The sequence below is a fragment of the uncultured Streptococcus sp. genome, assembly GCF_905372115.1.
Taxonomy (GTDB): domain Bacteria; phylum Bacillota; class Bacilli; order Lactobacillales; family Streptococcaceae; genus Streptococcus.
In genome coordinates this window covers 1-48,935 of sequence record NZ_CAJPNR010000013.1, presented here as the reverse complement: position 1 = coordinate 48,935, position 48,935 = coordinate 1, and the positions used below count along the sequence as shown (strand labels likewise).

Genomic DNA, 48,935 nt, shown 5'->3' with positions numbered 1-48,935 from the left:
AATGAAGTTGCATATATTCTTTTAAAGGCACCTTTTTTTGAAATGGATGTTCCTTCAATCATTTCTTTTAAACCTGAAGATATAATGTAGTGTTCAATGATAACACCTTTCTCTTCCCCATATTTTCTTATACGTTCAAACCATTCTTCCACTCCAGGAAATAATGCAACTTTTGAACCATATTTAGCAAGTTCTTTCTTCGTAAATAAAACTTTCCCAGCAGCTTCTTCCTTCATGGTATACATATAGGCAAGATTCTGATCCATATTATTTGCAGAAGCTAAACCATTTGATTTTTCCCAAAACTCAGCAATATTAAATCCTACAGATTGAATATACCCTTGTGCTTGCATATCATCAGGTGAAAGCGTCTTATCAAAATCATAACAAAGTGCAATAACCGGTTGATCCTTTTTCTTTTCTCGTTTAAATTCTGCGGCTGACATATTTTTGTTCCTTTCTATAAAAAATATCCTAAATAAACATATCCTGTAAAAGCTATTTCTTTAAAGTTTCTAACTGAGAAATTTTTCTTGGTGAGAAGTGATGAGGTTATCGAGGTTTGAGAAGGCAGTACCATAACCTTTTTTCGCTAAGCATTGTGATCAAGGCAGGGCGGATTCTTTATTCTCCCTGTATACAGAAATTAATTAAGTCCCAATAACGGATTCCAAATCCACATAACTGAATTCGTCTGTACAAACAGATTTAGGAATGAATTCAGATATTTGATTTAGCGTTTTCTAGTCCAATTATCATTAAAATATCGAATCCTTATTTCAGATATACAATTATTGTTCATTTATTATTCTTCTTTAAATTTAATTCTAGGAGTAACTGTTATATCCGACTTTTTATCTTTAATCACATTAACTTCAACTGGTATGGGATACAACTCACCAACAAGGTATGCTGTTCCGGTAGGTAAGTATGAAAATCTAGTTAATTGATTTTTATTAATAAAAGGTATTGTTTTTAAAAGGTACTCTAAATCAACATTATTTTTTATTCGATGTATTAAGTAATTATTACACTGCGACAGCACTGTAGAAGAAAGTTCACTCGGTCTCTGACTTGATAACATTAAGAAACAACCAAACTTCCTCCCTTCACGTGCAATTTTTTTAAATATTTCAACCTCATTAAAAAGACTATTCTCTTGCAACTTAGAAATATACCTATGTGCTTCTTCAAAAATAAACAGATTCACATTTCTATCCTTTAATTCTAATGCTGAACTATCCTCAAACTTTTTTTTCAAAAGATAGCTAGTGAAAAATAATAGCAAATCATCATCCATATTAGAAACATTATAGACTGTTATCTTTGCGTCTTTCGATTTTTTTTGATTGGCTCTTTTTTTAAACAATTTCCCATATCTATTTTGGATGTTTTTTATCCTGGTCTCCAATGTTGCAGAATATCCTCGCGCTTGTGTATTTCCGCGACATTCTTCTAAAAGAAACACGAACTCTAAACCATCAAATAATTCGTCAAAATTTCTAATTTTATGATTTGCTTCTTCAATTTCTTTAGAAATTTCTGAATAATCAGCGTACATAGAAGATTTTAATGCTGAAATAAAAATCTCCTCATCATTACTGCTAAAATTGCCATATTGCGCATCATATTTGCTCGTATCAATATCAATGTTACTCAAAAGTCCTACAATTTTTGCTCTTTTAGCCACAGTATCTGACTGCTGATTAAAGTACAAATTATATGCAATATAACATCTCAATTTTTTGTTATCTAATTTATTATTTGAAAGACAATTTGATAATTTTAACGCTGTTTGTACAATAGGTAACTGAACTAACTCTGATGGTTTTATTAAATTTAACCAATCTTGTAATCCTAAAGATTCTAAATCTATATAATAATCATTTAGCACATCTATAATATTTGCTTCGTTAATTTGACCGTATTCATTATGAACATCAAAAATATTTAATAACAGATTTGTTGTATCTTTTGTGACAACTTCATTAATTATTCTTCTTACAGTAGTTGATTTACCTGAGCCAGTATTGCCTAAAACTGCAGAGTGATGAGTTATTAAACTATTTAGTTTTAATTTAGCTTCGTATTTATTTTGTATCATTCCAAGTGAAATAGATTTCCTACTTTTTTTATTTGAGAAAACTTTTCGTAGTTCATCATCACTGGATAGATATACCTTATCCTGTAAAAAAGGGTACTGCTTTAGATTATAACTGATAGTTTCACCTTCTAATATACCGATTGGAATACATTCGAATCTTCCAGTATAATCAAATTTTGATTTTTCATCTCTTGCTAACTGAACCTCCTTATCTTCAACTCGAACGACTTGATAAATGAAACGATCTCCAAATTGGCTTTTTATTGTCACATAGTCAATTACCCCCCTTGATATATACACATTTCCGTTATAGTTATAAATCAATTTTTCAAAATTACTTACCTCAAAAATTAATCTGTCATATGAAACTGAAACAACACGCCCAATACTATTCATCTCCATTCTCCTCGGTTATCCCTAACTCTTCTATCAGAGTATAATTAATTATCTCATCTACTAAATATTTAAAATAATGAGCTTTAGTTTTATTATCAACATCTTCTCCACCAATCAAATGAAAGCCCTCTTGTCCCTCGAATTCCCGAAAAAATCTCTTCATTTTATCTTCTTCTTTATCTCCAAAAACAATCAAATTAAAATCTTGATTTCTTAGATTTTGAGAAATAATGTTGTTAATATGTTCATCAGGAAATCCATACCCCAAAACAATGAGTGTCGTATTTGGCACTTGAAGAATGTTAGCAAATTCTCTAAATAATTCTGAATAGGGGGCTTGAGCAGTCTCTTTATGCTTTAGCATTGTTGGATAAATAATAACTTCACTCTCATCAGGCATAATTTGATCTCTTTGGATAAGTATGCTATTATCGTCAGATGTCCAATTTATTGAACCGTGAATTTTTAACAAATTGGCTTCTTTAAATGTAGGTTGCCAAACATTTTTATATCTATTAGTATCATCAACCACTCGGTTTCTAAATAAATTTACATTAAATTTTCGATGCAAATTATTCTCAAATCCAGTTGAATAAACAATTCGATTGTTTTCTAAAGCATATTCATTAAATAAATCATAGTTAGTCGTAACGATAGTGACTTTGCTACCTAATTCAGTTCTATGTTTAAAAACTGATTGAAAAAATTTTTGATAGGTGCTTAATGTAGTCCCGCTTTGATAAACTTCACTTCCTAAAGTAGGAATTGTATCAATAAATTCTCGTTTCAAAATTCGAATTGCTTCTTCCAACTCGCTATCATTTGGGGAAAAATTTAGACCATTTTGCAACCAGTTCAATAAACTTTCAATATCGGAAAAGGATTTATAGAAATTATTATCTAAGAATTCTCGATGTTCTTTGTTTCGATCATAAAATTCTTCAATAGAGGTTTTATTATTTTTTTCTAGCAAATCTAAAAGATTAGAACTTACTCTAAGCTCAGTTTTCAAGGAATCTTTTCTATTTTTATCTTCTTCGTTTTCATATTTTTTCTCTAACCACGAATGATTTGATTTAATACTGTTATTCAAAAAATCTAAATTTTTTGAATTTAGAAATTGCCTTACTTTTTTATATACAACATCATATTCATTTAAAATCTTACGCATAGTTGTAGACATTAACGGAATATCCTCTGATGAACATCCTGATCCAATAAAGACAACTAAATTTCTAGATACAAACTGTTTATTTATAAAAACACTTAAACTTTTCTTTTGCTGCTCAAAATCATTTTGTTCAAATTCGTTTATTCCGTTTTTATAGTGATATAAGTTGCTCGCCATTATATATATCCCCCATCAATATCAAGCTTTAATATTACTTTAAAATAATTATCTATCTTTTCAAAAAATATTTCTTTAATATTATCAATTAGTTGTTTTCTACGTAATACAATATCTTTATCGTCAAATTTATCACACTTAAATACCTTGTTAATATAAAGGTCAAAATCTGGATAATAGGCTAAAATCTCCCTTTTCTTCTCAAACATACAATTATTTACAGCATTATTTGACGCTTGATAGAGTAAAGTCAAATTACCTAAGTCATGCTTTAGATTCTTATTATATGGAAATACACTTTGCGGGATAATATGTTCAAGGTGCCATATTGCGTTTCCTTTTTTATCCAACTCTGTAAAGTCAAAGTCATTAAGTTGGTTATGATATTTCTCTATACTAATAAGAAGAAATCGTGTGAATATAGCATGATTATTCTTATAATGATTTTTTCTCAGCAGTGTTATTTCCCCAATCTGTTCATTATAATAACCTAATTCATAACTCACAAAAGTTTGAACAATTTCCTTATCTGTTTTATTAAAATTATAGCATTCAGTCTTTTCTAGAAAGTAATCTTTAATTTTTTTACCGTAAACCAACTCTAATTTTTTTAATAATTGTTCCATAGTATATTCCTATAGTTTCCGCCTTATCATCCTGACATCAGTTGTTATATAGCCTACTTGATTAGTCAAGTTTAAGTTTCTTCGATTTTTCTGAACTCAATGCGTTATGCGCATACAAAGTTAATTTGTTTACATCTATCATTATATCAATTATTACACATTCTATAAAGTACTTATGCAAAAATCCAATATTTTTTTATCGGCTTCCGCCTTCACATTCCCTACCCAATGTCTATTAAACACCAAAAATCCCCTAGAATATAATTCTAAGGGATTGTTTTTTATCCTGTTACTTCCGGTGCTTGTTCCGGTTTTGTTTTCTTATTTGGACTAGCCAGGCGGCGCTTGCTGTCTCGGATGGTATTGAGATCCTTGAGGAGTTTGGCAAAGTGGGCTTTCTCTGGGTAGGCTTCTGCGGAGGCTGCGGTATAGCGCATAAAGAGGTCATAAGTGCGGGAGATTTCCGTGCGCAGCTGCTTGGTCTTACCGACTTCTTTGCTGGACTTGGCTGCACGCGCTAAGGCTTCGGCCTTATCATAGTCTTCCTGAGCAGTCGTCACTGCGCTAATCACAGGTGAGAGTCCCAACGTAGTTACTGCCGCATTGTAGGGCTCTTCCTTGAGAGTTTTGAGGAGACTCTTAATCTCAGCAGTTGCGACATCATTATTATGCTTGGTGATATCCTTGTACTTGGTCAGGACTGGAGCCAGCGTCTCATGTGCTTCCTTGAACTTTACTTCCTTTATCTTGGCAAATCCCCTATGTAGGGTAAAGAGCCCGACCAGAGCGCTATCCCGCTCCTTGTCTACCTCTGCCAGACTCGTTGTTTGTTTCTTTTCCACGCTGGCTAGCTGTTTCTGGAACTCTTCTAGCTTGCTCGCAAAGGGCTCCAAGTGCGTGCTATACATATCTTCGTTTTTATTGGCCTTGACAAAGTCCGTGATGATTTGACGAGAATCCGTCATCAAACTTTCAAACTCACGGTGAGTAAAGTTGCTATAGGTCAAGGGGCGAATGGTGTAGTTAGTAGTCATAATAAAACCTCTCCAATAATTTGATGAACTAAGTATAGCACGTGGCGATAAATCTTTTGCAAGGCTGCCCTGAAATGTCATTTTTTATCCCTGAAATAGCACCTTTTCAAAATCAAAGACATAAAATATCCCCACCTGATGATTTCTTCAACTTCAGATGGGGATTATTTCTCTTTAAAAATGGATTATCAGAGCATTTCACGCTTAGAATGCTTTAAAATTTTAACAAACACTAGTATTCAAACTTTAGAAAACTTGTTAATTATAGCAAAACACATCACTCGACAGATAGAAAGCACAGATTTTTTCGCAAACTGGACTATTCGAAACCTTGTTTATCTAAATATTTTAGTAAACACTCGTATTCAGCCTTTAGATTGATTGGATATTTGGCCACAGATAACTATTCGAGTTTTTAATGATTACCTTTCTCTCCTATCTCTCCACTCTCAAGGGATCGAAGATCTCCTCAATCAGTTGGGTGTAATTTCCAATTCTTGGGTCTTCTTCATCTAATTCCCCTATCTTAGTATTTCGTTGGATATTGGTCTCATTTTACACCTCTTATTATAGCAGAGCAGCACCTTGTTTTATAGTTTCTTCTGGTGGTAGAGATAAAAATCCCCAGCTCTTTTCAAACTGGGGATAGCTTTATATTTTTAATTCATATACTTCCTGCCAGCCAGCTGGTCCTAATATCCGCTGGGGCTGTTTGCTAAAACCAGTCTCTCGGTAGAGGTAGGAAGCGACTTGATTTCTCTCATTGACGCCTAGGACAATGCTTTTATACATAGGCAAATATTCTCTTATGAAATCAGGCAAGAGCTTCAGCGTCTGACTACCGTACCCTCGCATCCGAAAGTCTTCATCCGTTGAAAAGCTACGAAGGAGCAGGCTCTCTGGCTGACCGCCATAAGTAAACTTCTCTTCCCCAGCATCCAAGATCAGAAAGGTTACGATTTGATGTTCTTCAAGACCCAAGATGGCATAGCGATTTTCTAAATCAGCGACAACCTGGCTAGGATGATTGGTAAATCTCAAGTCGGTTAAATGGTAAGACTGCAAGGCTTCTCTATCTGAACTTCGATAGAATCGGATTTGCATCTAAAAATCCATCCCATCCGGATTTGGAGCGCCACCGGTCAAACCGCTGACATTTTTGAGCACTTCCAAGTCAGCAGCGTCTAGCTCGATGTCAAAGCAGTCCAGATTGCTGGCAATCCGGCTCGGAGTGACCGACTTAGGCAGGGGCAGGAAGCCTTCCTGCAAGCTCCAAGCTAGCGCGACTTGTGCAATGGTCTTGCCATACTTGTCTGCCACAGCCTGTACGGCTGGATTTTGGAAGAGCTCTCCTTGACCAAATGGTCCCCAAGCTTCCAGTAAAATCTCATGCTCACGGCAGAAGTTCACCGCCTCTGTCTGATAGACACCTGGAGCCAGGCGGATTTGATTGACAGCAGGAGTCATACGTGCTGTTTCAAGCAAGGCTTCTAAGTGATGAGGCAGGAAATTGCTGACGCCAATCGCTCGAATCTTGCCAAGATTATAAAGATCTTCCATGGCACGCCAGACTTCGGTATTGCGCTTTTTCCAAGCATCGTTTTCCCTTAGGGGTTTGGGATTCGGCCAGTGGATGAGGTAGAGGTCTAGATAGTCCAGTCCCAACCGCTCCATTGAGGCCGCAAAGGCCTCTTGAGCCTCCTCATAAGTATGAATGTCATTCCAAAGCTTGGTCGTGATGAAGAGCTCCTCCCGCGGGATGCCGCTGTCCTTGATTGCCCGTCCGACACTCTCTTCGTTCTTATAGATAGCTGCCGTATCAATGTGCTGATAGCCTGCCTTGAGAGCGGCTAATGTTGCTTGATAGGCTTCTTCGCCATCCTGAGCCTTCCAAGTACCGAAGCCCAGCACCGGAATGCCTACACCATTGTTCAAAAGATATTCTCTCATCTCACGTCTCCTTTATAAGTTCCATCTACTGCCTTCAGCAAGGTAGCTGCTACAGTGATCACAAGAGCAAAACTGCTCACTTCTTTTCCTTTTTCTTCAGTATTGGTTTGGGTTTGAAGATATTTTCCTTGGTCGGCTCCATCCCTTTACTGAAAAAGCTATAGATAATGAAAGCTACTCCTGCGACAAGGATTAAGATTCGTCCAAACATCAGTCCCGCCAACAGTAAAACAAGTCCCATTATCAAAAATTTCGCATCAATTCGTTTCATAGCTTACTCCTGTTTACATTATAGTTTCATTATATCACGCCTAAGAAAGCAATTCAAATCTAGGAGAAGGCTATCAAGTAGCTTGCCAATCAAAAAGAACAGGTTTCCCTGCTCTTTCTGAAAAATATAAGGAGACTAATTTCAATACCTGCGGTTCTCATACATGGAATCGTTCTTGACCATCAAGATAAGTAGCTACCAGCTCTAAATCTTTATCTAAAACGATAAAGTCAGCGTCGTAGCCTTCCTTGATCTGTCCGCAGACATCATCAATATGGACGGATTTTGCTGGAATCAGGCTAGCCATCATAACCGCCTGATGAGGATTGGCAATGCCCCATTTGACCACATTTTTCAACCCGTCCTTGAGCTTGAGGATAGAGCCAGCTAGATTGCCCGTTGACTTGAGTCGAGCTGTTCCTTCCGCCACAACCACTGGAAATTCTCCCAGCATGTAGTCACCATCTTCAAGACCTCCAGCTGTCATACAGTCGGTAATGAGAGCAATATTTTCATGTCCCTTCTGCTTAAGCAAGATGTCACAGGCCTTAGGATCCACATGGTGTCCGTCACAAATCAGCTCCGCATAAGTGTGAGGCAGCTCGTACATGGCACCAACCATGCCCAGCTCCCGGTGGGTCAAGCCCCGCATACCATTATATGCATGCACCCAGACACTGGCACCTGCTTCGACCGCAGTTTTGGCTTCATCATAGGTTGCGTTAGAATGCCCCAGAGCAACAGTCACGCCTTCATCAGTCAGCGTGCGGACAAATTCCTCCACACCATCACGCTCTGGCGCGAGAGCTATCTTATTGAGCAAGCCATTTGCGGCCTTTTGCCAAGCACGAAACTCATCCATGCTAGGATCTTTCATATAGGCAGGATTTTGAGCGCCTTTATACTTTTCGGTGAAATAAGGCCCTTCAAAATAGAGACCGCGAATCTTGGCTCCGCTAGCTTCTTGATAGCGAGCACCGATATTTTCAGTAACCGCTAAGAGCCGCTCATAGGATGAAGTCAGGGTTGTTGGTAAAAAGCTGGTCACACCGGTAGTCAAGAGACCCTCACTCATGGTATGAAGAGTTCCTTCGATGTTATTGTCCATCACATCAACACCGCCAAAGCCGTGAATATGAGTGTCCACTAGACCTGGTGCAATCGAGTAGCCACTGTAGTCTATTACTTCTGCATCCTGCGGAACAGACTGCACCAGCTTGCCAAACTTGCCGTCAATCAGCTCTAAATAACCGCCCTGACGAATTCCCTGAGGATAGAAAAATTGATCTGCTTTGATATATGTAGGCATAAGACTGCCTCCCTTTTTCTTGACTTCTGTATTCTCTGCCATTCAAAGCGGAAGTCTGTGATAGAGCTAGCATCTTTCTATAGCTACTTTCTAACTCCCGCTTTTGAATCTCTGAGTTTTCTTGACTATATTATAACTCTTTCTTTTTTATTTGTAAATGGTATATACCTATTTTTATGAAAAATTGTTATATTAAATTAAAAAACAAGAAAACCCAGCCATGATAGCTGAGTTTCTATTTTACTTTTTCTCTAAATCGCGCAGCATCCGGTCGATTTTATTGCCATACTCGATGGATTCGTCCTTGACAAAGGTCAAATCTGGAATCTTGTACATCTTCAGATTGTGGCCCAGCTCCCGCTTGATGGTACCGGTCGCTTTTTCCAGACCGGTCTGAGCTTTTTGATTATCAGAGGCTAGATTGCTCATAATCGTGTAGTAGACCTTGGCCATAGATAGGTCGCCCAGCATTTGGACATCGGTAATGGTTACTCCCTGCACCCGCGGGTCACGAACTTTCTTCTGCAAGATTTCATTGACTTCGCGCTTGATTTCCATGCCGACACGGTCTGTACGAAAATTGTTTGCCATGAGATTTCCTTTCTAATTTTTCTCTTCTGCAATATAAGCTAGGCTAGGCCTAGCTTATATTTTAGTTTTAATGAATGAAATTTCTTCTAAACTCTTTGTGAAAAAAGATGTGATACTAAAAATATAGACTTCCACCAAAAATGATTTCACTGCGAGTTTTTAACGGACTTCTTATTTTATTTCTTAATTTCTTCCATGATGTAGGCTTCAATCGTGTCATCTACTTGGATGTCATTGTAGCCATCAATCATGAGTCCACCTTCGCGGCCGTTAGTAACTTCCTTAACATCATCCTTGAAGTGCTTGAGGCTGGCAAGCTCACCATCGTAAATCACGACGCCGTCACGGATAACACGAACCTTGGAATCACGGGTCACTTTACCATTGATAACCATAAATCCACCGATAGTACCAACCTTGGAAACCTTGAAGGTCTCGCGGATAAGAGCTTCCCCGATGATTTTTTCTTCGTATTCTGGATCCAGCATTCCCTTCATGGCATCTTCCATTTCCTCAATAACCTTGTAGATAATGCTGTGGAGACGGATTTCGACATCATCAGCTTCTGCCTGTTGGCGAGCTTGAGATGTAGGACGAACGTTAAATCCGATGATGAAGGCATTTGAGGCTTCTGCCAGTGTTACGTCAGATTCATTGATAGCACCAACTGCTGAGTGGACGATGGTAATCTTAACGCCTTCCACTTCAATCTTTTGCAGGGAAGCAGACAGGGCTTCTACGGATCCTTGCACATCAGCCTTGATGATAACATTAACAGACTTAACTTCACCAGCTTTGAGGGTATCAAAGAGATTTTCCAGACTGACGCGATGAGTAGCTTGACGCTGCTTAAGAAGGGCACGTTTGGCACGTTCTTCACCGGCTGCACGCGCAGCTTTTTCATCTTCATAGACCGCAAAGTGGTCACCAGCCATCGGAGTTTCATTGAGACCAGTAATAGAAACCGGTGTAGATGGTCCTGCCACCTTAACACGGCGGCCCAAGTCGTTGGTCATAGCCCGAACCCGACCGAAGGTATTTCCAACAACGATTGGATCCTGCACATTCAGAGTTCCCTGCTGAACAAGCAAGGTTGCAACTGCACCTTTTCCTTTATCCAAACGGGCTTCGATAACTGTACCAATCGCTCGAACAGTCGGATCTGCCTTGAGTTCTTGGATTTCTGCTACCAAGAGGACTGTTTCCAGCAAGCTATCGATATTTTGATTGAATTTCGCTGAGATTTCAACAAATTCAGAATCTCCGCCCCAAGCTGTTGACATGACACCGTGCTCAGCCAATTCACCAATCACGCGCTCAGGATTCGCTCCTGGCTTATCGATCTTGTTGATGGCTACGATGATTGGGACATCAGCGGCTTTGGAATGGTTGATAGCTTCAATCGTTTGCGGCATAACACCGTCATCAGCCGCTACGACCAGGATAGTGATATCCGTAACAGAGGCACCACGGGCCCGCATAGAAGTAAAGGCCGCGTGTCCAGGCGTATCCAAGAAAGTAATCTTCTTGCCGCTTTCCTCGATCTGGTAAGCACCGATGTGCTGAGTAATACCACCTGCTTCACCTGTAGCTACGCGAGAGTTACGCAAGGTATCCAAGAGGGTTGTTTTACCATGGTCAACGTGTCCCATGATGGTTACAACTGGCGGACGCTCTACCAAGGCATCTTGGTTGATATAACCTTCTTCTACGAAGAAGCGCTCAATGTCAGCTGTGTCAACTTCCACCTTCTTCTTAGCTTCGATACCGTAGTCCACCATAAGGAGCTCAATAGTATCGCCGTCAAGAGATTGGTTTTGCGTTGCCATAACACCCATCATAAAGAGCTTCTTAACAATTTCAGCTGGCTCGCGCTTGATCCGTTTTGCGATTTCTGCAACGGTCATTCCGTCTGTATATTCAAATTCAGTTGGCAACTCATGGAACTTCCGTTCTGTAACAGGTTTTGGTGCCTGATTATTGTTGCCCTTTCCTTTTTTATTTTTCTTGTTTTTATTCCAATTACTATTTCTTTGATTTCTCACTTGATTTTGACTGCTTCGATTCTTTTGTTGTTTTCTTGGACCTTCTTCTTCGCGATCAAAATCATCGCGCTTCTTATCTGGTCGAGCTTGCTTCTTCCGACGCGTATCCACAGCGGCTGGCGCTGGGCTTGGATTCGCTGCTGGTGCAGATGGAGCTGGTGCAGGCTGAACTGGTGCACTTGCTTCTGCCTTAGGCTGCTCCTTGCGGCGGTTTTGCCGTTCCATAACTTCTTTAGCTTCTTGTGCTTGCTTAAAGCGTTCCTCGCTGGAGCGAGCGTATTCTGCATTCTGCTCTGCTTTCAAAGCTGCGGCCCGAGCCTTAAAGTCAATCTTCGGCCCTTGAGGCTGTTGGCGGTTTTGACCGTTAAATCCTTGATGATTCTGACCATTGCGGCGGCCATCTTGACCACGATTATCGCGACGGTCATTTGGACGATTGCCCCTATCTCGGTCGTTGCGGTTTCCGCGATTCTTATTTCGATTATCGCGGTCCTCACGCTTGCCTTGCTCTTTATTTTGTGGTTTGTGGTTGCCTTGCTGCTTACGACGTTCTGCCTCTTCCTTGGCTCTCGCTTCACGTTCTGCCTTAAAGTTCCGGCTTTGCGGGCGCTTGACTGGCGCCGCTGTTTCTGCTTTCGCTTCTGGCTTAGCAGCAGCTTTTGCTTCTGGCTGTTCTGCCTTGACTGGCGCCGCCTCTTTGGCAGGAGTTTTTTGCGGTGATGGCTGAGCAGCTGCAGGCTTTTCTGCAGGAGCTTGGGGTGCGGCTGCTTTCGTAAAGCTGGACTTGATTCGCTCACTAGCGTCAGCTTCTACGCTGGATGAATGACTTTTGACATCGAATCCCAGCTCCTTAGCACGAGCCACTACCTCCTTGCTTTCTTTTCCCAGTTCTTTGGCGATTTCATACAATCTTACTTTAGACAAATCTTGTCCTCCTCTTCTATTACATAAGAGACCTCATTTTCTTTGTAAAACCAGCATCTGTCACGGCGAGCACTTTTCTGGCCTTGCCAATGGCAGAGCTTAATTCCAGTGTTGAAAACACGGTTGATACTTCTACTTGGTAGTAACGACTTTTATCAGTGATTTTCTTGCTGAGATTAGGAGCTGCATCCTGGGCTAAAAAGACCAGTTCTGCTTTTCCTTCCTGGATAGCCTTGATGGTCAGCTCTTCACCAGAAATGATGCGGCCGGCCCGCTGAGCCAGTCCCAGCATATTTGCAAGTTTCTCTTTATTCAAGACCTAACTCTCTTCTTTTGACCTTATGATCGACATAAGCGATTAACTCATCATAGAAAGCCTCATCCACTTCCATACTGAAGCTGCGGTTAAAGACCCGCTTCTTCTTGGCTTGAAGAGCTTCCTGATTATCCAGCTTGATATAAGCTCCACGGCCGTTGGCCTTTCCTGTCGGATCGATAAAGACTTGACCTTCCTTGTTCTTGACAATCCGCAACAAATCACGCTTGTCAATCACTTCGTTGGATACCACTGATTTTCTTAAAGGGATTTTTCTTGTTTTTGCCATTCCATCCCCCTTAGTCTAGTTCTTCAGCTTCGCTTTCTAAACCAGCTGTTTCTAGTACAGTTTCCTCTGCTACTGCGTCAAAGTCTGTTGCTGCTGCTCCTGAAACTTCTGTCTCTAGAACAGCTGCATCCGCAAGAATTTCTTCTGCTTCCTGAGCAAATCCGCCCAGTTCATTGGCTGCTTCCATTTCTTCAAACTCAGTGGCAGACTTGATATCAATTCTAAAGCCTGTCAAATGAGCTGCCAAGCGAACGTTCTGTCCGCGACGGCCAATAGCCAGAGAGAGTTTGCTGTCTGGTACCACAACCAAGGCCCGCTTGTTATCTTCTTCGTTAAAGATAACTTGGTCAACCTCTGCAGGAGCAATAGCGTTGTAGATAAATTCAGCTGGATCTGCTACCCACTCGATGACGTCGATATTTTCTTCAGTCGGTACCATACGGCCGCTCTTGGGATCGTATTTGGCAGGATGGAACTTGCTAGTAATTTTCTTAATATTGGCTCCACCGCGTCCGACGATTGTACCAATGGCATCCACATTAGGGTTGTGACTGCGAACAGCTACCTTGGTCCGATCGCCCGCTTCCCGTGACACGCTCATGATTTCTACAGTTCCGTCATAAACTTCAGGGATTTCCTGCTCCATCAAGCGCTTGATCATTTCTGGATGGCTGCGGCTGACAAAGACATTGACACCGCGAGGATTGTCTTCTACTTTGTAGACAAAGACTTCGATGCGGTCATGAGAGGCAAAGACCTCACCAGGAATCTGATCTTGTTTCGATAGCTGCGCTTCAATGCTGCCAAGATTGACATAGATAAAGCGATTGTCAAAGCGCTCCACCGTCCCGCTCATGATTTCATTTTCATGTTCTTTGTAGGTATTGTAAGTGATAGCGCGAGTTTGCTTGCGCATCTTCTCCATAATGGTTTGCTTGGCAGACTGAGCAGCTACGCGGCCAAATTCAGCTGGCGCTTCTTCAAATTTGATCTTATCTCCCAACTCATAGGCTGAACTGATAGCCAAGGCATCTTTGAGACTGATTTCCAAACGGCTGTCAAAGACCTCGTCCACAACTTCGCGAACAGTATAGACACGGAAATCACCTGACTTTTCGTCAAACTCAATGGCTGCGCTGTCTGCCTGACCATAGCGACGACGATAGGCAGAGCGAAGTGACTCGGTCACCGCGTCAATGATATCTTCTTTCTTGATTCCTTTGTCTTCTTCCAAAATGCGGAAGGCCTCTAGCATTTCTTTACTCATTTTCATGTGACTTTTGCCGAAACAAAAGTGTTCCTTTCTTTTCTATATTGCTTCTGCGGCTAAAACTTAACGGCTAATCTGGCTTTGGAAACCAGACTGTAGGGAATTTCGACTTCTTTTCTGCGAGTCTTGTCCAGATATTCCATGTGCAGAACATCCTCTTCAAAGCTTAGCAAGGTGCCTTCAAAGACTTTCTGCTTGTCAACAGCCTTATAGAGACTGACATGGATATAACTGCCGACTGCATCGACTAGCTGTTCCTTGGTCTTGAGCGGGCGCTCCAAGCCTGGACTGGTCACTTCCAGAAAATACTGTTCCGGGAAAGGATCTGGCTTGATTTGATCCAAGAGCGGACTGATAATATCCGTCAAATCCGCTGTATCATTGACCGTAATACCTTCAGGCTTATCTACAAAGACACTGAGAACGTAGTCCCCGCCCATCTTTCCGTACTCAATATCAACTAATTCATAGGGGGCCAAAATGGCTGGCTCAATAACCTCCCTCACCAATTCAACAATCGTTGCGATATGACGACACCTCCTCACAGATAAGAGGCGAAGATACTTCCTCGCCTCTCTTTCCTTATTCATTACTAGTATTATAGCACGACAAGTCCCAGAATGCAAGGGAAATATGCTGTGCAAGCTTTTAAAGACCGAATTCCACTTAAAACACTCTTATTTTTAAGCAAAATTCTTTCCCAATAATAAAGTCTTCAAGGAGTATTTCCTCGAAGACTCTTTCTTATTCAAACGCTGCTTCCACGCGGTAGATGACTTGTCCCTTGTTAGCAAATTTCTGCTCATACTCAGTCAGGACATTATCCTCGAAGTCGCTGGCATGCAAATCCAACCACACGCCCTTTAACTTCATACCATACTGTGAAAAGCTTACTAGGCTATACTCAAAAAGACCGCGGTTGTCCGTTTTGAAGTGGATTTCTCCATTTTCTGGCAGAATCTGCTGATAGGTCGCCAGAAAGGACTGATAAGTCAGACGGCGCTTTTCATGGCGTTTCTTGGGCCAAGGATCTGAGAAGTTCAGATAAAGGCGATCAATCTCGTCCTCTTCAAAATAATCAGTCAGATCCGAACCGTCCACCCAGAGAAGCTTGATATTGGGCACATCCGTTGCTAGCACCTTGTCCAAGGCATAGCTGAGAACCGATTTTTGAATATCAATCCCGATGTAGTTGATATCCGGATTGGCCTTGGCCATACCGGACACAAAAGCTCCTTTGCCACTGCCAACCTCTACATGAATGGGATGGTCGTTGCCAAAAATCTCCTGCCATCTGCCCTTGGCGTCTGCCGGATTCAAAATCACATACTGGGGATGTGCCTCTAGCAGTTCCGTCGCTCCCTTACGATTCCTTACTCTCATTGTCCTCTTCCGTATTTGGAACGGAAGTTTCGTAATGCGTAAATCTCCCGGTTCACATTTTCTAAATCATTATTTTCATAGTATTTGGCAATCTGCATCAGATAAGAATACTGACCAAACCAGTATAGCTTATTGAAAACAGTCTGATTGTATTTATAGCCATAAGCGCTCAGCCACTCTTGCCAACCTGAATCAGGCACATAATGGCTCAAAATATGTGCTACATCCATCATCCTGTCTGTCAGGCGCACAGAATCCCAATCCACCAGGTAAATAAGCCCGCTGTCGGTCTCTACCCAGTTGCTGTGGCGCACATCTCCGTGAACGATGGTCGCGTAGTCCTCACGAAAGGCTGGTACTGTCTGGCGCAGGTCGCGGATAACTGATTGCAGATATTGATTATTCCTCAAAGCAAGCGGCACTTGATTGAGCCAAGCATTCAGCAAATCAGTTGGCGTTTCCAGTGTATAGCCCAGCTTGGTCAGCTGCGTCATCAATGGGCGCGAGCGATGCAGCCGTGTCAAAATATTGATTACCTGCTTTTTGGACATATCATTTGGGGTCAGAATAGTGCCTGAAAGCCACTCCTGCCCGCTCATAACGTTGCCGTCCGGCATCCGGCGGCTCCACAAAAGCTGCGGTGCGATTTGTTCTCGAGCTAAGCCTGCTAAGATAGGGGTTGTATTCATCTTGACGAAAACGCGCCCCCCGTCCGGATAAGTCCCCATATAGGCCTTTCCGCTCTTACCAGCTATCGGTGTCAGGGTCAGCTCGTTATCAACCAAGTCCATGTTTCCCCTCCGTAAAAAGTTTCTTTATCATTTTACTAGTTTTACCTCTTTTAGTCAACCAATCTCCGTAACTTAAACGGCAGATAGAACAGATAGAGCAGGGCAGTTGCTCCCAGCATGGCCAGCACTGCTGTCTTGTCTTGGAAAAAGAGCAGAGCAGTCAGTACTTCAGTCAAGAGAACACTGCTGCCAATAGATGTGATAATTTGTCTTGCTCCTTTCAGCTTTTCCCCAATTTCTATCGGAAAAAGCTGGGTCAAAAACTGATAGTCAAAAGCTTCATACAGGGCCGTCAGCTGGAAGAGTAAGAGGTAATTGAACAAGACCGCAAAAGCTGCAGCAATCCAAGCTTGACTGACAAAAACCAAGGCCAAAAGAGCCAAAAAGAGCAGTCTTAAGGTCAGAGCAAAGAAGTCTCCATTTCGCAAGTAAGAGCGCAAAAAGAGATTCTGCCAGGTCTTGCTATGCTGCTTGCCCACAAGCCTCGTCAAACCATCCAGATAAGTCCGGCGCTTGACACTGTTTGAAATGCCTTTAACATTGGTAAAGAGAGCAAAAAATCGCAGAATCGTCTGCTTTCGGGCTGCTTCATAAGCTACCAGAGCCTGCCAATCTAGGCCATTTTCAGCAAAGAACTTCTTGGCCTTAGCCTGAAACAAAAACCATTTCAAGACTAGCATAAGGAGACAGTAGAGCCCGAAGCCCCAAACAGGCAATCCCAGAGCCAGAAAAAGCGGAGCCAACAGCAGCAATATCCCAGTTTGTATGATTGCGAATAAGAGATAAGAACGCAGAATTTGGCCTTTGATAAAATCCCTGACCTCTGCTTCTCTGACCAAGAGAAAGAGAGCATCCGGCTTTTCCAGATAGGTCGCAATCCGTCCAAAAGGCAAGATAAAGGCCGATAGAATAACCAGACTAGCAATAATGGGGAGGTGATTGGTCGGAAAATGCCGCAAAAGCTGACTGTACTGAACACCTAAAAATCCCATAAAAATCAGAAGAAAGAGCACGAAATGATCATTAAAAACATAACGCAGGTACTTCAGGCACTGCTGACGAAAATCCTGCTTTCGTTTGGCAAATAATTCTTTCATAGCACTGCCTCTTCTGTCAGGGCTAGATAGATGTCATTCAGACTAGCATCCGGCATTTGAAATTGAGCCCGCAACTCAGTCAAGCTGCCCTTGGCCCGTACTTGACCCTTGTGCAAGATTACAAAACTATCGCACATCTTCTCGGCAGAGTCAAGAACATGGGTGCTCATCAGAATGGACTTGCCCTTCTTCTTTTCCTCATCCAAGAGCTGGATAAGGTCTGCAATAGCTACCGGATCCAGACCTAGAAAAGGCTCATCTACGATAAAAAGGCTGGGATCAACTACAAAAGCACAGATAATCATCACTTTTTGCTTCATCCCTTTTGAAAAGTGAACAGGGAACCAATCTAATTTTTCCTTGAGTCGGAACATTTCCAGTAGCTTATCCACGCGCTTAAAAGCCGTCTCCTGCTCAATGTCGTATGCCATAGCTACCGTCTCAATGTGCTCGCGCAGGGTCAATTCTTCGTAGAGACTAGGCGTTTCCGGAATAAAACCGATCTTCTTGCGGTAATCGCTGGGATTGGTCCGCAGCTCCAGTCCATCAATCTGAATCTGCCCCTTATAAGGCGTCAGAAGACCGATAATCTCATTGATAGTCGTGGACTTGCCCGCACCGTTGAGACCAATCAGACCAACCAGCTGGCCATTGCCCACTTCAAAGCTGACATCCTTTAAAACCGGGATATTAACATAGCCGCCCGTAAGCTCTTTGATTTCTAACATATTTTCTCCGAATTCTGGTATAATGGTTCTTATATTATAACAAAATCTAGCGAATAGAGGTACCATTTATGGCTGATTGTATTTTTTGTAAAATTATTGCCGGAGAAATCCCTTCTTCTAAAGTCTATGAAGACGAGAAAGTCCTTGCTTTTCTGGATATTTCCCAGGTAACACCAGGTCATACCTTGGTTGTCCCTAAAGAGCATTTCCGAAATGTGCTGGATATGGATGCCGACAGCACCAGTCAGCTCTTCGCTCGCGTACCAGACATTGCTCGAAAGGTCATGAAAGCCACAGGCGCAGCTGGTATGAATATCATCAACAACAACGAAGAAATTGCTGGACAGACTGTCTTTCATACCCATGTGCATTTGGCACCACGCTACAGTGATGCAGATGATCTCAAAATTACTTTCGCAGCCCACGAACCAGACTTCCCAGCTCTGGCCGAATTAGCTGAGAAGATTGCGCAAGCTTAAGGAGGGAATATGAAACTTTCAAATATTTTCCTATTTATTGGTGCCGCAGCAGCCAGCTACAAGCTAGTTAAAAACCGTCAAAAAATTCAAGAAGAAATCATTGAAACAACAGATAGTCTAGACAAAGTAAAGGACAGTCTAGCCAATATCCAACGAAATATTGCCATCATTCAAGAGCAAAAAGAGCAAGTCAAAGACATGGCTCAAGATCTTACTTATAAATATAAAGTCCTTGAAAATCAAGCTCAGGTACAGATCCAGCAAGTCAAAGAGATTTGGGAAAAGTACGAGTCTTAATAGAGAAAAGATGGATGATAGGGAAACAAAAACTCAAATCCGGCACCGCGTCAAGAACTTCTTGTCATTACCAAAAGAGACCGAGACATTTTGTCCCGGCCTCTTTTTATATTTAACTTTTTTACTCTGTAGCCGCATTGACTACTGGCTGACTTTGCGGGGTGCTGACACTGACATCTGCCGCTGGAGCAGAGGAAGCTGCTGGAGCAACCGGAGTCGTATTCGTAGTTCCAACTGTTGTATCTGTCGACGGATAAGAGTAATTCTCATAACCATTATTATAAGTTGGCTGACTATAAGGAGTCTCGTAGTTACTATTGTTTTCTGTACTGCTAGACGCACTGCTGCTATTGCTGCTTCTTAGACTGTTGCCGCCCATAATATCTTCATAGAGAATAGCATTGGTCTTCAGACTCTTAACTGTGTCCAAGCCCAGAGACTTGCGGATTAGATTCTGCATGCTCAGCAAATGCTCTGACGTCACCAGCTGATAGCTACCACCGTCGGGCAAGGTCGCATCTTCTCCACGCAGCTGCTCGGACTTGATGTTCTTAAAGGCATCCTGATAGCCTAGCAGTTGTGGAATGCTTTTTGAATCAAGTGCGATATTGGTCTGCATATTGCTGCTGACAGCTTTTAAAATAGCCTGATAATGGCTGACACTGTTGAGACTGAGAACTTTTTCAACCACTTTCTTAATTACTTCACGTTGACGCTTCTGGCGGCCATAGTCACCCTCTGGATCCTGATAGCGCATGCGAGCATAGACCAGCGCCTGATCACCATTGATAGTTTGCTTGCCAGGCTCAACCTTAGCAGTATACTCAGGCTCATTATCCTCAATAGAAATTGGGAAGTCAAAGGTATTATTGACCTCAATACCACCTACTGCGTCTACTAACTGAACCAAGCCCTGCATATTGATCATCACATAGCGGTCGATGTGGATATTCATCAAGCCCTCAATAGTCGAAATGGCTAACTCTGCTCCGCCTGTCGCATAGGCTGCATTCAGCTTGGCTTCAACTGTCTGACCGTTCTCATCAATCTGAGTCAGAATATCACGTTCCAAACTCATCATGACCGTTTTCTTGGTCTTGGGATTGACACTCAGGAGAATCATGGTATCGCTGTTCCCGACCCAAGTATCCTCGCGGGATCCGCTCCCTGTATCTACACCCATCAGCAAAATGGTCATGGGCTTAGTCGCAGAAATGACATCTGTCTCATTTCCCAAGCCCTTATAAGTCTTGGACAGCTCATCTGTTGACTGACCATAGATTGTCCAAGCATAAGTACCGATACCAGCTGTCGTTACGACAAGGAGGCTGAGAAACATCATTATAATCTTTTTAAACATATCTTTTTTAGTCTATCAGTTTACCCATCAGGTAAACATCAAGAAATATCCCTTCTTTTAAATAGGCTCCTCTTTTTTGTAAGCCTTCAATTTCAAATCCTAAACCTTTATAAAGGTGAACTGCTCGTTCATTTCTAACCTGAACGCTCAATTCCAAACGTCTAATAACTTGAGAATCTTCTGCCCAAGTCAGTGCCTCTTCCAGCAATATGCGTCCCAGTCCTTGATTCCAGAAAGCTTTCTTCACTACAACAAAGACTTGACCAATATGGCGAATTCGCTCATGGAAATCAGCTGTGATGCTGACTAGGCCAGCAATCTCACCATTTAAAAGCGCCAACAGATAAAGCTGATTACTAGAAGCAGCCTGATGCTCAATGAATGAAGCCATCTCCTCTTGATTCATCAAAATTCCAGCTTCATCCAGCGTCATATAATCTGACTCAGACCCGACCTGATTGAGGAAGGCAATCAGATTAGCAGCATCTGTTTTTTCTGCTTCACGCAAGCATAATTCATATTCAGTCATTCTGCAATCCCTCAAGCAGCTCTTGGGCTCGCTTTCCTTTGGCTTCAAAAACCAATTCACGCCCATCTTCCATTTTCAAGAGGTTTAATTTTAAATAGTCTTCAGGCAGATTTTCTCCTAACAGCTCTCCCCATTCAATGACTGTCACACCCTCTCCGAAGAGAAAGTCATCCAAATCTATGGAGTCTGAATCGTTTCCAATACGATAGACATCCAGATGATAGAGTGGCAAGCGACCCTCGTATTCCCGAACAATGGTATAGGTTGGACTTTTAATCATCTGACTAATGCCCAAACCTAGAGCCAGCCCCTTAGTAAAGGTTGTCTTTCCTGCTCCTAAATCTCCCGTTAAAACCAGTACGTCCCCTGCCTGGAGCAATATGCCCAGGCGCTGACCCCACTGGATTAATTCTTCCTCATTATGACTAAACATTCTCTTATTATACCAGAAAAAAATTTTTTCTGCTTAATTTTGCAAAAGAAAAATCAGCTATCGAAAGCTGATTTTTTATGCCAAAAACATATCCTATACAAAGGGTACTAAAATCAAGGAAATACAGCAATGTTTAGACCTAATTTAAAGCCAGATTTACGAAATTCAAAATAAATAGAAGATCCAAAATCCAAATCATAGAATGCACATCCTTGGTTTGACCTTTGAAGATTTTGACCAAGGTGTAAGTGATAAATCCAGCTGCTATCCCGTGAGTGATAGAATAGGCAAATCCCATAAAAATAGAAGTAAAGAAAGCTGGAATGGCCTCCGCCATATCATCCCAATGGATATTTTTCAGACTAGCCAGCATCATAATCCCAACAATAATCAAAATCGGTGCAGTTGCAGCGTTGGGAACAATGGCTAAAAGAGGGCTAAAGAAACTTGACACCGCAAAACAGATGGCTACGACCAAGGCTGTCAGACCTGTTCGGCCGCCAGCTCCGATACCAGCTGCAGACTCCACATAAGTCGTCACGTTAGAGGTTCCAGCAATGGCGCCAATAGAGGTTCCGATGAGGTCCGAGTAAAGGGCCTTATCCAAGCCTTCTGATTCATGGTTTTCCCCAGAAGTCGCCACAATACCGACCTTTTCACCTGTACCAATCAAGGTACCAATGGTATCAAAAATATCTGTCAAGGAGAAAGCCAGAATAGCCATAAATGTCTGAGGCCAGCGAGCCGAATCTGCTAAAAGGGCACCCAGACCTTTCGGACCTACTGCCACCCCAAAAATCTGCCCCAGTTCACTAACAGCAGTGCCAATGTTATTCTGCCCAAAGTCAATAGCTGACAAATCAACCAAGCCAACCAGAATAGCTACCACAGTCGTTACTAGGATGGATAGGATAACACCACCCTTGATATTTTTCACGATAAAGAAGATTGTGATGGCGAGACCAACCAGGGCTACTAAGACCGCTGGATTGTTAAAGTCTACCAGACCTGGAGTTGCTGCCGAATTAGCCGTAATAGCCGCTGCAGCCTTATCTGCTCCCTTGCCAGCTACTGTATAATTTCCTGGATCGATTGAAAACTTGAGCAAGCCAGCATTTTTAATACCTACATAAGCCAGAAAGACCCCGATCCCAGCTGAAATAGCTGCTCGCAAGGAGCCTGGAATTGACTCGATGATCATCTTACGCACCTTGGTCAGAGTGATAATGAGCGAAATAATCCCGCAGATAAAGACCATAGCCAAGGCTTCCTGCCAAGTGTAGCCCAAGGCAAAGACGACCGTAAAAGTGAAAAAGGCATTCAACCCCATGCCCGGTGCCTGCGCATAAGGCAAGTTGGCAAAGAAAGCCATCATCAAGGTACCTGCAACAGCCCCGATAATCGTAGCTAGGAAAACACCCTGTTTGGGCATACCTGTCTGAGCCAGCATAGCCGGATTGACAAATAAAATGTAGGACATAGCAAAGAAAGTCGTCAGACCAGCCAAAACCTCTGTCCGGACATCTGTCCCTTTTTCGGTCAGTTTGAAAAATTTATCCATTTTTCAACAAATCTCCTTTTGAGTAAAATTTCTAATATCTAGTTCAAAAAACAAAGAAAAACAGATTGAATTCCGTTTATTTGCGAACGATGAATTAAATTATAATAAAAAACATTCACTTTTTCAAGATGAATGTCTCGCTTTTCTTATTTTTTATTATCTCTCATCAGAAATACCAAGCTCATAAACTGCAAAAAGGCAAATCCAAGAATGAAAGGCAGACGATCAGGCTGCAAAGTTTGCAAGAGCTTCTGTAGAACCAGCTGAGGATGAAGCAATAAATCCCAGCTATTGAGACGATCATAACGTCCTATGTAGATAGCCAGACTGGACACAGCCGACAGAGCTGCCGTCAACAACAAGTCCAAATACCAGTTAAGCTTCCAGCCTTCCTTGATGACATACCAACTCTCCATACCACAGAAAATCCCGAATAAAATACTGGAAACAAAAGCTAAAAAGAGCATGAAAACACTTGGCTTACTCAGAACATCTGTCACCCAAGTCATATGAATCAAATCAGTAATCATATAGAAAGTGTTGGGGAAGAAAAGCAACCACAGCAGAAAAAGAAGAGGATACACCCACTTCTGCTTCTTGAATAAAAGTGTCAAGACAGCTGCATCATAGCTGATTAAGGCCAAGGTCATATTCCAGATGAGGTAGGTCGGACCGCCATTTAGAGATTGGATATAGATAAAAAAGGCAATCATCAGAAAAAGAGCATGAATCATGATTGGTTTACGCATGCGAAAAGCTCCTCCTTGGTGTGTCATAATTGTGACTGATTAGAGCACCATTATAACATATGTCGTGTTATTTACACTGAATTCTGTTATAATAGTCTGTATTATCACTGAAAAGAGACTCACATGACAAAAAAAGTAATCGCTGTGGACTTGGACGGAACCTTGCTGGATTCGAATAGTAATCTGTCTGACTTCACCAAAGAAACCATCAAAAAAATTTCCCAAAAGGGCCACAAGGTCATTATCACAACAGGCCGGCCCTACCGCATGGCTTTGAAATATTATAAAGAATTAGAGCTCAATACGCCCATGATCAACTTCAATGGCTCTTTGACTCACATTCCAGAAAAGAAATGGGACTTTGAAAAATCGCTGACGCTGGATAAGTCCTTTCTGCTGGATATGGTTAAGCGCAGGGATGAGATTGAAGCAGATTTCATTGCTGGCGAATACCGCAATAAATTCTATATCACCAATCCAAACGAGGAAATTGCTGATCCCAAGCTCTTTGGCATCGATGCTTTCAAACCAGAAAACCAGTTTCAAGCTAATCTGGTAACGGAGAATCCTAACGCCATTCTCCTACAGACACGAGCAGCTGACAAATATGCTCTGGCAGAGGAAATGAATGCTTTTTACCAGCATGAACTTTCCATCAACTCTTGGGGCGGACCACTCAACATCCTCGAGTGCGCTCCCAAAGGTGTCAATAAGGCCTTTGCCCTTCAGTACCTGCTTAATGTTCTCAATGTAGATCGCAAAAATCTGATTGCCTTTGGTGATGAGCAAAATGATACTGAGATGCTTTCCTTTGCTGGCACTGGCTATGCCATGAAAAATGCGAATACTGACCTTCTTCCATACGCTGACCAGCAATTATCTTTGACCAATGACCAAGATGGCGTTGCCCACGAGCTCAACAAACTTTTTTTATAAAAGTAGACAATTAGGCAAACTCTGTTTGAGAGTTTGTCTTTTATTTTTTCTTCTCTCAAACTCCGTTAGTTGCAAAAAGCTTTAAAAATAGGAGCTTATCAGCTATGTCAGAATATTAGAGTGAATCCACGCTTAGATTTGTAAGCGTTTGCCATTTGTTTGATTTTGTGATGTAATTAACATAATCAAAAACTAAATAACAGGAGGAAACTACTTATGAAAGCAGTTGTTGTAAATCCAGAGGGAACCAATGTCCAACTCATCGAAAATAAAGAAATGCTTCCTCTTGAAACAGGGGAAGCTCTCGTTGATATCGAATACTGTGGTGTCTGCCATACTGATTTGCACGTCGCACATGGTGACTTTGGCAAGGTACCGGGTCGCGTTCTTGGGAATGAAGGTATCGGTATTGTCAAAGAAATCGCTCCAGATGTAAAAAGTCTCACAGTCGGAGACCGCGTCAGTGTCGCTTGGTTCTTTGAAGGCTGCGGCGCTTGTGAATACTGTACAACTGGCCGCGAAACCCTTTGCCGTACAGTAAAAAATGCTGGTTATTCTGTTGATGGTGGGATGGCAGAGCAATGTATCGTAACAGCTGATTATGCAGTCAAAGTTCCAGAAGGACTAGATCCTGCCCAAGCTTCTTCTATCACCTGTGCCGGCGTAACTACCTACAAGGCAATCAAAGAAGCCCAGCTGCAGCCAGGCCAATGGACAGTTATTTTTGGAGCAGGTGGTTTGGGTAACCTAGCGGTTCAATACGCCAAGAAAGTCTTTAATGCCCATGTTGTCGCTGTTGATATCAACAATGATAAACTAGCTTTGGCCAAAGAAGTTGGTGCTGATATCGTCATCAACGGCCATGAAGTTGAAGATGTTGCTGCTCTTATCCAAGAAAAAACTGGCGGTGCGCATTCTGCAGTAGTAACAGCTGTTTCTAAAGTTGCCTTCAACCAAGCTGTTGATTCTGTTCGTGCTGGCGGTCGGGTAGTTGCCGTTGGATTGCCATCTGAAATGATGGACCTCAGTATTGTCAAAACCGTTTTAGATGGCATCCAAGTCATCGGTTCCCTAGTTGGTACTCGCAAGGACTTGGAAGAAGCCTTCCAGTTTGGTGCTGAAGGATTGGTGGTTCCTGTCGTTCAAAAACGCCCTGTTTCAGATGCAGTGGATGTCTTTGATGAAATGGAAGCGGGTACCATTCAGGGACGTATGGTACTTGACTTCACACACTAATCCTTTAAAACATGTTAATCCCAACATTTACCAAACTTTTGGAAACTTATGATAGACAGGCTTGATATTATTTAGAAACTTTTGCCATTATAGAGGGAGACTAAAGACATAAGATGCGATTTTCTGTCTTTGGTCCTCCTCTTTCTTTTTTGATAAATAAACACTTTCTCAAACAAAATTCTCTTCTGTCATTTCAAAAGTCTCTTCTGTCATTTCAAAAATCTCTTTCATATTATTTCAATATTTTTCATATATTAATCTATTATATTTTCTATTTTCCTAATTTATTAAAACATTTCTATAGCTAAGGTTTGCTTGTACCTATATTTATCAGGTTTTCAGCAAATACTGACATTTTTGAAAGAAAAAGTCGTTTTTAGGAACAAACGCTTGCATTTTTCATGAAAACGTTTTATAATAAACTTGCCTTAAAGTTTTCTTAAAACTTAAGTCAAACATTTTATAAGGAGGAATGTCAATAATGAGTATCGGAATCATTATTGCTAGCCACGGTGAATTTGCTGCTGGTATTCATCAATCAGGTTCTATGATTTTCGGTGAGCAGGAAAAAGTACAAGTTGTAACTTTCATGCCCAACGAAGGACCAGATGATCTCTATGCAAAGTTCAATGATGCTGTGGCTTCGTTTGATGTGGACGATGAAGTGTTGGTCTTGGCTGACCTTTGGAGTGGCTCTCCATTCAACCAAGCTAGCCGTGTCATGGGTGAAAATCCAGACCGCAAGTTCGCTATCATTACAGGCTTGAACCTGCCTATGCTGATTCAAGCTTATACAGAAAGGATGATGGATGCCAACGCCGGCGTTGAAGCTGTTGTTGCTAACATCATCAAAGAAGCCAAGGAAGGAGTCAAAGCTCTGCCTGAAGAGCTGAATCCTGTTGCTGAAGAAGCAAATGCTCCTGCTGCAGCTGCTCCAGTTGCCCAAGCAGCAATCCCTGAAGGGACTGTAATCGGTGACGGCAAGCTCAAAATCAACCTTGCCCGAATCGACACACGCTTGCTGCACGGTCAGGTAGCAACAGCTTGGACGCCAGATTCAAAAGCAGATCGTATTATCGTTGCTTCTGACTCAGTAGCTCAAGATGAACTTCGTAAAGAATTGATTAAGCAAGCTGCACCAGGTAATGTCAAAGCCAATGTAGTCCCAATCGACAAATTGATTGCTGTTTCAAAAGACCCTCGCTTTGGCAACACACATGCCTTGATTCTGTTTGAAACTCCTCAAGACGCCCTTCGTGCTGTTGAAGGCGGTGTGCCAATCAAGACCCTTAATGTTGGTTCCATGGCTCACTCAACTGGTAAAACGATGGTCAACAACGTACTTTCAATGGACAAGGAAGACGTTGCTACTTATGAAAAGCTGCGTGACCTTGGCGTTGAATTCGACGTACGTAAAGTACCAAATGACTCTAAAAAAGATTTGTTTGATTTGATTAAGAAAGCCAACGTGCAGTAGAATCAAACGTTTTGCTTTTATTAATTTACGAAAGGATTTAGAACATGTCTATTATTTCTATGGTTTTAGTAGTCTTTGTTGCCTTCTTAGCTGGTCTAGAAGGTATCTTGGACCAATTCCAATTCCACCAACCGCTGGTTGCTTGTACCTTGATTGGACTGGTAACTGGTAATTTGGCTGCTGGTGTTATGCTGGGTGGATCTCTCCAGCTGATTGCTCTTGGCTGGGCTAATATCGGAGCTGCTGTAGCACCTGATGCCGCCCTCGCTTCTGTTGCCGCTGCTATCATCATGGTACTGGGTGGAGACTTCTCAAGCAAAGGAATCGCTGTAGCACAAGGTGTTGCTATTCCACTTGCTGTTGCTGGTCTCTTCTTGACTATGATTGTCCGTACTTTGTCAGTCGGTTTGGTTCACGGTGCAGATGCTGCTGCGAAAAAAGGAGACATTAAAGGCGTTGAACGCGCTCACTTTATCGCTCTCTTCATGCAAGGAGCACGTATTGCTATCCCTGCAGCTCTTCTTTTGATGATTCCGGCTGAGTCTGTTAAATCTGCTCTTGAAGCTATGCCAGCTTGGCTATCAGAAGGTATGCAAATCGGTGGTGGTATGGTCGTAGCCGTTGGTTACGCCATGGTTATCAACATGATGGCAACTCGTGAAGTATGGCCATTCTTCGCGATTGGTTTCGCTTTGGCTGCTGTCAGCGAACTCACTCTGATCGCCCTCGGTGCAATTGGTGTCGCTATTGCCCTCATCTACCTTGCCTTGTCTAAAAAAGGCGGAAATGGTGGCGGCGGAGCAACAGCTTCATCTAACGATCCAATCGGCGACATCCTAGAAGACTACTAAGAAAGGAGATACACTATCATGACAGAATTAAATACTGTAAAACCTGATGAGTCAGGAAAATTGACTCTTTCAAAGGCTGACCGTCAAAAAGTTTGGTGGCGTTCTACTTTCTTGCAAGGTTCTTGGAACTACGAACGTATGCAAAACTTGGGCTGGGCTTATTCACTGATTCCAGCTATTAAGAAACTTTATACTAAAAAAGAAGATCAAGCTGCTGCTCTTGAGCGTCACTTGGAATTCTTCAACACTCACCCGTATGTTGCAGCTCCAATCATCGGAGTTACACTTGCACTTGAAGAAGAAAAAGCAAATGGTGCAGCAATTGACGATGCGGCTATCCAAGGGGTTAAAATCGGTATGATGGGACCTCTGGCTGGTATCGGAGACCCTGTCTTCTGGTTCACAGTTCGTCCTATCCTTGGAGCACTTGGGGCATCTCTTGCTTTGACTGGAAATATCATTGGTCCACTTATCTTCTTCTTAGCTTGGAATGCTATCCGGATGGCTTTCCTCTGGTACACACAAGAATTGGGCTACAAGGCTGGTTCTGAAATCACTAAAGACATGTCTGGTGGTATCCTCCAAGACATTACCAAAGGTGCTTCAATCCTAGGTATGTTTATCTTGGCTGTTCTGGTTGAGCGCTGGGTATCTATTAAGTTTGTCTTTAACGTTTCATCTGTTAAGCTGGATGATAAAGCATATATCCATTGGGACAAATTATCTAGTGGCTATAAGGGTATCCAAGAAGCCTTTGCTCAAGTAGGTCAAGGACTATCTCAAACCCCTGAAAAAGTTACAACTTTCCAACAAAACTTGGATTCCTTGATTCCTGGTTTGATGGGACTGCTTCTAACTTTCGCTTGTATGTGGTTGCTTAAGAAGAAAGTATCCCCTATCACTATCATCATCGCCCTCTTTGTAGTTGGTGTACTAGCTCACGTTGCTGGTTTGATGTAATCAAAAAGAAGGTTTCGGCCTTCTTTTTATTGTGGTATAATAGCTGTATTATCTAAAAGGGAGTTACTCTATGGCACAGTCACAAAACAAAACAGTTGAATTTAATACCACTGGCGTATCCTATCTTGGATTAGGCGGTAAGGTTGGGAAATTTTTAATCGGCGAGACTGCTCTGGAGTTTTACGCTGATGCCAATGTAGAAGATTATATCCAGCTGCCTTGGACTAGCATCACTGCTATCGGTGCTAATGTTTCTGGCAAGAAAGTCAGCCGCCACTTTGAAATCTGGACTGACAAAGGAAAGTTTCTCTTTGCCTCCAAAGACTCTGGTAAGATTCTCAAAATCGCGCGAGAACATATCGGCAACGACAAGGTCGTTAGATTGCCGACTCTGTTACAAAAAATTGCTGAAATCTTTAAGAAGAAAAAATAGGGTTGAAAAAGTTTCAACCTTATTTTTTATATTTTCGACTAAGATAAAAGCTGCTTGTATCAGCAAAATGGAGCTAGCACAAAAAATTGGAAAGTGAAACAGTCTGAGAATGCACTATTTCAGCCCCTTGAAATGATAGGGTGGGGTAAGATGACATTATCAATTCAAGACCGCATCATTAGATTTTTAAAAAGTATAAACATCAGCTAAATTTTTCTCGAAAGTCCATGTCTTGACACCTTCAACATCACGGGCATCTAGTTGTTTAAATCCGTTCTTTTTGTAAAAACGACAGTTGCTTTCTGTATGAGTAATCAAAGTAAGCCGGTGGCATTTCTCTTCTTTGGCAAGTGGCTCAAGTCCCTTTGAGATAAAAAGACCGCCAACTCCCTGTCCTTGATAATCAGGCAGCACACCCAGCAGTTCAAGATATAGAGTTGAAACACCCCTTTTCTTAGCTTCTTTACTCCCCTCCCCAAAGACTTTTTGAAAGGCTAAAAGCTGGGGAATATATTGCCACATCCTCCATGCTCCTGCCCGCAAAAAAGAAAGTATACCGACAGGATGGCTACCGAGCTTATGAATAGTAGCGACCGCCATAAGACGCCCGTCCACTTCAGCAAGCAGGCAAATATGATGACGCATCGCCGCCTTAACCATAACTGCATGCAATCTATTTAGAAAATCAATATAAGACCAGCTGCTGCCAAAGAGAGGACGGAATTTTTCTCTGTAGACCTCATGCTCCGCAAAAGCAGCAGTTAAAACCGAGACCGCAGCAGCAAGATCCCTTTCATCTGCTCTTCTAAAACGAATCATGATAGCTACCTCCTCAAATCTTTTCTGCTAATTTTTCTAAAAAAGCTTGACGTTTTTCAGCTGTAGACTGAGAAATATTCTCGAAATTCAACCAACGGCGCTGTCTAGCACCGATAGACTTAAAGGTATGGCCCAACATGGCTTTCTTGACGACATCACCACAGAAATACTTAAGATAGAAGGTCGGTGCTGCAGAGGTAGTAATAGCCAATACCTCTTTAATATTGGTCAAACGACCAACTAACTGGCGAGTCTTCGTCTCCTCGTAAATCTTATTTTTCAAAAAGACCTTATCTTCAAAGCCCTTGACAATAGCTGGCATATCCGCCCACCAGATAGGAAAAATCATGATAAGGCGGTCACAGGACGCAAGAGCTTCCTGATATTTTAAAACCAGCGGGTCTAGTGCCTGACCTTTATTAAAAAGTGCTAGCTCTTCCTTGGTATAGACAGGATTAAAACCATCTTCATAGAGATCGATCAGTTCATAGGTCTGACCTTTCTTCTCCAACAAGTCCTGAACCTGCTCTAAAATAGCATGGTTAAAGCTTTTATCATAGGGATGTGCATAAACAATGAGATTTTTACTCATATTTGTAACCTCCTAGTAAATCATTGAACATTGAGCGATAGACTTCCTCATCAAAAGGCTCCAAACCTTTGGCAATAAAACGCCCATAGCCTGTGATGAAGGTGTCCAGCTTGAGCAAAAGAATCTTTTTCTCTTTCTGACTCTCAATAGGCAGCTGATCCAGATAAACCACTGTCTTATTCCCGATTTCCAGAAGCTCACCTTTCCGGTAAGCCTCTGTCGCCACAGGGCTGAAAAAGAGAAAATCCATCATCTGACTGTTGGTCTCATATTCCGATAAAAGAAAAAGTCCTATCTGCCAAATGCAATCCAAAGGATCAGACACTCCGTCTAAATACTGTTCCTCTAAACGTTTAATCTGCCTCTGGTTTTCCAAAAGACAGACCTGATAATAAAGATCCTCCTTATTCTCAAAAGCCTTGTAAAAAGCACCAGTCGTAACCCCCAGCAGAGATGCCAGTTTTCTCAGGGGGATATTCTGATAGCCATACTCTCTGATAAGCTGGCTTGCCTTCTCAATCATACGGTCGCGCGTTGTTTGTTTTACCATAAGAACTCCTTTAGATAACTATGTTACCTTTATCTAAAGATAACATAGTTATCTTTTTCTGTCAAGATTTTTCCTATCCTAGGATTTACATTTTCCGGAAAATCCTGTATAATAGTCGAAACGGATAAGTACTATTGGGCACTTTTCAGAAAGTCTGCGGCGGCTGTGAGCAGATAGGGAGAAAATAGGAAATTCTACCGTTAGTTTTAAAAATGAATAATTAAGCAAGTGCACTTTTGTGAAGTTGGATGGAACCGCGGCTCTGCCGCTCCAACAGTTTCATAAAGTGCTTTTTATTTTTGGAGGTACCTATGTTAGATTTAAAACGCATCCGTACAGATTTTGATTCTGTCGCTGAAAAATTAGCTACGCGAGGTGTTGACGCTGCTACCCTTAACCAAATGAAAACCATCGACAAAGAACGTCGGGATTTATTGGTCAAGGTCGAAGAACTCAAGGCTGAGCGCAATACTGTTTCTGCTGAAATTGCTCAAGCTAAACGCAACAAAGAAAATGCTGATGACAAGATTGCTGCTATGCAAAAACTTTCTGCTGAAGTCAAGAACTTAGACGCAACCTTGGCTGAGCTGGATGCTAAGTTGACTGAGTTCACTACCACTCTGCCTAACATCCCGCACGAAAGTGTTCCTGTCGGAGCAGATGAGGACGAAAACGTCGAAGTCCGTCGCTGGGGGACACCGCGCCAATTTGACTTTGAAGCTAAAGCTCACTGGGATTTGGGTGAAGATCTGGACATCTTAGACTGGGAGCGTGGGGCAAAAGTTACTGGTGCTCGCTTCCTCTTCTATAAGGGCTTGGGAGCAAGACTTGAGCGTGCTATCTACAATTTTATGCTGGACGAGCATGGCAAAGAAGGCTACACAGAAGTCATCACTCCCTACATGGTCAACCATGATTCTATGTTTGGAACAGGGCAATATCCTAAATTCAAAGAAGATACGTTTGAGCTAAGCGATACCAACTTCGTTCTGATTCCGACTGCTGAAGTTCCACTGACCAACTACTACCGAGACGAAATTTTAGACGGCAAAGAATTGCCAATCTACTTCACAGCTATGAGCCCATCATTCCGCTCTGAAGCTGGATCTGCTGGTCGTGACACGCGCGGTCTCATCCGTCTGCACCAATTCCACAAGGTTGAAATGGTGAAATTTGCCAAGCCAGAAGAATCTTATGCGGAGCTGGAAAAGATGACTACCAATGCCGAAAATATCCTGCAAAAGCTGAATCTGCCTTACCGCGTTGTAGCACTCTGTACTGGAGATATGGGCTTCTCGGCCGCTAAGACCTACGACTTGGAAGTTTGGATTCCTGCTCAGAACACCTACCGTGAAATCTCTAGTTGCTCTAACACAGAAGATTTCCAAGCTCGTCGAGCTCAAATCCGCTACCGTGACGAAGCAGATGGCAAGGTCAAACTCCTTCATACTCTCAACGGTTCTGGACTGGCTGTCGGACGCACAGTAGCAGCTATCTTAGAAAATTACCAAAACGAAGATGGCTCTGTGACTATCCCAGAGGTTCTGCGCCCATACATGGGTGGATTAGAAGCTATAGCTCCAAAATAAAAATCAGATTATCCCGATACTTTACCTGTATCATTAGGTCTAAGTTCAGACTTATTTTGCTAAAATAAAAAAATCCGAGATCAACTCAGAGAAAATCAAAAACAGAGTTTCAAAGAGTATCATCTCGGATTTTTTGTTATCTTTCTGGCTCGCAATGAGACCGCAAAGTAAAAACAAACATAGAGGACGATTACGAAAGCTAGCAGAGCTTCTGCATGACTTAGCCAAACAAGCCAGGTCCAACCTAGATAATCAAGTCCCAGTCTCAGAGCAAAAGCTGTATTGACAAGAGGAAAGGTCAAAGCTGACCAGCTAAGCTGAGGCCCCAGTCGAAAAACACGAGGTAAAAGACATAGGACCAAGAGATAAAAGACCTGCGATAAGAGGAGCAGCAAGGCAACAAACCAACCTTCAGCATCAGCACCAGCCAGACGGATATAGCTTCCCAGCAGGAGCGAGAAAGGCGCACAGTAAATGGCCCACTGCGGCTTTAAAGCATCAGGCAACCTTTGTGACCGTCTAACCTTGTAAAACAAGGGATAGAGAATCAAACTCAGTAGCAGAGCAAAAAACCAAGCCAAATAGCCCAAAAGCGGCTGATGAACTACACCCTGGGTCAAGCTTGCCATGGCCAAGCCAACATAGAGAACCGTCCAGCTCGGGGTTAAAGATAATCCCTCGGCCTTAAGCACATACTTCCAAGTAAAGTTAGCTATTAGAAAAATATGCAGCAGCAAGGCCATGTACCAAAGCAGCTGCCCCACCCAAAATAAGCCAAGCTTGCTTAGGTAAGAAGCTAAGAGCATACTAGCCATTGGATAAGTCGCAAAACTCGATAAGAAAGGAGCCTTTTGCAAATCTTGCCGATAGTCCGGAAATGACAGCACTAAAGCCAGTGTCAGATAAATCCAAAGTATCAAAGCCAGACCATTTAACAAGTGGAAAAAGATAGAATGGTAGTTCAGTAAAAGATTAGCCAAACCAAATAGGCCAAGAATCAACCCAGATAAGAGAATGGGCGGTCGTTTGCTGTTCACGAAGCAACTCCTTTATAGTAATGTTTTTAAGTTCCTTTTCAATGACAGTCAAACCTTTATTTGCCATCATTTCTATGAAACTTCTAAAATATGCCTCAGCTGGACTGCACTCGGTGAGACAATGGGAAGAAATGCTCCTTCGTTCCAACGGCGGATAAATCCAGAAGTCGAATTACTCAAATATCCTCTGCCTCCACTAGCCTGCAGCTCCAAGAGCAGACTTTGGGCTACCACATCAACTATATCAATTCGCAGCTGGAAGAGCTCCTTAGGACGCTCAACAAAATAACCAGGCTGGAGAAGACCTCTATAGAGCTGATCCTGGATCGCAGTCAGAGCAGCCACTTGCTCCTCCCACTCCTCTCTCAAAATAGAGCGGACTGACAGATTAGCTTCGACCTCCGCCAGCGATTTCTCCGCTAGGCCAAGAGCCAGACCAAACTGATAACCTAGAAAAGCTGGGCGATTTTCTGCCAAAAAGGCCTGGGCATCTTGTGCAAGAATCCATTCCTCTTGCAAAGGCACATAATTAAAAGTCAGGGCAGCTGTATTTCCCCCTTGCAAGGATACAAACTCTAAATCCGCTGAACGGGAGAAATTCTCTGCGTCAGATGGCACAGCTAGAACCATCGGCTGGCGGCTCCCGTCTTCGAAACCGGCAACAAATATGCTGAGGAAGCGATCCGCGCGAGCATTGGTTACCCAAGGCAGACGTCCCTTGAGATAAAGCTGTCCGTCTTCCTCCACAATAGACACATTTAACTCTTCTAAGTCCGACAGGAATTTAACAGCATTGGACAGGGCTGTCGCACCTGCATATTCCCCTGACAAGAGCCCTTCCAAATAGTGGTCTCTAAAGTAGGGATTAGGAGATTTTAAAATGTTATCAATAAAGGTCCTTTGCCCCCAAGAGATAAAGGAAGCGGTCAAAGAATGGTGAGCCAGCTCCTTGAGCACTTCAATCACATCCGTATCATTGCCACCTTGACCTCCCAGCTCTTCTGGAACGCCAACCCGAAAGGCTCCTTCAGCAGCGATACGCTCAATCAATTGGTTACCCGCTGCGCAGGATTCTTTGTCAATTTGATCAGCGTGATCATCCAACCAGTTGATAAACTCTTCTGAAAAAAAAGTCATTTGCCACCTCCTCAAAGACTAGGCATAAGGCTGCAATTCTGGATTAATTGGCGTGTTGGCCAGATTATTGGCATAATTGCAGAGGGTCGCAAGGCTAACACCCAAAACTACATCCAGAGCATTCTCATGCGTATAGCCCGCTTCTAGGAAGTCTGCCAAGGCTTCATCTCCGACTCGTCCCTTGGTATTGATGACAGCAATGGTAAATTTAGCAAGCGTATCTAGCTTCGGATCTGTATCAATCGGAGTACGATTGCGCAGAGCCTCCAAAAGATCATCATTCATTTGAATCTGCTTGATTGAAAAGGCTGTATGACCCGCTACACAGAAAGCACAGCCATTAGTAACTGCAGCTGTTATCTGCACTACTTCACGCTCAGTCGGTGTCAGGCTGTTACGGCGGTTGATGGCTCCAACCGTCCGATACGTTTCCAAAGCAGTTGGCGCATTGGCCAAAAGGCCGATAAGATTGGGAATATAGCCACCGTTATCTTTTTGAACAGTTTCCAAGACTTCTTTTACCTCAGCTGGTGCGGACTCAATCGTGTGGATAGTAAATTCTGACATATGAAACCTCATTTCTTTTAATTAGAAACTATCTTAACATAGGACCAATAGCTTGTATAATATATATTTTATATAAGTCCTATAAAGAGAATATAATGCGATTTTTCAAACCAAAATATATTACCCTCGTAAAGTTGCTCAACATCAATTCCAAACAAGAATCCGAAACGAGAAAAAGAAGCCTTTGGGCTTCGATTTTTTAATATTTCCTGAATCGCTGGTAGCGATTTTCCAATAATTGCTCCAAGGGTAGCTGAGACAGACTATCCAACTCCGTTGCGATTTCTTCTTTCACTGCAGCCAGTAATTCATGGTTGTTAAAGCCTCTTTCAGGAATAACCTTATCTACCACTTCCATCTGCAAGAGCTCATGTGAAGTAATTTTCATCAACTCTGCAGCTTCCATAGCGCGGCTGCCGTCTTTCCAGAGGATGGAAGCAAAGCCTTCTGGACTGAGAACTGCATACATAGAGTTTTCCAGCATCCAGACCTTGTCTGCTACAGCCAAAGCCAAGGCACCACCAGAGCCACCCTCACCAATGATGGTGGCAATAATCGGCACTTTGAGATTGCTCATTTCCATCAAGTTACGGGCAATGGCTTCCCCTTGGCCACGCTCCTCAGCACCGACACCAGGATAAGCACCTGCCGTATTAATAAAAGTTACCACAGGACGGCCAAATTTTTCCGCCTGCTTCATGAGGCGCAGAGCCTTGCGGTAGCCTTCTGGATGCGGCTGACCAAAGTTTCGGCGCAGATTATCCTGCAAATTGCGTCCCTTTTGAATACCGACCACCGTTACAGGCTGACCGTTTAGCGTCCCAATACCGCCAATCACCGCACCGTCATCTCGAAAAGAGCGATCTCCATGCAGCTCGACGAAATTATCAAAAATTCCTTGTGCAAAATCCAGCGCAGTCAAACGAGCCTGATCACGCGCTTCTTTAATAATCCGAGTGATTTTTGTCATGCTTGACCTCCATGGAATGCTAATAAGGTAGCAAGTGTATCTCTCATGTCACCACGCTTGACGATGGCATCTACAAAACCATGCTCCATGAGAAATTCAGCCTTTTGAAAATCATCTGGCAGCTTCTCACGGACTGTGGATTCAATGACCCGACGCCCGGCAAACCCAACAAGAGCCTGAGTTTCAGCCAGAATAATATCGCCTTCCATGGCAAAAGAAGCTGTGACACCACCAGTTGTCGGATCTGTCAAGACAGTCAAATAGAAGAGTCCTGCAGCAGAGTGCCGCTGAACAGCCGCTGAAACCTTAGCCATCTGCATCAAGCTCATAATGCCCTCCTGCATGCGGGCACCGCCAGAAGCCGTAAACAGAACGACTGGCAATTTATGCTCTGTTGCATACTCAAAGAGACGGGTAATTTTTTCACCCACAACTGTCCCCATAGAAGCCATGATAAAGTTTGAATCCATGATTCCAAGCGCCGTTTTATGCCCCTTGATACTAGCTGTTCCAGTCAGAACTGCCTCATCTAAGCCTGTCTTCTCTCGGGTAAGAGCCAATTTTTCTTGATAATTAGGGAAGTTCAGAGGATCCTTGGTTTCAATTCCAGTGAACATCTCCTTAAAACTGTTCTCATCCACAGTTAGATTTAAGCGCTCATGAGCAGAAATACGGAAATTATAGCCACAGTTAGGACACACACTGTCATTCCCAAGATCTTTTTGGTAAATGGTATGCTTACAACCTGGGCATTTCGAAAAGAGTTCGTCTGGTACCTCAGGCTTTGCTTGAGGCTTTTCCCGACTCGCTCGATTAGGATTGATACGGATATATTTATCCTTCTTTGAAAACAAAGCCATCGTTTACGTCTTCTCCTTTTCAAGATTTTATACTCAGGCACATCAAACAGCAAGAGCCGCCGTCTTTTTAGTTTACAGAGCAGCTCTTACATGTCTCATCTATTGTTTCTCTTGATAAGCCGGAAGGAACTTCTCCATGAGAAAGGCTGTGTCATAATCACCAGCAATTACATTAGAATCTGAGATTAAGTCCAGTTGAAAGCCGCTGTTGGTCACAACACCGTCAATTTCTAGTTCATAGAGTGCACGTTGCATCTTCATCAGAGCATCGAAGCGATTTTCCCCATGAACAATTATCTTCGCAATCATGCTATCGTAGTAAGGGGGGATGGTGTAGCCAGGATAGACGGCTGAATCCACGCGCAGCCCCACTCCACCGCTTGGCAGATAAACATTTGAAATCTTACCAGGACTCGGCGCAAAGTTAAAAGCTGGATTTTCAGCATTGATCCGACACTCAATCGCATGCCCTCGGATTTCAACATCATCCTGACTGAAGGACAGTTCTTGACCGTTTGCAATCTTGATTTGCTCTTTTACAATATCCACACCAGTAACAAACTCGGTCACTGGATGCTCAACCTGCACCCGAGTGTTCATCTCCATAAAGTAGAATTCACCCTTGGCTTCATCAAGCAGAAACTCAATTGTACCAGCATTTTCATAGCCGACAGACTGAGCAGCCCGAACAGCTGCTTCACCAATCTGCTGACGCAGGGTTTTCCCAATCGCCACAGACGGACTTTCTTCCAGCACTTTCTGATTATTACGCTGCAAAGAGCAATCCCGCTCGCCCAAGTGGACGACATGTCCCTGCTGATCTGCCAAAATCTGCACTTCAATATGGCGCGCTGGATAGATGACTCGCTCCATATACATGGCACCATTACCAAAGGCTGCTTTTGCTTCGCTAGAAGCAGACTCAAAGGCCGCTACTAAATCCTCAGCCTTTTCAACCTTACGAATGCCCTTGCCGCCGCCGCCAGCAGAAGCTTTAAGCATGACTGGATAACCAATTTTCTCGGCGACTTCCAAGGCTTCTTCAGAGGTATGAACTTCTCCATCAGATCCTGGGATGACCGGCACTTTCGCCTTAATCATCTGAGCCCGAGCATTAATCTTGTCCCCCATCAAGTCCATCACAGCACCTGAAGGTCCAATAAACTTAATGCCGACTTCTTCGCACATGGTCGCAAATTTAGAGTTTTCGCTCAAAAAACCAAAACCAGGATGAATGGCTTCTGCACCTGTCAGAACAGCAGCAGACAGAACTGCGTTCATATTTAGATAAGAATCAGTGGACTTGGCTGGACCGATACAGACTGCCTCATCAGCCAGTAAGGTATGGAGTGCTTCCTTGTCAGCCGTTGAATAGACAGCTACCGTATCAATTCCCAACTCGCGGGCTGCACGAATAATTCTGACCGCAATTTCCCCACGGTTAGCAATTAAAATTTTACGAAACATGGTGAAAGCTCCTTTTATCTACTGGCCAATCGCAAAGGTCAAGGTACCGCTGGCTGCAAGTTTTCCATCAACTTCTGCTTTCGCCTCTACAACCGCAATCGTTCCGCGGCGCTTGACAAACTTAGCTGTCATAATCAGTTGATCACCTGGTACAACTTGCTTCTTGAACTTAACCTTGTCCATGCCAGCATAGAAGACCAGTTTGCCCTTATTTTCTTCTTTGGACAATTCCAGCACGCCGGCTGTTTGAGCCAGAGCTTCCATGATCAAGACACCTGGCATAACAGGATACTGAGGAAAATGCCCGTTAAAGAAAGGCTCATTGACTGTCACATTTTTCAGAGCAACAATCTCATCTTCGCTAACTTCCAAAACACGATCCACCAAAAGCATTGGGTAGCGATGCGGAAGTGCTTCTTTTATTGCATTGATATCAATCATTTGATGCGTACCAGCCCTTTCCCAAATTCAACCATTTCTTCATTCTGAACCAGAATTTCTGTAACCAGACCATCTTTAGGTGCTGGAACTTCATTCATGACCTTCATTGCTTCAATAATCATCAGGGTTTGACCTTTTTTAACTTGGTCTCCAACAGATACAAAAGGCGGCTTATCTGGACCTGCTGCCAAGTAAGCCACACCAACCAAAGGGCTTTCCACAACATCACCTTCAGCAGCAGGTGCCGGAGCTTCTGAAGCTGTTTCTGGCTCTGCAGGCGGAGCTGCTTGAGGAGTTGGCTCAATCACAGGCGCACTCGCAGCCTGCAAAGGTGCAGCAATTGGAGCAGCGCTGGCTGTTGGAACTGCAGCCTGACCCTCATTCTTACTAAAAGTCAGCTCATCGCTCTGATTTTTGTAAGAAAACTCACGCAGACTAGACTGGTCAAACTGCGCCATTAAATCTTTAATTTCGTTGATATTCATAGGTTTTTAAGCCTCCCAGCGTTTAAAGGCAAGAACTGCATTGTGGCCGCCAAAGCCAAATGTATTGGAAATCGCATAAGGGATTTCCTGTTCCTTACCTTGACCGTAAATAACGTTGGCTTCAATATAGTCTGGCAGCTCTGTTGTACCAGCTGTTTTTGGCACATAGCTATGACGCATTGCTTCAATCGTCGCAATAGCCTCAACCGCGCCCGCTGCACCGAGCAAGTGTCCTGTAAAGGATTTAGTTGAAGACACCGCTACATCTTTACCAAAGACAGAAACAATGGCTCCGCTTTCACCTTTTTCGTTAGCAGGGGTCGATGTACCGTGAGCATTGACATAAGCCACATCTTTTGGCTCAATTTCAGCTTCTTCAACCGCTTGTTTGATCGCCTTGATAGCTCCCAAACCTTCTGGATGCGGAGAAGTCATATGGTAAGCGTCACAAGTATGACCGTATCCTACCACCTCAGCCAAGATAGTAGCTCCGCGTTTCTCAGCATGTTCCAAACTTTCCAGAACCAGCATACCAGAACCTTCACCCATGACAAAGCCATTGCGGTCCTTATCAAAAGGAATAGAAGCGCGCTTAGGATCTTCTGTGGTAGAAAGAGCAGTCAGGGCTTGGAAACCAGCAATCGCAAATGGTGTAATAGAAGCTTCTGAACCACCGACCAGCATTACATCTTGATAGCCAAATTTAATTGAGCGGAAAGCTTCACCAATCGCATCGTTTGCTGAGGCACAGGCTGTATTGACCGACTTACAGATACCATTGGCTCCAAAGCGCATAGCCACATTTCCTGCCCCCATATTTGGCAGGGCTTTTGGCAAGGTCAAAGGTTTGATACGTTTAGGACCTTTTTCATGCAAGCGAACAACCTGCTCTTCAATTTCCTGAATCCCGCCGATACCTGAGGCCACAATGACACCAAAGCGATCCTTATCCAGCGTATCTACATCTAAGTGAGCATTATTCACCGCTTCTTGAGAGGCATAAAGCGCATAAAGAGTGTAATTATCATAACGGTTGGTATCCTTTTTGACAAAATATTTATCAAATGGAAAATCCTGAATTTCCGCCGCATTGTGAACACTGTATTCACTATGATCAAATTTAGTAATTGGACCGATTCCAATATTGCCTTCTTTTAAATTATTCCAGAATTCTTCTGGAGTATTCCCGATAGGTGAAGTTAAACCGTATCCTGTTACAACAACTCGATTAAGTTTCATATTGAGCTCCTTTATTTAGATGAATCAACTGATTTTCTACTCGTTAATATTCAAAAACTGTGACTTACTGCATAGTAAAGCCGCCATCAATCGTGATGACTTGACCCGTCAGATATTCTTGACCCGCCAAGAAGAGAGCAACATCTGCTACTTCTTCTGGAGTACCAAAACGCTTCATTGGAATGAGTGCCAGAGACGCCGCCTTTACTTTTTCTGGAAGCACATCTGTCATATCAGATGCGATAAAGCCAGGGGCAATACAGTTGACACGGATATTACGCGCTGCTACTTCACGGGCAACTGATTTAGAAAAACCAATCAAACCAGCCTTGGAAGCTGCATAGTTAGCCTGACCGACATTCCCTGCCAGACCAACGACACTTGACAAACTGATGATAGCACCCTGACGAGCTTTTGTCATCGGTTTCAAGACTGATTGCGTCATATTGAATGCCCCAGTAAGATTCACTTTCAGCACCTGCTCAAAATCTTCTTCCGTCATTTTCAGCATGAGCTTATCACGTGTAATACCAGCGTTATTGATCAATACATCAACAGATCCCAAAGCCGCAACGGCTTCTTCTACCATTCGCTGGGCATCTTCAGCTTTGGAAACATCTCCAATAACAGTTACAACTTTCCCAGAATAGCCGGCAAATCCAGCCAAAACATCATCAGAAATCTCCGCTAGTCCGTTTAAGATGATATTGGCACCAACACTAGCAAATTTATGCGCAATTGCCAATCCAATTCCGCGAGCGGACCCAGTAATTAATACATTCTTGTTTTGTAATTCCATGATGATTCCTCATTATTTTTCTAGAAGAGCATTTAAACTTTCTACATCTTCAACTTGGCGGACATCCGCAGACTTATCAATTTTCTTAATAAAACCAGACAGAACTTTGCCAGGACCAATTTCGACAAACTCAGTCACACCAGCTTCCTGCATTTTAGCAATGCTGTCATAGAAACGCACTGGCTCCATTACCTGACGAGTCAAAAGCTCTTTGACTCTCTCTTTTTCCATCACAGTTGCTTCTGTATTTCCGACTAATGGCCGTACAAAATCTGAAAACTCAACTGTTTCCAAGACTTCTGCCAATCGCTCGCTGGCTGGCTTTAAAAGCGCTGTATGGAACGGTCCAGATACATTGAGTGGGATTAAGCGCTTGACACCAGCAGCTTTCAAAAGCTCCACTGCCTTGTCCACTGCTGCCACTTCTCCGCCGATAACGATTTGACTAGGCGTATTATAGTTAGCTGGTGAGACTACACCAATAGCACTTGCTTCTTGACAGACCGCTTCAATGAGAGAAACTTCTGCATTTAAAACTGCGACCATTTTCCCAGAGCCAGCTGGAGCTGCCTCTTCCATGAAGCTACCCCGCTTAGCGACCAAGCCCACTGCCGTCTTAAAATCAAGAGCGCCCGCAGCTACCAAGGCAGAATATTCTCCAAGTGAGAGACCTGCTACCATATCAGGCTCGATTCCCTTATCAGCCAAGAGCCGATAAATAGCTACTGAAGTCGTTAAAATAGCCGGTTGCGTGTAACGAGTTTGATTGAGTTTTTCCTCATTCTGATCGATCAAAGCTCGGACATCATAGCCTAGAACTTGGCTAGCCTCATCAAAACTTGACCTCACAAGCTCATACTGATCATAAAGCTCACGCCCCATTCCAAGGTACTGCGCTCCCTGACCGGCGAAGAGAAAGGCTCTTTTAGTCATTTCTAGTTACCCCTGCCCAACGTTTTGCTTCCTGCTGAATCTTCTCAGCAGCACCATAATAGATATCTTTGAGGATTTCTTCGACTGTTTCTTCCTTACTGATTAAACCAGCAATTTGACCAGACATGACGGAACCATTTTCCACATCTCCGCGAACAACCGCATTGGCCAAAGCACCAGCACCCAGATTTTCAAAAACAGTCAAATCTGGATTTTCTTGCTTGAAGGCTTCTTTTTCTGCCTTTTCAAAATCACGTGTCAACTTATTCTTGATAGCACGAACCGCATGACCGAAATGCTGGGCAGAGATAGTTGTATCAATATCGCGAGCCTTCAAAATCATGTCCTTGTAGTTCTGATGAGCATTGGATTCCTTAGCGACGACAAAGCGAGTTCCGACCTGAACGGCCTCCGCTCCTAGCATAAATCCAGCCGCAGCCCCAGCACCATCTGCAATACCACCTGCAGCAATAACCGGAATGCTGACTGCTTCTGCAACCTGACGAACCAAGGACATGGTAGTCAATTTTCCGATGTGACCACCGGCTTCCATACCTTCTGCGATGACTGCATCCGCACCGATTTTTTCCATTCGCTTAGCCAAAGCCACGCTTGGAACTACAGGGATAACTGTAATCCCCGCTTCATGGAAACGAGCCATGTGCTTGCTTGGATTACCTGCACCAGTTGTTACTACTTTTACTCCCTCTTCGATGACCAGATCAACAATGTCGTCTGCAAAAGGAGACAGGAGCATGATATTAACACCGAAAGGACGGTCTGTCAAAGACTTAATCTTGTCAATATTTGCCTTTACTACTTCCTTGGGTGCATTTCCGCCACCGATGATACCAAGACCGCCAGCTTTTGAAACCGCGCCAGCCAAGTCACCGTCAGCAACCCAGGCCATTCCGCCTTGGAAAATTGGATAATCAATATTCAATAATTCTGTAATACGTGTTTGCATAATACCTTCCTTTTATCATTGCTTAAGTAATAGCTTGATTTCAAACTACCACACGCTAAATGTATTTTCTTTACTTTGACAGTCAAACTATTACCTAAACAAGAGAGAATATCTTTCGATACTCTCAGTTACTTGCTTATTTAGTTTTTTCTTCTACATAAGCAACCAAATCACCAACTGTGTTCAAACCTTCTTCAGTTTCGATTTGGATGTCAAATGCATCTTCAATTTCTGAAATCACTTGGAACAAGTCCAATGAATCTGCTTCAAGATCATCGAAAGTTGACTCAAGAGTAACTTCTGATGGCTCTTTGCCAAGTTCTTCAACGATAATTTCTTGTACTTTTTCAAATACTGCCATGGATAGACTCCTTTAAAAAATATATTTTTTATCTATGTGTTTCCACATGATTAACTAAATTGTAACAATAAGCGTGCCCCATGTCAAACCTCCACCGAAACCTGACATCAAAATTGTCTGATTTCCGTTCAGTTTGATTAGTCCTTGCTCGACACACTCAGATAATAAAATCGGGATGCTAGCTGCGCTAGTATTGCCATATTCCATCATGTTGGCTGGAAGTTTCTCCCGCGCAACACCAAGCTTCTTAGCCATTTTATCCAAAATACGGATATTGGCCTGATGCAGCAACAGAAAATCCAAATCTTCCGCTGAAAGCTGACTGCTTTCAATAGTCTCCTTGATAGAACGAGCAACATCACGAATAGCAAAGTCGAAAATAGCTCTACCGTCCATTGTCAGATAAGGCTGATTCTCACCTTTTTCAGAAAAAGGTGAAGACAAACCAATTTTTCCGCAGGTCAGACTATCTCCGCGAGATCCGTCCGTAAATTGACTTTCTGCCAAAAAATGCTGTTCTGAAGCACTTTCCAACAGTACACCGCCAGCTCCATCTCCAAAGAGAACCGCTGTTGAACGATCCGACCAATCTACAGTCTTAGAAAGCGTCTCACTTCCTATGACTAGACCTTTTTGATAACGGCCTGAAGAAATAAATTTTTCCCCAGTAGATAGTGCGAAGATAAAGCCACTGCAGGCCGCCGTCAGATCAAAGGCAAATGCATTCTTAGCCCCAATATTGGCCTGTACTCTCGCAGCAGCTGAAGGCATTAAAGAATCCGGCGTAATAGTGGCAACAATGATAAAGTCTAGGTCCTGAGCAGAAATTCCTGACTTTTGCAGCAAATTCTCTGCTACTTTTGTAGCTAAATCACTGGTCGTTTCATCTGACGATAAATGGCGGTTTTTAATCCCAGTTCGACTTGAAATCCACTCATCACTGGTATCCATAATCTCGGCTAGATCATCATTGCTGACAACCTGACGGGGAGCATAATGAGCCACCTGGCTAATCTTAGCATAGTTCATTATTTCAAATCCTCTAGGAAACTATATAAATTTTGCAGGCCCTTTTGCATCACTTGTCTCTCTTCTGGACTCATCCCATCCACTACCTGCATGACCATGCGATTGTGGAATCGCTTGTGAAGACGATACAAAAGCCGCCCATTCTTTGTCAAATTTAGATGCACCACACGACGGTCAACTTCCGACCGACGCCGCTCAATATACCCCTTACGCTCCAGATTATTCAAACTGGTCGTAACAGTTCCCAAAGTAACCATCAATTCTCGTGATATATCGCTTGGAGTAGCATTTGGGGTTGTGCCGATGACATCTATTGTATGCATTTCCTTAATGGAGACATCGTTGAAGCGACTGCTTCTTAGGCTCGATTCTTCAATAACCAAGACATTATTGAAAATAGACGTTAAGTAATCATTTACTAACTGAAAATTCAAAACCAACCCTCCTTAAGAAAATACTTTGACAATCAAATTTTATCAGATAGAAAAGTAATTTGCAAGCTTTTTTGAAAATTAATTTGATTTTCAAATATTTTTGTAAACAACTTGCAAAATAAGCAAACTTGAACCAGTACATTATTTACCTGTGAAGTTTGGGCGACGTTTCTCAGAGTAAGCCCGAACTCCCTCTTTGAAATCTTCTGTGAAAGCCAGCGATTTCTGCAGTTCCAACTCTAGCTCTGCATACTCAGACCAGCCACTGAACAGACTCTTCCAGACCATTTCTTTCATGGCTCTGTAAGAATTTAGAGAGCCACGTTTCAGCTTCTTCAACAACTGTTCCGTTGTTTTTTCCAACTTTTCTGCTTCACAGACTTTATAAAGCAAGCCGTAATCCAGAGCTTTCTCTGCAGTCAGAGCTTCCCCAGTCATAACCAGATGGGTCGCCCGAGTCACCCCGATAGCACGAGTCAGTAAGTAAAGACCACCAGCATCTGGCGCCAGACCAACACCGACAAAGGCTTGAATGAAACGGGATTTTTCAGTCGCAATACAGAAATCTGCTGCAACGACCATATTGGCAGCCGCACCAGCAACAGGACCATCAACACTCATGATGACAGGCTTAGGAAGACGTTTCATAGCAAAAGAAATATCATTCACCAATTCAGCGATTTTCACCAAGGATTGGACATCATCATCACTGACTGCTCTCTGCATCTCAGCCAAGTCTCCACCCACTGAAAAAACCTTTCCATTCGCATTGATAACTAAAAATTTGACGGACTCATCCTTAGCAGCAAGTTCAATAGCCTCTAAAATTTCCTCACACATAGGAATATTAAAGCCATTTGAAACTTCAGGACGATTGAAAGTAATCGTCGCTACCTCATCTGCTACATGATAGAGAATTCCATTAAATGTCATTTCAGCTCCATTCCCGACCCGATCTCAAATCAGCCGTTTTATTTTATTCTTAAATAATTTGATATTCAAATTATACACAACTTATATTTTATCATAAAATATAAAAGAAAGGAAATAAAAAATGGGTAAAAATTAGATAGCATTCTGATGTTAAAAGATATTAGCAATAATTTTGGTAAAAATAGTATAAAAACAGCGTTTGAATAATTTTCAGAATTTTGTTATAATTTTTAAAATAAGATAGGAGAACCAATGAAAGTTGTAAAATTTGGTGGAAGTTCACTTGCTTCTGCGACTCAATTAGAAAAAGTATTAAACATTGTCAAATCTGATCCTGAACGTCGATTTGTTGTAGTATCAGCGCCAGGAAAACGCCATGATGACGATATCAAAGTAACCGATGCCCTGATTAAATATTACCGAGAGTACATTGCAGGAAATGATGTCACACCTAACCAACAGTGGATTATCAATCGCTATGCAGATATGGTTGCAGAATTAGGTTTGAAACCAAAAGTGCTAGAAAAAATTTCCAAAAGCATCACAAGCCTTGCAACCCTGCCAATTGAAGATAATGCATTTCTTTATGATACTTTTCTTGCAGCAGGAGAAAACAACAACGCCAAATTAATTGCAGCTTATTTCAGTCAAAATGGCATTCCAGCTAGCTACGTTCATCCGAGAGAAGCAGGACTCGTCGTTTCCAGTGAGCCTGGCAATGCAAGAATTCTTCCTTCCAGCTATGATAAGATTGAAGAACTCAACAATTCTGATGAAGTTCTAGTTATCCCTGGTTTCTTTGGTGTTACTCAAGATGGCCAAATCTGTACTTTCTCCCGTGGTGGTTCTGACATAACAGGTTCTATCATTGCTGCAGGCGTCAAAGCAGATATTTATGAAAACTTTACTGATGTTGATGGGATCTTTGCTGCCCATCCCGGCATCGTTCACAAGCCACATTCCATTCCCGAGCTAACCTATCGTGAAATGCGTGAATTAGCCTACGCTGGCTTTACCGTTCTCCATGACGAGGCTCTGCTTCCAGCTTACCGCGGTAAAATCCCGCTGGTTATTAAAAATACCAACAACCCAAAACATCCAGGTACTCAAATTGTCCATAAACACAGTAAGGACCATCTCCCGGTCGTTGGGATTGCTGGAGATGCAGGATTTGTCAGCATTAACATGTCCAAGTACCTGATGAACAGAGAAATCGGCTTTGGTAGACGCGTCCTTCAAATTCTAGAAGATTTGAATATTGGTTGGGAGCACATGCCTACAGGAATCGACGACCTCTCTATTATCTTGCGCGAGCGCGAATTAACTCCTATCAAAGAGGAAGAAATCCTTCGCCAGCTTGTTCAAAAAGCAGAGGTTGATCATGCAGAAATCGAACACGACCTTTCCATTATTATGATTGTTGGCGAAAAAATGAAGAGTCATATCGGGGTTACAGCCACTGCAACCAAAGCTCTTTCAGAAAACAACATCAACATTCAAATGATGTCCCAAGGTTCAAGCGAAGTATCTATCATGTTTGTTGTTGAAAAAAATCAAGAAAAAGCCGCTATTCGTGCACTTTACCGAGCTTTCTTTGAACCCCAAACTCTGGAGTAGGACCAGACCTAGAAACCATTTTTATCAAACAAAATCTAATCAAAAAAGCAGAAACTAGTCACTGACTAACTTCTGCTTTTTTTATTCAACTATAAAGAATACAAAGTCAAACTTTAGAATACACTAAAATAAGACTATAGAATACCTTGTCTCCAGTATACTCCATCACTAAAAATAAAAAGAGGTAAAAAACCTCTTTGAAACTCCGCCAGTAGGACTCGAACCTACGACATCATGATTAACAGTCATGCGCTACTACCAACTGAGCTATGGCGGATAAACGCTAAGCGACTTCCATATCTCACAGGGGGCAACCCCCAACTACTTCCGGCGTTC

52 protein-coding genes, 1 tRNA gene and 1 pseudogene are annotated in these 48,935 nt (G+C 42.6%); 10 read left to right on the top strand and 44 right to left on the bottom strand.

The window, feature by feature from the left end; genetic code table 11:
• From QZ169_RS05550 to QZ169_RS05460, 19 genes and pseudogenes are all read right to left on the bottom strand, one after another.
• Nucleotides 1-446: pseudogene (locus QZ169_RS05550) on the bottom strand (haloacid dehalogenase-like hydrolase); the annotation flags it as partial.
• A gap of 359 nt (nucleotides 447-805) precedes the next feature.
• Entirely contained in the window at nucleotides 806-2,500 is a 1,695-nt protein-coding gene (locus QZ169_RS05545; protein WP_295505234.1) for an ATP-binding protein, read from the bottom strand.
• On the bottom strand, nucleotides 2,493-3,848 hold the full coding sequence (locus QZ169_RS05540) for an SIR2 family protein (protein ID WP_295505232.1): 1,356 nt from the start codon (nucleotides 3,846-3,848) through the stop codon (nucleotides 2,493-2,495). The genes QZ169_RS05545 and QZ169_RS05540 overlap by 8 nt, the downstream gene beginning before the upstream one ends.
• The gene (locus tag QZ169_RS05535; RefSeq protein ID WP_295505230.1) at nucleotides 3,848-4,474 is read right to left on the bottom strand and encodes a DUF1524 domain-containing protein; all 627 of its coding nucleotides are present in this window, start codon (nucleotides 4,472-4,474) and stop codon (nucleotides 3,848-3,850) included. Before QZ169_RS05535 ends, QZ169_RS05540 begins: the two co-directional genes overlap by 1 nt.
• 281 nt (nucleotides 4,475-4,755) lie before the next feature.
• Complete coding sequence (locus QZ169_RS05530) at nucleotides 4,756-5,508, bottom strand: DUF6261 family protein (protein ID WP_295505228.1); 753 nt, start codon at nucleotides 5,506-5,508, stop codon at nucleotides 4,756-4,758.
• A gap of 651 nt (nucleotides 5,509-6,159) precedes the next feature.
• Nucleotides 6,160-6,612, bottom strand: a complete 453-nt coding sequence (locus tag QZ169_RS05525) for a GNAT family N-acetyltransferase (protein ID WP_295505226.1) — start codon at nucleotides 6,610-6,612, stop codon at nucleotides 6,160-6,162.
• On the bottom strand, nucleotides 6,613-7,458 hold the full coding sequence (locus QZ169_RS05520; RefSeq protein WP_295505224.1) for an aldo/keto reductase: 846 nt from the start codon (nucleotides 7,456-7,458) through the stop codon (nucleotides 6,613-6,615).
• A 76-nt stretch (nucleotides 7,459-7,534) separates the two neighbouring features.
• Entirely contained in the window at nucleotides 7,535-7,729 is a 195-nt protein-coding gene (locus QZ169_RS05515; RefSeq protein ID WP_002896920.1) for a hypothetical protein, read from the bottom strand.
• A 157-nt stretch (nucleotides 7,730-7,886) separates the two neighbouring features.
• Complete coding sequence (gene nagA / locus QZ169_RS05510; RefSeq protein ID WP_032909878.1) at nucleotides 7,887-9,038, bottom strand: N-acetylglucosamine-6-phosphate deacetylase; 1,152 nt, start codon at nucleotides 9,036-9,038, stop codon at nucleotides 7,887-7,889.
• A 240-nt stretch (nucleotides 9,039-9,278) separates the two neighbouring features.
• On the bottom strand, nucleotides 9,279-9,629 hold the full coding sequence (gene rbfA, locus QZ169_RS05505; RefSeq protein WP_295505222.1) for a 30S ribosome-binding factor RbfA: 351 nt from the start codon (nucleotides 9,627-9,629) through the stop codon (nucleotides 9,279-9,281).
• Between the two features lie 176 nt (nucleotides 9,630-9,805).
• Nucleotides 9,806-12,598 (bottom strand): translation initiation factor IF-2, encoded by a 2,793-nt coding sequence (gene infB, locus QZ169_RS05500; RefSeq protein WP_295505220.1) that lies wholly within the window; start codon nucleotides 12,596-12,598, stop codon nucleotides 9,806-9,808.
• Nucleotides 12,599-12,617: 19 nt separating this feature from the next.
• Nucleotides 12,618-12,914 (bottom strand): YlxQ-related RNA-binding protein, encoded by a 297-nt coding sequence (locus QZ169_RS05495; protein WP_223324148.1) that lies wholly within the window; start codon nucleotides 12,912-12,914, stop codon nucleotides 12,618-12,620.
• Complete coding sequence (locus QZ169_RS05490; RefSeq protein WP_002893558.1) at nucleotides 12,907-13,203, bottom strand: RNase P modulator RnpM; 297 nt, start codon at nucleotides 13,201-13,203, stop codon at nucleotides 12,907-12,909. Before QZ169_RS05490 ends, QZ169_RS05495 begins: the two co-directional genes overlap by 8 nt.
• Before the next feature lie 10 nt (nucleotides 13,204-13,213).
• Complete coding sequence (gene nusA, locus QZ169_RS05485) at nucleotides 13,214-14,470, bottom strand: transcription termination factor NusA (RefSeq protein ID WP_295505239.1); 1,257 nt, start codon at nucleotides 14,468-14,470, stop codon at nucleotides 13,214-13,216.
• Nucleotides 14,471-14,529: 59 nt separating this feature from the next.
• Nucleotides 14,530-15,018: a ribosome maturation factor RimP gene (rimP, locus tag QZ169_RS05480; RefSeq protein ID WP_295505237.1), complete on the bottom strand. Its 489-nt coding sequence runs from the start codon at nucleotides 15,016-15,018 to the stop codon at nucleotides 14,530-14,532.
• Nucleotides 15,019-15,217: 199 nt separating this feature from the next.
• Nucleotides 15,218-15,856 (bottom strand): tRNA (guanosine(46)-N7)-methyltransferase TrmB, encoded by a 639-nt coding sequence (gene trmB, locus QZ169_RS05475; protein ID WP_295505219.1) that lies wholly within the window; start codon nucleotides 15,854-15,856, stop codon nucleotides 15,218-15,220.
• On the bottom strand, nucleotides 15,853-16,647 hold the full coding sequence (ccrZ, locus tag QZ169_RS05470; protein ID WP_002893562.1) for a cell cycle regulator CcrZ: 795 nt from the start codon (nucleotides 16,645-16,647) through the stop codon (nucleotides 15,853-15,855). The genes trmB and ccrZ overlap by 4 nt, the downstream gene beginning before the upstream one ends.
• Nucleotides 16,648-16,697: 50 nt before the next feature.
• On the bottom strand, nucleotides 16,698-17,744 hold the full coding sequence (locus QZ169_RS05465; RefSeq protein WP_295505218.1) for an ABC transporter permease: 1,047 nt from the start codon (nucleotides 17,742-17,744) through the stop codon (nucleotides 16,698-16,700).
• Entirely contained in the window at nucleotides 17,741-18,472 is a 732-nt protein-coding gene (locus QZ169_RS05460; protein ID WP_295505217.1) for an ABC transporter ATP-binding protein, read from the bottom strand. The genes QZ169_RS05465 and QZ169_RS05460 overlap by 4 nt, the downstream gene beginning before the upstream one ends.
• Before the next feature lie 68 nt (nucleotides 18,473-18,540).
• On the opposite strand from QZ169_RS05460, the gene QZ169_RS05455 reads away from it, so the two are divergent.
• Both QZ169_RS05455 and QZ169_RS05450 read left to right on the top strand, forming a co-directional pair.
• Nucleotides 18,541-18,951 carry an HIT family protein gene (locus QZ169_RS05455; RefSeq protein WP_002893566.1) on the top strand — a complete coding sequence of 137 codons (411 nt, stop codon included), beginning with the start codon at nucleotides 18,541-18,543 and terminating at the stop codon, nucleotides 18,949-18,951.
• Between the two features lie 9 nt (nucleotides 18,952-18,960).
• Nucleotides 18,961-19,248, top strand: a complete 288-nt coding sequence (locus tag QZ169_RS05450) for a hypothetical protein (protein WP_295505216.1) — start codon at nucleotides 18,961-18,963, stop codon at nucleotides 19,246-19,248.
• 121 nt (nucleotides 19,249-19,369) lie between these two features.
• On the opposite strand, the gene QZ169_RS05445 is transcribed toward QZ169_RS05450, so the two are convergent.
• The 5 genes from QZ169_RS05445 to QZ169_RS05425 form a co-directional block, all read right to left on the bottom strand.
• Nucleotides 19,370-20,608 carry a biofilm formation/cell division transcriptional regulator BrpA gene (locus tag QZ169_RS05445; RefSeq protein ID WP_295505215.1) on the bottom strand — a complete coding sequence of 413 codons (1,239 nt, stop codon included), beginning with the start codon at nucleotides 20,606-20,608 and terminating at the stop codon, nucleotides 19,370-19,372.
• Between the two features lie 7 nt (nucleotides 20,609-20,615).
• Nucleotides 20,616-21,137 carry a GNAT family N-acetyltransferase gene (locus QZ169_RS05440; protein WP_295505214.1) on the bottom strand — a complete coding sequence of 174 codons (522 nt, stop codon included), beginning with the start codon at nucleotides 21,135-21,137 and terminating at the stop codon, nucleotides 20,616-20,618.
• Complete coding sequence (gene tsaE, locus QZ169_RS05435; RefSeq protein ID WP_295505213.1) at nucleotides 21,130-21,570, bottom strand: tRNA (adenosine(37)-N6)-threonylcarbamoyltransferase complex ATPase subunit type 1 TsaE; 441 nt, start codon at nucleotides 21,568-21,570, stop codon at nucleotides 21,130-21,132. The genes QZ169_RS05440 and tsaE overlap by 8 nt, the downstream gene beginning before the upstream one ends.
• A gap of 139 nt (nucleotides 21,571-21,709) precedes the next feature.
• Entirely contained in the window at nucleotides 21,710-23,131 is a 1,422-nt protein-coding gene (locus QZ169_RS05430) for an NCS2 family permease (RefSeq protein WP_295505212.1), read from the bottom strand.
• A 146-nt stretch (nucleotides 23,132-23,277) separates the two neighbouring features.
• Nucleotides 23,278-23,907, bottom strand: coding sequence for a DUF1361 domain-containing protein (locus QZ169_RS05425; protein ID WP_295505211.1), 630 nt, complete (start codon nucleotides 23,905-23,907; stop codon nucleotides 23,278-23,280).
• A 96-nt stretch (nucleotides 23,908-24,003) separates the two neighbouring features.
• Here QZ169_RS05425 and QZ169_RS05420 point away from each other — a divergent pair, with 96 nt between their 5' ends.
• From QZ169_RS05420 to QZ169_RS05395, 6 genes are all read left to right on the top strand, one after another.
• Nucleotides 24,004-24,816 (top strand): Cof-type HAD-IIB family hydrolase, encoded by an 813-nt coding sequence (locus tag QZ169_RS05420; protein ID WP_002901352.1) that lies wholly within the window; start codon nucleotides 24,004-24,006, stop codon nucleotides 24,814-24,816.
• A gap of 216 nt (nucleotides 24,817-25,032) precedes the next feature.
• Nucleotides 25,033-26,052: an alcohol dehydrogenase AdhP gene (gene adhP / locus QZ169_RS05415; RefSeq protein ID WP_295505210.1), complete on the top strand. Its 1,020-nt coding sequence runs from the start codon at nucleotides 25,033-25,035 to the stop codon at nucleotides 26,050-26,052.
• 481 nt (nucleotides 26,053-26,533) lie between these two features.
• Nucleotides 26,534-27,529 carry a PTS sugar transporter subunit IIB gene (locus QZ169_RS05410; RefSeq protein ID WP_295505209.1) on the top strand — a complete coding sequence of 332 codons (996 nt, stop codon included), beginning with the start codon at nucleotides 26,534-26,536 and terminating at the stop codon, nucleotides 27,527-27,529.
• A gap of 44 nt (nucleotides 27,530-27,573) precedes the next feature.
• Entirely contained in the window at nucleotides 27,574-28,380 is an 807-nt protein-coding gene (locus tag QZ169_RS05405; protein ID WP_002893578.1) for a PTS mannose/fructose/sorbose transporter subunit IIC, read from the top strand.
• 18 nt (nucleotides 28,381-28,398) lie between these two features.
• Nucleotides 28,399-29,340 carry a PTS system mannose/fructose/sorbose family transporter subunit IID gene (locus tag QZ169_RS05400; RefSeq protein WP_002893579.1) on the top strand — a complete coding sequence of 314 codons (942 nt, stop codon included), beginning with the start codon at nucleotides 28,399-28,401 and terminating at the stop codon, nucleotides 29,338-29,340.
• A gap of 70 nt (nucleotides 29,341-29,410) precedes the next feature.
• Nucleotides 29,411-29,773 carry a DUF956 family protein gene (locus tag QZ169_RS05395; RefSeq protein WP_002908107.1) on the top strand — a complete coding sequence of 121 codons (363 nt, stop codon included), beginning with the start codon at nucleotides 29,411-29,413 and terminating at the stop codon, nucleotides 29,771-29,773.
• 186 nt (nucleotides 29,774-29,959) lie between these two features.
• Here QZ169_RS05395 and QZ169_RS05390 read toward each other — a convergent pair whose 3' ends face one another.
• From QZ169_RS05390 to QZ169_RS05380, 3 genes are read right to left on the bottom strand one after another with little or no spacing between them, the layout of a single operon-like run.
• Nucleotides 29,960-30,592 carry a GNAT family N-acetyltransferase gene (locus QZ169_RS05390; protein WP_004185511.1) on the bottom strand — a complete coding sequence of 211 codons (633 nt, stop codon included), beginning with the start codon at nucleotides 30,590-30,592 and terminating at the stop codon, nucleotides 29,960-29,962.
• Nucleotides 30,593-30,605: 13 nt separating this feature from the next.
• Nucleotides 30,606-31,184: an NAD(P)H-dependent oxidoreductase gene (locus tag QZ169_RS05385; protein WP_295505208.1), complete on the bottom strand. Its 579-nt coding sequence runs from the start codon at nucleotides 31,182-31,184 to the stop codon at nucleotides 30,606-30,608.
• Complete coding sequence (locus QZ169_RS05380) at nucleotides 31,177-31,734, bottom strand: TetR/AcrR family transcriptional regulator (RefSeq protein ID WP_295505207.1); 558 nt, start codon at nucleotides 31,732-31,734, stop codon at nucleotides 31,177-31,179. Before QZ169_RS05380 ends, QZ169_RS05385 begins: the two co-directional genes overlap by 8 nt.
• 311 nt (nucleotides 31,735-32,045) lie before the next feature.
• Between QZ169_RS05380 and serS the strand changes: the two genes are divergently transcribed.
• On the top strand, nucleotides 32,046-33,323 hold the full coding sequence (serS, locus tag QZ169_RS05375; RefSeq protein WP_295505206.1) for a serine--tRNA ligase: 1,278 nt from the start codon (nucleotides 32,046-32,048) through the stop codon (nucleotides 33,321-33,323).
• A gap of 119 nt (nucleotides 33,324-33,442) precedes the next feature.
• Here serS and QZ169_RS05370 read toward each other — a convergent pair whose 3' ends face one another.
• The 16 genes from QZ169_RS05370 to QZ169_RS05295 form a co-directional block, all read right to left on the bottom strand.
• The gene (locus QZ169_RS05370; RefSeq protein WP_295505205.1) at nucleotides 33,443-34,360 is read right to left on the bottom strand and encodes a TDT family transporter; all 918 of its coding nucleotides are present in this window, start codon (nucleotides 34,358-34,360) and stop codon (nucleotides 33,443-33,445) included.
• Between the two features lie 72 nt (nucleotides 34,361-34,432).
• A complete protein-coding gene (locus tag QZ169_RS05365; RefSeq protein ID WP_295505204.1) occupies nucleotides 34,433-35,497 on the bottom strand; it encodes an acyl-CoA dehydrogenase family protein in 1,065 nt (354 codons plus the stop codon).
• A gap of 18 nt (nucleotides 35,498-35,515) precedes the next feature.
• Complete coding sequence (locus QZ169_RS05360; protein ID WP_009659051.1) at nucleotides 35,516-36,064, bottom strand: carboxymuconolactone decarboxylase family protein; 549 nt, start codon at nucleotides 36,062-36,064, stop codon at nucleotides 35,516-35,518.
• A gap of 199 nt (nucleotides 36,065-36,263) precedes the next feature.
• Complete coding sequence (locus QZ169_RS05355) at nucleotides 36,264-37,034, bottom strand: acetyl-CoA carboxylase carboxyl transferase subunit alpha (protein WP_295505203.1); 771 nt, start codon at nucleotides 37,032-37,034, stop codon at nucleotides 36,264-36,266.
• Nucleotides 37,031-37,894: an acetyl-CoA carboxylase, carboxyltransferase subunit beta gene (gene accD / locus QZ169_RS05350; RefSeq protein ID WP_002911785.1), complete on the bottom strand. Its 864-nt coding sequence runs from the start codon at nucleotides 37,892-37,894 to the stop codon at nucleotides 37,031-37,033. The genes QZ169_RS05355 and accD overlap by 4 nt, the downstream gene beginning before the upstream one ends.
• A 99-nt stretch (nucleotides 37,895-37,993) precedes the next feature.
• Entirely contained in the window at nucleotides 37,994-39,361 is a 1,368-nt protein-coding gene (locus tag QZ169_RS05345; RefSeq protein WP_125341574.1) for an acetyl-CoA carboxylase biotin carboxylase subunit, read from the bottom strand.
• Between the two features lie 18 nt (nucleotides 39,362-39,379).
• Nucleotides 39,380-39,802, bottom strand: coding sequence for a 3-hydroxyacyl-ACP dehydratase FabZ (fabZ, locus tag QZ169_RS05340; RefSeq protein WP_002896886.1), 423 nt, complete (start codon nucleotides 39,800-39,802; stop codon nucleotides 39,380-39,382).
• Nucleotides 39,799-40,287, bottom strand: coding sequence for an acetyl-CoA carboxylase biotin carboxyl carrier protein (gene accB, locus QZ169_RS05335; RefSeq protein ID WP_295505202.1), 489 nt, complete (start codon nucleotides 40,285-40,287; stop codon nucleotides 39,799-39,801). The genes fabZ and accB overlap by 4 nt, the downstream gene beginning before the upstream one ends.
• Nucleotides 40,288-40,293: 6 nt before the next feature.
• Nucleotides 40,294-41,526, bottom strand: coding sequence for a beta-ketoacyl-ACP synthase II (gene fabF / locus QZ169_RS05330; RefSeq protein ID WP_002901177.1), 1,233 nt, complete (start codon nucleotides 41,524-41,526; stop codon nucleotides 40,294-40,296).
• A 64-nt stretch (nucleotides 41,527-41,590) separates the two neighbouring features.
• Nucleotides 41,591-42,325, bottom strand: a complete 735-nt coding sequence (fabG, locus tag QZ169_RS05325; RefSeq protein ID WP_295505201.1) for a 3-oxoacyl-[acyl-carrier-protein] reductase — start codon at nucleotides 42,323-42,325, stop codon at nucleotides 41,591-41,593.
• Between the two features lie 12 nt (nucleotides 42,326-42,337).
• Nucleotides 42,338-43,258 carry an ACP S-malonyltransferase gene (gene fabD, locus QZ169_RS05320; RefSeq protein ID WP_295505200.1) on the bottom strand — a complete coding sequence of 307 codons (921 nt, stop codon included), beginning with the start codon at nucleotides 43,256-43,258 and terminating at the stop codon, nucleotides 42,338-42,340.
• Nucleotides 43,251-44,225, bottom strand: a complete 975-nt coding sequence (gene fabK / locus QZ169_RS05315) for an enoyl-[acyl-carrier-protein] reductase FabK (protein ID WP_295505199.1) — start codon at nucleotides 44,223-44,225, stop codon at nucleotides 43,251-43,253. The genes fabD and fabK overlap by 8 nt, the downstream gene beginning before the upstream one ends.
• A gap of 136 nt (nucleotides 44,226-44,361) precedes the next feature.
• A complete protein-coding gene (locus tag QZ169_RS05310; RefSeq protein ID WP_002893611.1) occupies nucleotides 44,362-44,586 on the bottom strand; it encodes an acyl carrier protein in 225 nt (74 codons plus the stop codon).
• 54 nt (nucleotides 44,587-44,640) lie between these two features.
• On the bottom strand, nucleotides 44,641-45,615 hold the full coding sequence (locus QZ169_RS05305; RefSeq protein WP_004192131.1) for a beta-ketoacyl-ACP synthase III: 975 nt from the start codon (nucleotides 45,613-45,615) through the stop codon (nucleotides 44,641-44,643).
• On the bottom strand, nucleotides 45,615-46,049 hold the full coding sequence (locus tag QZ169_RS05300) for a MarR family winged helix-turn-helix transcriptional regulator (protein WP_002901186.1): 435 nt from the start codon (nucleotides 46,047-46,049) through the stop codon (nucleotides 45,615-45,617). Before QZ169_RS05300 ends, QZ169_RS05305 begins: the two co-directional genes overlap by 1 nt.
• A 141-nt stretch (nucleotides 46,050-46,190) precedes the next feature.
• A complete protein-coding gene (locus tag QZ169_RS05295) occupies nucleotides 46,191-46,982 on the bottom strand; it encodes an enoyl-CoA hydratase (RefSeq protein ID WP_002908889.1) in 792 nt (263 codons plus the stop codon).
• 252 nt (nucleotides 46,983-47,234) lie between these two features.
• Here QZ169_RS05295 and QZ169_RS05290 point away from each other — a divergent pair, with 252 nt between their 5' ends.
• Complete coding sequence (locus tag QZ169_RS05290) at nucleotides 47,235-48,599, top strand: aspartate kinase (protein WP_295505198.1); 1,365 nt, start codon at nucleotides 47,235-47,237, stop codon at nucleotides 48,597-48,599.
• A gap of 203 nt (nucleotides 48,600-48,802) precedes the next feature.
• Here the strand turns inward: QZ169_RS05290 and QZ169_RS05285 are convergent.
• A tRNA-Asn gene (locus QZ169_RS05285) sits at nucleotides 48,803-48,876 on the bottom strand.
• Nucleotides 48,877-48,935: the final 59 nt, after the last annotated feature.

What these genes read in the sequence shown, in the direction of transcription:
- QZ169_RS05545 (WP_295505234.1), bottom strand. Translation starts at nt 2,500, where the DNA reads ATGAATAGTATTGGGCGTGTTGTTTCAGTTTCATATGACAGATTAATT.
- QZ169_RS05540 (WP_295505232.1), bottom strand. Translation starts at nt 3,848, where the DNA reads ATGGCGAGCAACTTATATCACTATAAAAACGGAATAAACGAATTTGAA.
- QZ169_RS05535 (WP_295505230.1), bottom strand. Translation starts at nt 4,474, where the DNA reads ATGGAACAATTATTAAAAAAATTAGAGTTGGTTTACGGTAAAAAAATT.
- QZ169_RS05530 (WP_295505228.1), bottom strand. Translation starts at nt 5,508, where the DNA reads ATGACTACTAACTACACCATTCGCCCCTTGACCTATAGCAACTTTACT.
- QZ169_RS05525 (WP_295505226.1), bottom strand. Translation starts at nt 6,612, where the DNA reads ATGCAAATCCGATTCTATCGAAGTTCAGATAGAGAAGCCTTGCAGTCT.
- QZ169_RS05520 (WP_295505224.1), bottom strand. Translation starts at nt 7,458, where the DNA reads ATGAGAGAATATCTTTTGAACAATGGTGTAGGCATTCCGGTGCTGGGC.
- QZ169_RS05515 (WP_002896920.1), bottom strand. Translation starts at nt 7,729, where the DNA reads ATGAAACGAATTGATGCGAAATTTTTGATAATGGGACTTGTTTTACTG.
- nagA (WP_032909878.1), bottom strand. Translation starts at nt 9,038, where the DNA reads ATGCCTACATATATCAAAGCAGATCAATTTTTCTATCCTCAGGGAATT.
- rbfA (WP_295505222.1), bottom strand. Translation starts at nt 9,629, where the DNA reads ATGGCAAACAATTTTCGTACAGACCGTGTCGGCATGGAAATCAAGCGC.
- QZ169_RS05490 (WP_002893558.1), bottom strand. Translation starts at nt 13,203, where the DNA reads ATGGCAAAAACAAGAAAAATCCCTTTAAGAAAATCAGTGGTATCCAAC.
- nusA (WP_295505239.1), bottom strand. Translation starts at nt 14,470, where the DNA reads ATGAGTAAAGAAATGCTAGAGGCCTTCCGCATTTTGGAAGAAGACAAA.
- trmB (WP_295505219.1), bottom strand. Translation starts at nt 15,856, where the DNA reads ATGAGAGTAAGGAATCGTAAGGGAGCGACGGAACTGCTAGAGGCACAT.
- ccrZ (WP_002893562.1), bottom strand. Translation starts at nt 16,647, where the DNA reads ATGGACTTGGTTGATAACGAGCTGACCCTGACACCGATAGCTGGTAAG.
- QZ169_RS05465 (WP_295505218.1), bottom strand. Translation starts at nt 17,744, where the DNA reads ATGAAAGAATTATTTGCCAAACGAAAGCAGGATTTTCGTCAGCAGTGC.
- QZ169_RS05460 (WP_295505217.1), bottom strand. Translation starts at nt 18,472, where the DNA reads ATGTTAGAAATCAAAGAGCTTACGGGCGGCTATGTTAATATCCCGGTT.
- QZ169_RS05455 (WP_002893566.1), top strand. Translation starts at nt 18,541, where the DNA reads ATGGCTGATTGTATTTTTTGTAAAATTATTGCCGGAGAAATCCCTTCT.
- QZ169_RS05450 (WP_295505216.1), top strand. Translation starts at nt 18,961, where the DNA reads ATGAAACTTTCAAATATTTTCCTATTTATTGGTGCCGCAGCAGCCAGC.
- QZ169_RS05445 (WP_295505215.1), bottom strand. Translation starts at nt 20,608, where the DNA reads ATGTTTAAAAAGATTATAATGATGTTTCTCAGCCTCCTTGTCGTAACG.
- QZ169_RS05440 (WP_295505214.1), bottom strand. Translation starts at nt 21,137, where the DNA reads ATGACTGAATATGAATTATGCTTGCGTGAAGCAGAAAAAACAGATGCT.
- tsaE (WP_295505213.1), bottom strand. Translation starts at nt 21,570, where the DNA reads ATGTTTAGTCATAATGAGGAAGAATTAATCCAGTGGGGTCAGCGCCTG.
- QZ169_RS05430 (WP_295505212.1), bottom strand. Translation starts at nt 23,131, where the DNA reads ATGGATAAATTTTTCAAACTGACCGAAAAAGGGACAGATGTCCGGACA.
- QZ169_RS05425 (WP_295505211.1), bottom strand. Translation starts at nt 23,907, where the DNA reads ATGACACACCAAGGAGGAGCTTTTCGCATGCGTAAACCAATCATGATT.
- QZ169_RS05420 (WP_002901352.1), top strand. Translation starts at nt 24,004, where the DNA reads ATGACAAAAAAAGTAATCGCTGTGGACTTGGACGGAACCTTGCTGGAT.
- adhP (WP_295505210.1), top strand. Translation starts at nt 25,033, where the DNA reads ATGAAAGCAGTTGTTGTAAATCCAGAGGGAACCAATGTCCAACTCATC.
- QZ169_RS05410 (WP_295505209.1), top strand. Translation starts at nt 26,534, where the DNA reads ATGAGTATCGGAATCATTATTGCTAGCCACGGTGAATTTGCTGCTGGT.
- QZ169_RS05405 (WP_002893578.1), top strand. Translation starts at nt 27,574, where the DNA reads ATGTCTATTATTTCTATGGTTTTAGTAGTCTTTGTTGCCTTCTTAGCT.
- QZ169_RS05400 (WP_002893579.1), top strand. Translation starts at nt 28,399, where the DNA reads ATGACAGAATTAAATACTGTAAAACCTGATGAGTCAGGAAAATTGACT.
- QZ169_RS05395 (WP_002908107.1), top strand. Translation starts at nt 29,411, where the DNA reads ATGGCACAGTCACAAAACAAAACAGTTGAATTTAATACCACTGGCGTA.
- QZ169_RS05390 (WP_004185511.1), bottom strand. Translation starts at nt 30,592, where the DNA reads ATGATTCGTTTTAGAAGAGCAGATGAAAGGGATCTTGCTGCTGCGGTC.
- QZ169_RS05385 (WP_295505208.1), bottom strand. Translation starts at nt 31,184, where the DNA reads ATGAGTAAAAATCTCATTGTTTATGCACATCCCTATGATAAAAGCTTT.
- QZ169_RS05380 (WP_295505207.1), bottom strand. Translation starts at nt 31,734, where the DNA reads ATGGTAAAACAAACAACGCGCGACCGTATGATTGAGAAGGCAAGCCAG.
- serS (WP_295505206.1), top strand. Translation starts at nt 32,046, where the DNA reads ATGTTAGATTTAAAACGCATCCGTACAGATTTTGATTCTGTCGCTGAA.
- QZ169_RS05365 (WP_295505204.1), bottom strand. Translation starts at nt 35,497, where the DNA reads ATGACTTTTTTTTCAGAAGAGTTTATCAACTGGTTGGATGATCACGCT.
- QZ169_RS05360 (WP_009659051.1), bottom strand. Translation starts at nt 36,064, where the DNA reads ATGTCAGAATTTACTATCCACACGATTGAGTCCGCACCAGCTGAGGTA.
- QZ169_RS05355 (WP_295505203.1), bottom strand. Translation starts at nt 37,034, where the DNA reads ATGACAAAAATCACTCGGATTATTAAAGAAGCGCGTGATCAGGCTCGT.
- accD (WP_002911785.1), bottom strand. Translation starts at nt 37,894, where the DNA reads ATGGCTTTGTTTTCAAAGAAGGATAAATATATCCGTATCAATCCTAAT.
- QZ169_RS05345 (WP_125341574.1), bottom strand. Translation starts at nt 39,361, where the DNA reads ATGTTTCGTAAAATTTTAATTGCTAACCGTGGGGAAATTGCGGTCAGA.
- fabZ (WP_002896886.1), bottom strand. Translation starts at nt 39,802, where the DNA reads ATGATTGATATCAATGCAATAAAAGAAGCACTTCCGCATCGCTACCCA.
- accB (WP_295505202.1), bottom strand. Translation starts at nt 40,287, where the DNA reads ATGAATATCAACGAAATTAAAGATTTAATGGCGCAGTTTGACCAGTCT.
- fabF (WP_002901177.1), bottom strand. Translation starts at nt 41,526, where the DNA reads ATGAAACTTAATCGAGTTGTTGTAACAGGATACGGTTTAACTTCACCT.
- fabG (WP_295505201.1), bottom strand. Translation starts at nt 42,325, where the DNA reads ATGGAATTACAAAACAAGAATGTATTAATTACTGGGTCCGCTCGCGGA.
- fabD (WP_295505200.1), bottom strand. Translation starts at nt 43,258, where the DNA reads ATGACTAAAAGAGCCTTTCTCTTCGCCGGTCAGGGAGCGCAGTACCTT.
- fabK (WP_295505199.1), bottom strand. Translation starts at nt 44,225, where the DNA reads ATGCAAACACGTATTACAGAATTATTGAATATTGATTATCCAATTTTC.
- QZ169_RS05310 (WP_002893611.1), bottom strand. Translation starts at nt 44,586, where the DNA reads ATGGCAGTATTTGAAAAAGTACAAGAAATTATCGTTGAAGAACTTGGC.
- QZ169_RS05305 (WP_004192131.1), bottom strand. Translation starts at nt 45,615, where the DNA reads ATGAACTATGCTAAGATTAGCCAGGTGGCTCATTATGCTCCCCGTCAG.
- QZ169_RS05295 (WP_002908889.1), bottom strand. Translation starts at nt 46,982, where the DNA reads ATGACATTTAATGGAATTCTCTATCATGTAGCAGATGAGGTAGCGACG.
- QZ169_RS05290 (WP_295505198.1), top strand. Translation starts at nt 47,235, where the DNA reads ATGAAAGTTGTAAAATTTGGTGGAAGTTCACTTGCTTCTGCGACTCAA.